Below are 57,671 nucleotides of genomic sequence, written 5' to 3'. Positions count from 1 at the left end.
GGCCCGCGACCAGCGCGCCGCTGGTGAGTTCCTCGAATCCGACGTCGCCCCACAGTGATCGGATGGGCCTCGGCGTGCCCGAGTACCGCACGGTGACCGACAGCGCGGCACCGGCGGCCAGGGGCGTGGCCAGGGTGACGTCGAGCTTGCCCCGCGAGCGCCCGAAGTTGGCGGGCCGGTGCCCGTTGACCGTCACCTTGGAGACCGAGAGCGCGTCGGAGAGGTCGAGGCTGAACGTCCGCAGCGAGGCCAGCGTCACGGCGGTGATGGTGGCGGTGCCCGCCAGCCGGTTGATGTTGACCTTGTATTCGACGTCGAGTTCGTAGCGCGACACGCGGTAGCCGAAGTTTCCGTTGCCGGGCAGGTAGGGGTCGATGACCGGCGGACTTCCCTTGGCTTTTTTCAGGTTTCGCGTCACGCCGCGCTCTTCGAGGACTTGGCCGACGAGCCGCGCTTCTTGCGCTTGGGCCCCCACGGCGCAATCGGGTTGCCTTGCCACCGCGACGACGGCGGCACTTCGTCACCGCGCATGACGAGGGACGCGGGTCCGACGGTGGCGTTGGCGCCGATCTTCGCCGCCGGCAGTGCGACGCAGTGCGGCCCGAGTGTGGCACCGGATTCGACCACGACGGTGTCCAGGCGCATGATCCGGTCGTGGAAGAGGTGGGTCTGCACGACGCAGCCGCGGCTCACCGTCGCGCCGTCGCCGATGGTGACCAGGTCGGCCTCCGGTAGCCAGTACGTCTCGCACCACACGCCGCGGCCGATCTTCGCGCCCAGGCCCCGCAGCCACAGGTTCATCACCGGCGTGCCGCTGGCGGCGCGCGCAAACCACGGTGCGGCAACGGTTTCGACGAACGTGTCCGACACCTCGTTGCGCCACACGAACGACGACCACAGCGGGTGCTCCTTGGCCTCGATCCGTCCCACCCACAGCCACTTGGCCAGCACGGCGATCGCTCCCGCCACGGCGCCGGTGACGATGAGGACGAGCCCGCAGGCCAGCGAGGCCCACGCCCAGCCGAACTCGACGGCCAGGGCTTGCAGCGCGGCCAGCATCGCGACGCCGATCGCGAACGTCACGATCATCGGCAGCAGCCGGCAGGTCTCCACCATGCCGCGCATGATCTTCAGCTTGCGCGAGGGTTCGAACGTGCGCAGGGCGTCGGCCGCCGTCGGTTGCCTGCGCAGGCGCACCGGCGGACTGCCCAGCCACGACGAGCCGGCCTTGGCCTTGTGCGGCGTAGCGCTCAACACGGCGACGAGCCCGTCGTCGGGCACGCGTCGCCCCGGTTGGGTGATGCCGGAGTTGCCGAGGAACGCGCGCTTGCCGATGGTGGCGGTCGCGACGTGGATCCAGCCGCCGCCCAGTTCGTAGGACGCCACCATGGTGTCGTCGGCCAGGAATGCGCCGTCCTCCACGACGGTGAACTTGGGCGTCATGAGCGTGGTCGAGATCTCGGTGCCCTGACCAATCTTGGCGCCCAGCAGTCGCATCCAGGCCGGGGTCAGCAGGCTCGCGTAGACGGGGAACAGGTAGTTGCGGGCGGCGTCCATGAGCCGCTCGGTGGTCCACAATTGCCAGCCGACCCGGCTCCGGACGGGGTGATAGCCCTCGCGCAGGCCCAGCGACATCAGCCGGACGCCCAGCACCGTCGCCGCTGCGTAGACGATCACCGCCACGGCGGTCGCGACGGGCGTCCACGCCAGGGCGGGGAGGACCGCGTCGCGCAGTGTGGCGGTGTCGCGGATCGCCCAGCCTATGACCGCGAGGCCGGCGCCGAGGGCGAGCAGGGGGACGGCGCCGAGCAGCACAGACGTGAGGCCGTACATCGCCACCCACAGCGGCGCGCGCGGCGGGCGCTCGTCGGGCCACGGGTGGCGCGCCTTGCCGGACTTCACGGCGGGCGAGCCCTTCCAGTACTGGCCGGCCTTGACCTTGCCGACCACACCGGATCCCGGTGCGACGTCGGCGTTCTTGCCCACCACGGCGCCGGGCAGCAGGGTGGTCCTGGCGCCGACGGTGGCGTCGTTGCCGACGACGATCTCACCGACGTGGAACAGGTCGCCGTCGATCCAGTGCCCGGTCAGATCCACCTCGGGCTCGATGGAGCAGCGGTGGCCCAGGCTGAGCATGCCGGTGACCGGCGGGGCCGAGTGCAGGTCGACGCCCTTGCCGACCCGGTTGCCCAGCGCCCGGGCGTAGTACGTCAACCACGGTGCGCCCGCGAGGTTTTCGGCACCGCTGGCCTCGCCGAGGCGTTCGGCCAGCCAGACCCGCAGGTGCACCGACCCGCCGCGGCGGTAGGTGCCGGGCTCCAGGCTGCCGACCAGGATGCGGGCGCCGACGACCGCGACGGCCATCCGGCCCAGCGGCGTGACGAAGACGAGGAAGCCGATGAGCAGCAGCCACCAGTCGACCGGTACCGCCCACGGCACCAGCTGCCACCGGGCAGCGATGTCGTCGAGCAGCGCCAGCCACACCACCCACTGCATGCCCGCCAGCGTGGACAGTGGCACGGTGGCGGCGAGCTGCGTCAGTGCGGTCGCGCGGGACACCGGTGCGACCGTTCGGCTTTCGACTGCGGCCGGGGGGTCGAGCTCGTCGAGGTATCCGGCGAGCGATCCGAGCCGGGGGTGGTCGTAGAGGTCGGCGACCGTGACCTCCGGATACCGCGTCCGCAGCGCGGCGACGAGCTGCGCCGCCGACAGCGACCCGCCGCCGAGGGCGAAGAAGTCCTCCTCTGGCCCGGCCACGGGGGCGGCGAGCACGTCACGCCACAGCCCGGCCAGCCAGCCGGTGGTGCCGGCGAGATCGGGGCCGGCGTCGTCGTCGGCGTCGCCGACCGGCCAGGGCAATGCGTTGCGGTCGACCTTGCCCGACGTACGGGTCGGAAGCTCGTCGAGCAGAACGAGTCTGGGTACCAAGGCCGCGGGCAGCGACTCGGCCAGTGCCGCGCGGGCCGCCGGCAGGTCGAAGTCGGGATCGGCACTGGCGACGTACCCGACCAACAGCGGAGTGCCGCTGGCGGTGCGCCGGACCGCGGCCGCACCCCCGCTGACACCGGGCAGGTTCACCAGGGCGGTGTCGACCTCGCCGAGTTCGATGCGCCGCCCGCCCACCTTCACCTGATCGTCGGCGCGGCCCTGGAAGTACAGCCCGTCGGACTCCAACCGCACCAGGTCGCCGCTGCGGTAGGCCCGCGACCACCCCAGCGTCGGCATCGGGGCGTACTTCTCGGCGTCCTTCTCCGGGTCGAGGTAGCGGGCCAGCCCGACACCACCGATGACGAGTTCGCCGACGGCGCCGAGGGGGACGGGCACGCCGCCCGCGTCCACCACGGCGAGGTCCCAGCCCGGCAACGGCAGGCCGATGCTCACCGGTCCCGTACCGAGCGGGGCGAGGCACGCGACCACCGTCGCCTCCGTGGGGCCATAGGTGTTCCACACCTCGCGACCGTCCACCGCGAGGCGTTCGGCCAACTCGGGCGGGCAGGCCTCGCCGCCGAAGATCAGCAGCCGCACCGCCTCCAACGCCTCGGCCGGCCACAGCGCGGCCAGCGTCGGCACCGTCGAGACCACCGTGATGTCGCGCGACACCAGCCACGGACCGAGATCCATGCCGCTGCGCACCAGGGATCGCGGGGCGGGCACCAGACACGCGCCGTACCGCCACGCGAGCCACATCTCCTCGCATGACGCGTCGAACGCGACGGACAGGCCGGCCAGCACCCGATCGCCAGGGCCGATCGGATTGTCGGCCAAGAACACCCGAGCCTCCGCGTCGACGAACGCGGCGGCGTTGCGGTGCGTCACCGCCACGCCCTTGGGGGTTCCCGTGGAACCCGAGGTGAAGATGATCCACGCGTCGTCGCGGGGCATGGGGGGTCCGGCCCGCCAGCCGCGGGACGAGCCGGGGCCGCGAACCAGGCCCAATTCGGTGATGATCGCGACGACGCCGGCCTCGCCGAACACCAGGTCGGCGCGCTCCTGCGGGTCGTCGGCGTCGACGGGGACGTACGCCGCGCCGGCGGCCAGCGCCGAGAGGATCGCCACGTAGAGGGCATAGCTGCCCGAGGGCATCCGGATGCCGATGCGGTCACCGCGGCCGATGCCCCGTTGGGCCAGCCAGGCGACGCTCTCCTCGACGTCGGCGAGCAACTCGGCGTAGGTCAGCTGCACGTCGCCGTCGTCGAGGGCGGGCGCGTCGGGATGCTGCGCGGCGGTCGCGTGCAGGATGTCGATCAGCGTCCGCGACGGGGGTGCCGAATCCGACAACAGGTATTGCGCCGGGATGTCCGGTCGAGCCTCCGTCGTCACGACTACAAACTACTAAGCCCGCCCCAGGGGTTCGCGCCACGCCGCGCCCTTCGCCGAGTCCATACCGAGGGAATCGGCGTGATTGCAACCATCGCCCGACGTCGGCGCCGCGGCTAGCCTCGCGCAGGTGCGGCTATTCGTGGTGGACGGTGCAGGCGACGACTGGAGTGAGCTGACCGACGGTGGTGAGCCCACCATCCGGCTGGCGGCGTCTGACCTGCAGCGCGCTCAGCGTGGCCGCGCCAGGATTCAGGCCGATCACGGCGACGTGGAGGTCATCCTCGACGTGACCGTCGCGGTCGCACCCGACTTCCGTTCGGTGCGGGAGTTGGCGGTCGTCGACGACGGCACCCTGCGCTACGCAGGCACGGTCGACGGGTTGGCGGGGTTGATCGCCGACATCGGCGTGGCCGGCGTCGCCGACGGCGTCACGCTCATCGCGGCCTCGCCCCGCGTGGACCTGCGCGAGCTGGGCCGCGACGTGCTGCAGCGGCTGGCGCTGCGGGAGCGCAAGTCCGCCTGACGGCTGCCCACCGCTGATGCAGGACGAGCATTAGTCGGTGCCACATCGGTCTTGGACATGAATTGATCCCGGACCTAGCGTGGGACGCGTGACACGAACGGCTGAGCCCACCCTCCCGACCGACGCACCCGCCCTGCTCGGACGGATGATCATCGCCGGCGACCTCGTCGCGGGCACCGGCACCGAGGTGCGCGGCTTCGATCCCGTCGCAGGCCATGACTTGGAACCCGGCTACCGCTACGGCGACGATCGGCACGTCGAGCAGGCGTGTGCGGCCGCCGCCGCGGCGTTCGGCGAGTACCGCGCCACCACCTCCGAGCGACGGGCGGCGTTCCTCGAGCGCATCGCCGACGATCTCGACGCGGCGAGAGACGCCCTGGTGGACCGGGCGACCGCCGAATCCGGATTGCCGCGGGCACGCATCACCGGCGAGGTCGGCCGCACCACCGGACAGCTGCGCCTGTTCGCCGCCGTCCTGCGAGAGGGCAGCTGGAACGGCGCCCGCATCGACCCCGCCCTGCCCGATCGCGAGCCGCTGCCGCGCCCGGACATCCGTCAGCGCGCGGTCCCGCTCGGTCCGGTCGCGGTATTCGGCGCCAGCAACTTCCCGCTCGCGTTCTCCGTCGCCGGTGGGGATACCGCCTCGGCCCTGGCGGCCGGGTGTCCGGTCGTCGTCAAGGCGCACGACGCGCACCCCGGCACGTCCGAGCTCGTCGGCCGTGTCATCGCCGACGCCGTCGCGAGCTCCGGCATGCCCGCGGGCACCTTCTCGATGTTGTTCGGCTCGGGACCGGGCCTTGGCACGGCTCTGGTCACCGATCCGCGTATCAAGGCCGTCGGCTTCACCGGGTCGCGGACGGCGGGAATGGCGCTCGTCGCGGCTGCGGCCGCACGCCCAGAGCCGATTCCGGTCTACGCCGAGATGAGCTCCATCAATCCGGTCTTCCTCTTGAACGGGGCATTGGCCAGTCGCGCAACCGAGCTCGGCAAGGCCTTCGTCACGTCGCTGACGATGGGGTCGGGACAGTTCTGCACCAACCCGGGTCTGGTCGTCGCGGTCGACGGACCGAACCTCGACGCGTTCGTCGCCGCCGCCAAGGACGCTCTGGGTCAGGCGCAGGCGACACCGATGTTGACGCCCACCATCGCCGCGAACTACGCCAGGGGCGTCGCGACCTTCGACGCCGACGCCGACCTGGTCGTGCGCGGGGCGCCTGGCGACGAACGCACGACCTGTCAGGCCGCCCTCTTCAGCACCGACGCCGCGACCTTCCGGGGCTCCGCGGCGCTACAAGCGGAGGTGTTCGGTGCCTCCAGCATCGTGGTGCGCTGCAAGGACGACGCCGAGATGACGTCGTTGGTGGGCGATCTGGAGGGTCAGCTCACGGCGACCCTGCACGTCGACGACACCGACCACGACCACGCTGCCGAACTGCTCGAGCTGTTGGAGCTCAAGGCCGGCCGCATCTTGTTCAACGGCTGGCCGACCGGTGTGGAGGTCTGTCACGCCATGGTCCACGGTGGACCGTCGCCCGCCACCTCCGATTCGCGCACCACCTCCGTCGGCGGCCGCGCGATCGAGCGGTTCCTCCGGCCCGTGGCCTACCAGAACGTCCCGAAGTCATTGCTGCCCAGCCCGATTGCCGATGGGAACCCCGACGGGCTGTGGCGCCGCGTCGACGGCCACCTCACCCAAGGCTGACCGGCCGAATCCCCTCTCTGCGATACCCCTCTGCGACCAAGGAGTCACGACATGCCCCATTCGCCGCTGGATGGCGTTCTGTTCTTTCCCGTCACCCCCTTCACCGAGAGCGGTGACGTCGACCTCGGCCGGCTTGCCGAGCACGTGTCCAAGGGCGTCGACGCCGGCCCCGGTGGGGTCTTCATCGCCTGCGGCACAGGAGAATTCCACGCTCTGGAAGCCGTCGAGTTCGCCGGTGTCGTGCGCACCGCGGTCGAGGCGACGGGCGGGCGGGTTCCGGTATACGCCGGAGCGGGTGGGTCGGTGGCCCAGGCCAAGATCTTCGCCCGCGCCGCCGCCGACGCGGGTGCCGACGGCTTGCTGTTGCTGCCGCCCTACCTCGTCACCATGCCCCAGCGTGGCCTCGTCGAGTACACCCGCGAGGTCGCCGGTGCCACCGACCTGCCGCTGATCGTCTACAACCGCGGCAACGCCCGCTACACCGAGGATTCCGCCGTGGAGGTCGCCCGTTTCCCCACCGTCGTCGGCTTCAAGGACGGAACGGGTGACGTCGACCTGGTGGCCCGAATCGTGCGCGCCGTGACCGACGCACTTGCTCCCTCCGGCAAGCCCTTTCAGTTCTTCAACGGCCTCCCTACCGCCGAGGTGTCCCAGCAGGCCTACCGTGCGCTCGGCGTCACCCTGTACTCGTCGGCTACCTTTGCCTTCGCCCCCGAATTGGCACTGGCGTTCTACGAGGCGCTGGAACGGGGCGACGATACCTTGGTCGCGGCCTTGCTGCGGGACTTCTTCCACCCCCTGGTCCGGCTGCGCGACACCGTCCCCGGGTACGCCGTGTCGCTGATCAAGGCCGGGGTCAGCATGGAAGGCATTGCCGCCGGACCGGTTCGGCCACCGCTGATCATGCCCTCGGCGGAGGACGTCGAGACGCTGGCCGGCATCATCGCGGCCGGTCGCGCGGTGATCGCCGACGAGCTCGCGGCCGTACGGTGAGGATTCGCATCACGGGCGCTCGGATCACGCCGGTCGCGTTCGTCGACCCACCCCTGCTGAACACCGTCGGCGTGCACCAGCCGTTCGCCCTGCGCGCGATCATCCAGCTGGACACCGAAGTCGGTCTGGTCGGGCTGGGGGAGACCTACGCCGACACCCGCCACCTGGCCCGACTGGAGGCCGCCGCTGCTGCGATCACCGGCCTGGAGGTATTCGCGCTCAACGCCATTCGCGCGGCGATCGCCGAGAAGCTGCGCGGTGACGACGCCGCCGTCGGCACGGCCGGCATGATCACCACGGCGAGTGCGGTCGACCAGGTGTTCTCGCCGTTCGAGGTGGCCTGCCTCGACGTGCAGGGGCATGCCACGGGTCGACCGGTCTCGGACCTGCTGGGCGGCCTCGTCCGCGACGCCGTGCCGTTCAGCGCCTACCTGTTCTACAAGTGGGCCGCGCATCCACATGGGCAGCCTGACGCCTGGGGCCCGGCCCTCGACCCCGCCGGTCTGGTCGCCCAGGCGACGAAGATGATCGACGAATACGGCTTCACTGCAATCAAACTCAAGGGAGGCGTGTTTCCGCCCGACGAGGAGATGAAGGCGATCGAGGCGTTGCACGACGCCTTCCCGAACCATCCGCTGCGACTGGACCCCAACGCGGCGTGGACGCCGCAAACCTCGGTCAAGGTCGCGGCCGGCCTCGCCGGCATCCTGGAGTACCTGGAGGATCCGACGCCGGGCCTGGACGGCATGGCCGAGGTGGCCGCCCAGTCGCCAATGCCGTTGGCCACCAACATGTGCGTGGTGGCATTCGACCAGCTCGCCCCCGCCGTCGCCAAGGACTCGGTCAGGGTGGTGCTCTCGGACCATCACTACTGGGGAGGGTTGCAGCGGTCGCGACTCCTTGCGGGAATTTGCGACACGTTCGGCCTTGGCCTGTCGATGCACTCGAACTCCCATCTCGGCATCAGCCTGGCGGCGATGGTGCACCTCGCCGGTGCCACGCCGAATCTGACCTATGCGTGCGACACCCACTGGCCCTGGAAGACCGAGGACGTGGTGAGGGCCGGCGTGCTCGAGATTCGCGACGGCGCGGTGAGGGTGCCGACGACGCCGGGTCTGGGCGTAGAGATCGACGACGACGCGCTCGGCGCGCTGCACGAGCAGTACGTGCGGTGTGGCATTCGCAATCGCGACGACACCGCGTACATGCAGAGCGTCGACCCGTCGTTCAAGGCCGTCAGCCCGCGCTGGTAGCTACACTCATACCTGATCGGCCCGAGATCGGCGCCGGTCATGTCGAGAGTGCATCGGAGTGGACCCTGTTTTCGTTGGCACGGCTGTCCTGTTTCATCGCGGTCGCCGAGGAACTTCACTTTGGTCGGGCGGCCGAGCGGTTGCACATGACGCAGCCGCCGCTGAGCCGCCAGATTCAGCAGCTCGAATCCGAGCTCGGCGTCCAGCTCATCGACCGCACCACCCGGTCGGTCACGCTCACCCCGGCCGGGGTGGCGTTCCTGCCCGACGCCCGCCGGATTCTGCAGTTGGCCGAGGGTGCGGCGATGACGGTTCGGCGGGTTCCGGCCGGCGACCTGGGCACCGTGGTCGTCGGCTTCACCGCCGCGTCGGCGCACGCCGTGCTGCCGCGCTTGCTCGAACGTGCGCGTGACGAGCTCCCGGACGTGAAGTTGGAACTGCGAGAGATGGTTTCGGCCGTTCAACTCGAAGGTCTCGTGACCGGTGAGATCGACCTGGGGATGGTCCGCCCGCCGGTGAAGCGGCCGGGCATCGTGTCCCGCCCGCTGTTGCACGAGCAACTCGTCGCGGCCCTGCCCGGGGACCACCCGCTGGCGAACCTGCCGCGACAGCTGACACTCAACGACCTGGACGGCCAAGACGTCATCATGTATTCGCCGGTCCAGGCGCGCTACTTCAACGATCTGCTGATCAGCGCCTTCACCATCGCCGGAGCGACGCCGCGTTACGTCCAGTACGTCACGCAGGTGCACACCATGCTGGTGTTGGTGCGCTCGGGAATCGGGATCGCGTTGGTGCCTGCGTCGGCGGCGACGCTGCACCCCGAGGGCGTCGTGTTTCGCTCGATCGGGGCGTTCCGCGAGCGGCCCGTGGAGCTCGACGCCGCCTGGCGCAGCGACAGCACCAACCCGGCGCTGCTGCGCCTGTTGCGTGACGTGCTGCCGCAACGGGAGTGGACCACCGACGATCTGGTCGACGAGTTCGCGCTCTGAGCCAACTGCCTCGATGGGTCCCAGGCCGAGCCACCATTGCGCTGCACACCGTCATCGAGTGTTGACGAACGTCATCGATTGACGACGACCCCCACGGCGACATCACCCGTCACCCGTAAGACCCGAACCGCCGCCCACCTGAGGACCGGCGAGGAGCCCGTCGACGAAGACGCCGACCATCCTCGCGTTGAACTCATCGTCCTCACCCGGTGCCGGAATGCACAGCAGGCCAATGGCATACAGGACGTCGGTCGCACTCACGTCGTCACGGACGTCGCCCCGCCCACGCGCCGCGTCGAGCAGGGCGCCGACGACCGGACCCAGGCGCTGCATGAAGTAGGCGGCCAGTGCGTCGAAGGCCGGGTCGCCCTTGTGCAGGGCCGCGGCCAGCCCGTCCTTGGTGGCCAGCAGTTGGGTGTAGCGATGCAGCCATGCGATGAGGGCACCACGCGGCGCGTGGACCTCGGTCAACCGGGGCCCCGCATCGGCGCACGCGTCGATCTCGCGCTCGAGCACCGCCTTGACCAAGTCCGAGCGCTGGGGGAAGTGACGGTAGAGCGTTCCGACGCCGACGCCCGCCAGGTCGGTGATCTCCTTCGCCGGTGCGTTCACGCCAGACGCCGCGAAGACGGCTTTGGCTGCCTCGAGCAACGATCCGAGGTTGCGTTGCGCGTCCGAACGCCGACGCCGGGGCGGCTCGCCCATGGTCGTCCTCCGTCCAGGCCTTGTCTAACCGGAAAGTATTTCCGTATAGTTCCGGAAAGCGATTCCGATTCGACTACGGTACCTCGTCGGCCCTCGGCATCGCGACGACTGGAGGTCACCCGTGCACTACCGCCCTCTCGGCAGGACCGGCATCATGGTCAGCCCGTACGCTCTCGGCACGATGCTTCTCGGCGCGTCGATCGGCAATCCCGACGTCGACGACTCGATCCGTGTGATCCATCGCGCCCTGGATGCCGGAATCAACCTCGTCGACACCGCGGACGCGTATTCGCTGCCGCCCCAGGGGTCCTCCGAGATGGTGGTCGGGCGGGCCCTCAAGGGACGCCGCGGCGAGGTGGTCCTCGCGACCAAGTTCGGCCGCCCCATGGGGGAGGATCCCAACCGGCGAGGCGCCTCACGACGTTGGATCATGACCGCGGTCGAGGAGTCGCTACGTCGTCTGGACACCGACTACATCGACCTCTACCAGATTCATCGACTGGATCCCGAGACCGACGTCGAGGAAACGCTGTCGGCGCTGTCGGACGTCGTGCGTAGTGGCAAGGTCCGCGCGATCGGCTCGTCCAACACGCCGGCCTCCGTCATGGTGGACGCCCAGTGGGTCTCGGAGCGGAGGGGGCTCGAACGGTTGCGCACCGAGCAACCGCCGTATTCGATCCTCAACCGGGCGATCGAGTCCGAGGTGCTCCCCGTCGCCCAACGCTTCGGGATGGGCGTGCTGGTCTGGGGTCCCCTCGGGCAGGGAATGCTCACCGGCCGCGTCCGGCGGGGTAAGCAGACCGATCTGGTGCGGGCCGGTCTGATGAAGGTGTTCGGCGACGAGCGCCGACTCGACGCCGTGGAGAAACTCGTCGTCCTCGCAGAAGAGGCCGGCTTGCCGTTGAGCCATCTCGCGATGGCCTTCGCGATAGCCCACCCCGGCGTCACCGGCGCACTGCTCGGGCCCCGCAACATCGAACAACTCGAGGGTCTACTGGCCGGTCTGGAGGTGACGCTGTCGAACGAGATTCTGGACCGCGTCGACGAGATCGTCCCGCCGGGAACCGACGCCGGCACGCTGGACCAGGCGTATGTGCCTGCGGCCATTCGTGATTCGACGCTACGGCGCCGACCGGTCGACGCCAGGGCCGGTGCCTAGCCCGTGACGGCGACCGCCGGCTCGACGACGGGGGTGATTAGCCGGCCCGAGGCCAGGAACTCGTCGAGATTGCGCAACGTCAAGGCCTCCATCGCGGCCCTGGTCTCGACGGTGCCGCTGCCCACGTGCGGCAGCAACACCACGTTGTCGAGGCCCATCAGTGCCTCGGGCACGTTGGGCTCGTCGGCGAAGACGTCCAGGCCGGCGCCGGCGAGCCGGCCCTCGACCAGGGCGGCGACCAGCGCGGTCTCGTCGACGACGCTGCCGCGGGCGATGTTCACCAGATACCCCGACGGCCCGAGCGCCTCGATGACCTCGGCGTCGACCAGTCGCTGGGTGCCGCTGCCACCCGCTGCGGCGATCACGAGGACGTCCACCCGACGCGCGAGTTCGACCGGTGACGAGACGTAGGCGTAGGGCACGTCGGCCTTCTCGGTGCGGTTGTGGTAGGAGATGGCACAGCCAAATGCACTGAGTCGCTTGGCGATTGCCGAACCGATCCGGCCAAGGCCGATGATGCCCACACTCCGGTTGCTCACCTGGTGGGTAAGCGGAAAATTGCCCGAGGCGGGCCACTTGCCGGCGCGCACGTAACGATCCGAGGCGGAGAAGCCGCGCATGACGTCGATCGTCAGGCCTACCGCAGTGTCGGCGACGCAGTCGGTCAGGACGTCGGGGGTGTTGCTCACGCCAACGCCGCGCGCGGCGGCCGCGTCCACGTCGGTGGTGTCGTACCCGACGCCGAAGTTGACGATCGCGCCCAGATTCGGCAGCGCGGACATCAACTCCTCGTCCACCCCGGTGCGGCCCGACGTCACCACGGCGGTGATGCGCGCACCGTGCGACGACAGGAATTCCGCTCGCTCGGACGGGTCCTCCGGAAGCAGGGAGGCCCCGTACGACTCGGACAGGGTCTGCTCCAGGGAGGTCTTCAGCGGTCCGACCTGCAGGACGGAGTGGTTCTCGGGGGTGCTCATGATGCGTTCCACGCTACGACGACCTGCGGATACCCGTCCAACGCCGAATTAGCATGGACTAATGCCCAAGCTGAATGAGCGGGCGTTTCGGTGCACGGCCACGGTATCGGCGGGTCGCGGAGACACGCGTATGCGCACGTCACGGCTCGTTTTCGATCGGCCAACGCGAGGCTGAATTCGCTTCGGCACCGCTGTTGAGGCGTGTGGAGCGGGGTTGACGGTGCTGAAACGGCGTCCATACGGTGTGTCTGCGATCACACGTCGCATCCACATACGTGGACGTCACATCGGCAGCCCCCGGAGGACACATGAGTTCGAGAGCGGCCCTCGCCGTTGGCGTGGCGGCACTCACCGTCGCCACCAGCGGTTGCACCGTCGCGAATTCCGGCCGCGGCGGGTACGACCCCGGCACGCTACGCATCGTCCTGTCACAGGAACCGCCGACGCTGGAGCCATGCGAGAGTTCGCTGACGTCGACGGGAATCGTCGTACGCTCCAACATCACCGAGCCGCTGATCGAGCGCGACCCCAACTCCGGAGACCTGCAACCGCTGCTGTCCACGGGATGGCGCCAGACCTCGCCCACCGAATGGACCTTCGACATTCGTACCGGCGTCACGTTCTCCAACGGCGCTCCCTTCACCGCCGCCGACGCCGCGTTCGCCGTCGACCGCGCCGTCAACTCCGACCTGCAGTGCAACGTCGACGGTTACGTCTTCGGCGACGAGAAGCTCGAGGTGGCCGCCCCGAACGACACCACGCTGACCATCGGTACCGAGAAGCCAGATCCGATTCTGCCGCTGCGGATTTCGTTCGTCGAGATCGTGCCCCGGTCCACCAGCATGACCGAGAAGGTCCGCGAGCCCATCGGCACCGGGCCCTATGCGATCGCCAACTGGGATTTCGGGCAGAAGTTGACGTTGGCCCGCAATCCCACCTACTGGGGCACCAAGCCGGCCTTCGCCCGCGCCGAGTATCAATGGCGCAGCGAGGGCAGTGTCCGCGCAGCGATGATCACGAACGACGAGACCGACGTCGCCACGAGCCTGGGCCCCGAGGACGGCGCCGGCGATCTCGGCGTCCCCTTCCAGAACAACGAGACCACGGCGTTGCGCATCCAAGCGACCCAACCGCCTCTCGACGACATCCGGGTGCGGCAGGCGATCAACTACGCCGTCAACCGCACCGGCATCGTCAAGGCGCTGTTCCGTGGCCTCGGTGAGCCGGCGTCACAGCTCATCCCGTCGGGCGTCGTGGGCTACAACGACCAATTGCCGCTGTGGCCGCACGACGTCGAGAAGGCGAAGGCTCTCGTCGCGGCTGCCAAGGCCGACGGGGTGCCGGTCGACGAGCAGATCCGGTTGATCGGACGCACGGCGCAGTTCCCGAAGATCGCCGAGACGATCGAGGTGATCCAGAGCGAGCTCACCGACATCGGTCTCAACGTCAAGATCGAGATGATGGACACCGCAGGCCAACTGCAGTACCAGTTGCGCCCGTTCCCGGCGAACACCGGTCCCTATCTCCTGATGATCCAGCACGGAAACCAAGCCGGTGACGCGGCCTTCACGATGGACCAATACATGCTCAGCGACGGTCCGCAAGCCGCGTACGGCACGAAGGCCTTCGACGAGAAGATCCGGGCCGCAGAGACTCTCACCGGTGAGCCACGCCAAGACGCCTTCGCGCGACTGTTCGCCGAGGAACCCGAGGAGATCATGCAGATGGCCTACCTCGCCCACATGAAGGGCATCCTGGGCAAGTCTCCTCGCGTGGACTACGTACCCAACTCCGCGACGGGTGACGAGATGCGTCTCGCCGAGATGACGCCCTCCGGTACCGACCGCACCGACGCTCAGTAGCCAGGAAGGCCTCCCATGTTCCGCTTCGTCAGGCGCCGGATGTACACCAGCGCAGTGCCGTTGATCATCGTGCTACTCGGGGTGTTCCTCCTTGCCCGGCTCACCGGTGATCCCACCAACCTCTACATGTCCGAGTCGGCGACGCCCGAGCAGCGGGCGGCCTTCGCGGCGAAGAACGGCTTCGACCAGCCGATCCTGACCCAGCTCGGCGACTACTTCTCCGGTGTGGCGCACTTGAATTTCGGGACGTCGCTGCGGACCGGAGAGTCGGCCTCGGAGATGGCCTTTCGCGCCTTCCCGGCGACCCTCCAGTTGGCGTTCGCCACGATGCTGCTCGCGGTCGTCGGCGCCGTTGTCATCGGCTGCTGGGCAGCCTATCGGCCCAACTCCCTGGCCGACCGGTTCTCCAGCCTGCTGTCGATGACGGCGGCGAGCATCCCCGACTTCTGGTTCGCCATTACCGGCGTCTGGCTGTTCGCCGTCCTGCTGGGCGTGCTGCCGACATCCGGCGTCGACGACGGCGTGCTGTCCTGGATTCTGCCGGTCGCCACCCTGATGATTCGTCCGCTTGGTGTACTCACCCAAGTGGTTCGTGGCGCAATGGTTTCCGCGTTGTCGGCGCCGTACGTCCGCCTGGCCCGCAGCAAGGGCGCGGGCGACCTTCGGGTGGTCACCCACCACGCGCTGCGCAACGCCGCCGCCCCCGCCCTGACCGTGGCGGGCGACCTCACCGTCGGCCTCGTCAACGGCGCCGTCGTGGTCGAGGCGATCTTCGGCTGGCCGGGCATCGGCAAGTTGATGATCGACGCAATCCTGCAGCGCGACTTCGCCGTCCTGCAGGCAGCGGTCCTGCTCACAGCGGTGAGCATCTTCGTCCTCAACATCGCCATCGACGCCTGTTACGCGCTGCTCGACGCACGCGTACGGGAACCGGCACGAGTCTAAGGAAGTCACGCGATGAGTACTCAACTCGACCTGGTTCCCGTCAAGCCGACGACCGCGATCGTCGGCGAGGCCGGTGAGGGTAAGGCCAAGAAGCCCGGGCGGGCGGTGTGGTTCCGGCTGCTGGCCAACGACCGCGTCGGCGCGTGCGCGGCGGTGGTACTGGCGCTGGTGTTCCTGACCGCCTTGTTCGGGCCGATGCTGCTGGGCCACGTCGCCACGACCATCGACCTGGACAACTCCAATCAGGCACCGTTCACCCTCGCGCACGGGTGGGCCAACGTGCTCGGCACCGACCCGCTGGGACGCAGCATGCTGGCTCGCCTGATCGTCGCGAGCCGGACCACCCTGTCGGTGGCCATTCCGGCAGTCGTGATCTCGGCGGTCGTTGGCTCGCTGATCGGCATGTGGGCCGGCTACTACCGGGGCTGGCGGGAGACGGTCGCCATGCGCGTGGCCGACGTCATCATGAGCTTTCCCTCGCTGTTGCTTGCCGTGGTCGTGCTCTACGTCTTCTCACCCAGTGCCGCGAACATCGTTGCGGTGCTTGCCCTCACTCGCATCCCGGTCTACCTACGCACGGCGCGCGCCGAGTCGGCCGAATTGCAGAGCCGGCTCTTCGTCGACGCGGCCCGCACCTTCGGCGCCAGCGCCTCGTCGATCATCGGCCGGCACGTACTGCCGATCGTCCTGCCGACGCTGCTGACCGTCGCGACGCTGGACTTCTGCTACGTCATGCTGGCGGAGAGCTCCCTGAGCTTCCTCGGCATCGGCATCCAGCCGCCCGACGTCAGCTGGGGCCTGATGGTCTCCCAAGGGCGCACCTACCTGAACTCGGCCTGGTGGCTGTCGTTCTTCCCGGGCCTGGCCATCGTCATCACCACCGTGTCGGCGACGATCCTGGCCGCGTGGGCCCGCATCGCGACCGACCCCGGTCAGCGGTGGCGCCTCACCGTTCCGCAGAAACGCCTGTCCCGCTTCGCCAAGACCGCAAAGGCACTCCCATGACCGCGATCGCAGAACATCCGTCCTCCGACGTCGTCGACGCCGATCCGGCCCTGCGGGTGGACGGCCTCACCGTGGACATTCGCACCATCAGCGGCACCGTGCGCGCCGTCGACGGGGTGACCTTCGAGGCGCGGCGAGGCGAGACGCTGGCGTTGCTCGGCGAGTCCGGCTGCGGGAAGTCGATGACCGCCACCGCGCTGGTCGGCCTGCTCGAACCCGTCGCCGAGGTGACGGCAGGACGGGCCGAACTCACCGGCCGCGACGGCGTCGCCGACCTGCTGGCCGTCGACCGCAAGACCCGCCGCAAGCTGGCGGGCACCGAGCTGGCGATCGTCTTCCAGGACGCGCTGACCGCGCTCAACCCGCTCTACACCGTCGGCACGCAGCTCGCCGAACCGTTCCAAATCCACCACGGCATGAAGGCCCGCGAGGCGAAGGCCAAGGCGGTTAAATTGATGGCGCGCGTCGGCATTCCGCAGCCGGAGACGCGGCTGGACTCCTACCCGCACCAATTCTCCGGCGGCATGCGGCAGCGTCTGCTGATCGCGATGGCGGTGGCGCTCAACCCACGGGTGCTAATCGCCGACGAACCGACCACGGCGCTCGACGTGACGGTGCAGGCGCAGATCATGGCGTTGCTGCGCAGCTTGCGCAGCGAGTACGACATGGCGGTCGTGCTGATCACCCACGACCTGGCGCTCGTGGCCGAGGAGGCCGACCGGGTCGCCGTCATGTACGCCGGCAACGTCGTCGAAACCGGCTTGGTGGCAGAGGTGTTCGCCAACCCACGGCACCCCTACACCCGTGGGCTGCTGGACTCGGTGCCCGTCAACGCGGTTCGCGGTGACGAGCTCAAGTCGATCGGAGGTTCCCCGCCCGATCTGCACTCCATCCCGAAGGGCTGCGCCTACCAGGACCGCTGCCCGCTGGTCGCCGACGTGTGCCGCACGTCGAAGCCCATTCTCGCCGTCGTCGGCGACGGACACCGGTCCGCGTGCCACTTCCCTCAGGAGGTCGTCAGTGTCTGATCAACTGCTCCAGGTCCGTGACCTCCGCAAGACCTTCCGGGTGCCGGGGAGCAAGTCGGGGCTCACGGCCCTGGACGGCATCACCCTGGAGGTCGGCCGGGGTGAGACCCTCGGTCTGGTCGGTGAATCCGGATGCGGCAAGTCGACGTTGGCCCGAACCCTGATGATGCTCGAACGTCCCGATTCGGGCAGCGTCTCCTTCGACGGGGTCGACCCGTTCACCCTGCGTGGCAAGGAACTGCTGACGTTTCGGCGTCGTGTGCAGATGGTGTTCCAGGACCCCTACGCGTCGCTGAATTCCAGGATGAGTGCCGCGGACCTCGTCGCCGAGCCGTGGCGCACCCACGAGGCGATGTACTCGTCCCGGGGTGAGCGCGACGCCAGGGTGCGCGAACTACTGGATCTGGTCGGGCTGGGCGCGAAGGCCGCGAACAAGTACCCGCAGGAGTTCTCCGGCGGCCAGCGCCAGCGCATCGGCATCGCTCGTGCCCTGGCATTGGACCCCGACGTCGTCATCTGCGACGAGCCGGTCTCGGCGCTGGACCTCTCGGTGCAGGCGCAGGTGCTCAACCTGCTCAACGATCTGCAGCGGGAACTGGGCATCTCGTATGTGTTCATCTCGCACGATCTTTCGGTCGTGCGCCACGTCGCCGACCGCGTGGCCGTGATGTACCTCGGCCGCATCGTCGAATCCGGACCCACCGACGCGGTGTTCGACTCGCCAAGCCACCCGTACACCGCCGCCCTGATGTCGGCGGCACCCACACTCGACGCGTCGCACCGCAAGGAGCGCATCCTCCTCAAGGGTGAGGTGCCCTCGCCGCTGAATCCGCCGTCGGGATGCCGTTTCCGGACTCGATGCTGGAAGGCGACCGACGTGTGCGCCACGGAGCGGCCCCCGCTGGCGGTCGACCCACAGTCCGTCACCCACGGCGCCGAATGCCATCACCCACTGGTCGGTGAACCCGCACTGTCGGCCAGCGCGTGAGTGGTTCGGGTTTCGCGGTGGTGTCGGTCGCCGTTCTCTTCGCCTCGTGTCTACAGGCGTCGATCGGGTTCGGCATGGGCATGCTGGCCGCACCGATCGTGGCGATCGTCGACCCGACCCTGATACCTGGCACGCTGATCATGCTCGCGGCCGCCGTGACGCTGGCCGTGGCGGTGCGGGAACGCACCGCGATCGACTTCTCCGGCACGGGTTGGGCCTTGGTGGGCCGGGTGCCGGGAACCGTACTGGGCGGGCTGCTGCTGCTCGCCATACCCGAACGCGCACTGGCCATCTTGATCGGTTGCGTCGTGCTCTTCGGCGTCGCCTTGACCAGCCTCGGCTGGGTGCCGGTGCCGCGGCCGCGCAACCTGATGCTCGCCGGCGCGACGTCGGGGGTGCTCGGGACGGCCACCGCGATCGGCGGGCCGCCCATGGCCCTGGTGTGGCAAGGCAATTCGGGCCCCGCGCTCAGGGGAACCATGAGCGGCTTCTTCCTCGTCGGGTCGATCCTGTCCATCGCGGTACTCACCGTGACGGGGGCCGTGCACGCCGACACCGTTCGCACCTTCGCGATGTTGATCCCCGCGATCGTCGGCGGATACGTCCTGTCCCGATACGTCAACGGCTGGCTCAACCCGGCCCGGCAGCGGTGGACGGCGATCGGCATGTCGCTCGCCGGTGCCGCCGCCCTCATCGTCCACGAGGTGGGAGTGTCATGACCGCCAACGATCAGTCCGACGTCGCCGTGCGCAAGGTGAAGTCCGCCGTACGCACCGTCGAACTCCTCGAATATTTGGCCGCCCGGCCTGACCGACCCGCGCGGATCAGGGAGATCAGCGACGCACTGGACATGCCCCGCAGCAGTGCCCATGCACTGTTGCGGACCTTGATGACACAGGGCTGGGTGCGATCGGATGAGACCGGCACTCTGTACGGCATCGGAGTCCGCGCGTTACTGGTCGGCACCAGCTATCTGGACGGCGATCCGTACTTGTCGACGATCGCGCCGTTTCTCGACGACCTTCGTCACGAGCTCGACGAGACCTTCCACCTGGGCCGGTTGGACGGCCTCGACGTGGTCTACCTCGCCACCAGGGAATCCCGGCAGTATCGACGGACGGCGAGCCGGGTGGGTCGCCGACTGCCCGCCCACGCCACGGCATTGGGAAAGGCGTTGCTGGCCGACCGTTTTGGCAGCGAGCGGGACCGGCACGTGCCTGACGTGCTGACGGCGATCACCCCGCACACCACGACCGACCGCGACGTGCTCTCCGAGCAACTGGAGACGGCCCGCATCCGCGGCTACGCGACCGACGACCAGGAGAACACCGACGGGGTGCGGTGCTTCGCGGTGGCGCTGGGATACCGCAGGCCCGCCCAGGACGCGATCAGCGCCTCGGTACCCGTGTCCCGGTTGACCCCTGAGCGCGAACGGCTGATCGTCGAGGCTCTGTGTGCCGTCGGTGACAAGGTGACCCGGGTGCTGCGCCCAGTCGCCAACGGCGACAAGTGGTTCGCGCAATGACATCCACGTCGAGCATCAATCCATGCGATAACAGTGTTGGACGGGTGTCGACGGCCGTTTGTAGGCTGGCCGCATGAGGCCGTCGCGCACCCCCGTCGTCACCGCCATGAGAGTGGTGCCCATCGCCGGTCACGACGGCATGCTCCTCAACCTCAGCGGAGCCCACGGCCCGTTCTTCACCCGAAACCTGCTGATCCTCAACGATTCCGACGGCAACGTCGGGGTTGGCGAGGTGCCCGGCGGCGAACCAATTCGTCGCACTCTGGAAGACGCCCGACTCATCGTCGAGGGACGCAGCATCGGTGAGCACCACGCCGTCCTGGCCGACATTCGCCGCACGTTCGCCGCGCGGGATGCGGGGGGACGCGGCCAGCAGACCTTCGACCTGCGGGTCACCGTGCACGCGGTGACCGCCGTGGAGTCGGCGTTGCTCGACCTCCTCGGCCAACACCTCGAGGTGCCCGTCGCAGCACTTCTCGGGGAGGGGCAGCAGCGTCGGCGCGTGCAGGCACTGGGCTACCTCTTCTTCGTCGGCGACCGCACCAAGACCGACCTGGCCTACCGGTCGCCGTCGGACGAATCCGCCGACGCCGACGAATGGCAGCGCCTACGTCACGACGAAGCGATGACGCCCGACGCGATCGTCCGGCTGGCCGAGGCGGCCCGCGATCGCTACGGGTTCCGCGACTTCAAGCTCAAGGGTGGCGTGCTGCCCGCCCCGGACGAGGCCAAGGCCGTGATCGCACTAGCCGACCGGTTCCCCGACGCGCGAATCACCTTGGATCCCAACGGTGGTTGGTTGCTCGACGACGCCGTGCGCACATGCCGCGAACTCGACGGCGTGCTGGCCTACGCCGAGGATCCGGTGGGCCCCGAGGGTGTCTTCTCCGGCCGCGAGGTGATGGCCGAGTTCAAGCGCGCCACCGGATTGCGCACCGCCACCAACATGATCGCCACCGACTGGCGTGAGCTCGGACATGCGATCCGGGCCGGCGCCGTCGACATCCCGCTGGCCGATCCGCACTTCTGGACCATGGCGGGTTCGGTACGCGTCGCGCAGCTCTGCGACGCGTGGGGCTTGACGTGGGGATCGCACTCCAACAACCACTTCGACGTGTCGCTGGCGATGTTCACCCACGTTGCAGCCGCCGCGCCAGGAGAGGTGACCGCCATCGACACCCACTGGATCTGGCAGGACGGGCAGCGGATCACCAAGCGGCCCTTCCAGATCGTCGACGGGTACCTCGACGTGCCGGACGCACCCGGGCTCGGAGTCGAGCTCGACGAGGACGAGGTGGCCGCCGCCCACCAGCTCTACCTGACCGAGGGGCTTGGCGCGCGGGACGACTCCGTCGCGATGCAGTACCTGAGCCCAGGGTGGGCGTTCGATCCCAAACGACCCGCTCTGCAACGGAACTGACCGATGAAGGTATTGCTGGCCGACGCCAATCTGGCCCCGCACCGGGATCGGTTCACCGCGGCCCTCCCGTCCGGCGTGGAGGTGCTGTGGCGCGCCGGGCGTGACCCGCTGACCCTCGTCGAGGACCTGCGCGACGTCGAGGTCTACGTCGGCAGCAGGTTCACCAAGGCGATGGCGGACGCGGCCGAGAAGTTGCGGCTGATCCACGTCGTCGGCGCGGGCGTCGACAAGGTCGACCTCGACGCAGTGGCGCCGGGCGTCCGGGTCGCGAACACGTTCCACCACGAGCGCTCCATCGCGGAGCACGTGCTCGCCGCGGCGGTCGTGCTGCGCCGCGACTTCCTGGCCCAGGATCGGGCGCTACGTCGCGGCGTGTGGGCGACGTCGGTGTACGACGACTCCATCGGCCAACTGCCCACCGTGGGTGACGCGCGGGTGGGCTTCGTCGGGTTCGGTCACATCGGGCAGCGCGCCTGGGAATCGTTCCGCATGCTCGGCTCCCGCGGTGCGGCCGTGACGGGATCCGGTCGGGTGGATGCCGCGGCGCACGGGCTGGCGTGGGCGGGGGACGTCTCGAGGCTCGACGAGCTGCTCGCCGAGTCCGACGTCGTCGTGCTCTCGGCGCCGCTGACGCCGGCCACCGAGGGGCTGATCGGCCGCCGGGAACTGCGGGCCATTGGCCCGGACGGGGTGCTGATCAACGTGGGCCGCGGGCCGCTGGTCGACGAACGGGCCCTCTACGAGGCGCTGCGCGACGGCGTCCTGCGGGCAGCCGCAGTCGACGTCTGGTACCGCTACCCGACGCCGGACGGTCAGTCGACCCCCAGCGAGCTGCCGTTCCACGAGCTTGCCAACGTGCTGATGACACCGCATTCCTCCGGCGTCACCTCGGACACGTTCCGAGGTCGATCCGACGACGTTGCCGCCAACATCGGGCGGCTGGCTCGCGGCGAGCCGCTGTTGAACGTCGTCCACGGGTAGCCCTGAGCAAACGCCTCCCGACGTGGCAGGGGACGGCCAGCAATCCCGCTGCCTGTCGTTATGCGAGGTGATATGCATATCGACGGCGGCCAAGCTATCCTTTTGCGGTCGACTGGCCGGAACCGCCCCCCAGGTTCCGCTCCGCCATTTTCCGACGGCTCCCACCCGGGGCGACGCCACCGCGGCGTCCGGTGGGTGGACAATGGCGGGGACCGAGCGATCAGGTTTGGAGATCCGATGTCGCAGGACGTGACCAGTGCCACGCCCACCCCAGGCACCCCTGAACCGGCGTCGACCCGGCCGCGCCGGGCGCGCATCATCGGCCTCGACGGCGTCCGCGGACTGCTGTGCCTGAGCATCGCCATCACCCACATCACGGGGCACTACTCGCCGAAGACCGCGGCCACCTGGCAGACGAACGTCTTCGGATTCTCCCTCGTCTACTTCTTCGTGCTCAGCGGTTTCCTGCTGTCACTGCCGTTCATCCGCAACCTGTTCAAGGAGCGCGCGGCGGCCACGCTGCCCAACGTCACCGATTACGCGGTGCACCGTCTGGCGCGGATCATGCCCGCCTACGTGCTGATCTTCTTGTTCGTGAACTTCGTGCTGCAGGTGTCCTACGTGCAGAACCCCGCGCTGCAGCCCCTTGGCACCGAAGACGGCACCGGAATGATCACCGATCCGGGGATGCTCATCGCGAACCTCACGCTGACGCAGTCCTACTTCCCGGCCTACATCCAGACGGGCATCAACCCGTCCTGGTCGCTGACGCTGGAGTACGCGTTCTACGCAACGCTGCCCATGCTCTTCTACGTCGTCTTCGCCCTCCGCAAGCGACTGTCTGTGAGCCCGCTGGCGATGGCCACCTGGGTGCCGTTGTTCCTGCTCGTCGTGGGGCTCGTCGGCCGGGCGCTCATCCCGGTGGTGTTCGCCCACGCCGGCACCACTGACTTCATGCTGCTGAACTGGGGACCCAACTGGGCCGCGGTCTACACCAAGAGCTTCCTGACCAACGCCGACAACTTCGCCCTCGGCATGCTGGCCGCCGTCACCTTCGTCGCGATCGAGCGGGGTGACGTGCCCGAGCGGCTGAGCCGCCGCGTCCGCATGCTGAGCACCCTGGCGATCCTGCCGGTGCTGCTGGGCTGCGGAGTCCTGCTGGTGTTCGCCAGCCAGTTCGTCACCGCTGGCGTCGCCGTCATCGCGGCCTTGATGATCCTCGTCATCGTGGCACCGCTGGCGCGCCACCAGAAGTCTCGGTTGGCGAGCGCGCTGGACTTCCGGCCGATTCGGTTCGTCGGCGAGATCTCGTTGTCGGCCTACCTGTGGCACTTTCCTGTGCTGCTGATGCTCGGCCGGATCGGTTGGATGGCCGGTGACACGCTGCCGGGGATGCTCCGGAACATCGTGCTTGCGCTGGCCGTCACCATCCTCGCCGGCGCCGTCACCTACTACCTGATCGAAAAGCCGGCCATGAACTACGCCAAGCGCATTCGCTCCAAGAAGAAGCCCGCACAGGTCTGACGGGCCGCCGAACATGACTCGGTATCGCTACTGCGTCATAGGCGCCGGCATCGTTGGGCTGTCCACCGCGCATCACCTCCTGGCCGCCGAACCCGACGCCACGGTCGTCGTCCTCGACGCCGCACCGTCGGTCGCCGCCCACCAGACCGGGCACAACAGCGGAGTCATCCACTCGGGCATCTACTACGAGCCAGGAAGCCTCAAGGCGACCTTCTGCAAGGCGGGCGAACGGGCCACCAAGGAGTTCTGTCGCCGTCACGGCATCCCGTTCGACGAATGTGGGAAGCTCATCGTCGCGACGACGCCCGACGAGGTGTCGCGGATGGCGGCGCTCGAGGAGCGGGCCGCGGTCAACGGCATCGACTGCCGCCGGATCGGCCGCGAGGAGCTCGCCGACCTCGAGCCCAACGTCACCGGGCTCAGTGCTCTGCACCTGCCGCGAACCGGCATCGTCGACTACCGGTTGGTGTCGACGACGATCGCCGATTTGATCCGTGCCGCGGGGGCGAGCGTACTGACCGACCAGCGGGTCGTCGCGATCGCCGAAACCGCTGGGGGAGTGACGGTGTCGACGCGGTCGACGACGCTGACGTGCGACCGTCTGGTGGTGTGCGGCGGGTTGCAGGCCGACCGGCTCGCCGAGATGGCGGGCCTGACGGTGGACGTGCAGATCGTGCCGTTTCGCGGCGAGTACTTCCAACTGCCGCGCTGGCGAGCGGGATTCGTGCGGCGCCTGATCTATCCGGTGCCCGACCCGGAACTCCCGTTCCTCGGGGTGCACCTCAGCCCCACCATCTCCGGTGACATCACCGTAGGGCCGAGCGCCGTGCTCGGGCTGTCCCGCGAGGGCTACCCGAAGTTCTCGGTCGACGCCCGCGACGTCGCGCGGATGGCGAGGTTCCCCGGGCTCTGGCGCGTGGCGCGAGCCAATGCGAGGCTCGGCGTCAGGGAGGTCGGCAACTCTTTGTTCATGCGGCGGTATCTGCGCGAATGTCGGAAGTACGCACCGGAATTGACCGTCTCCGACCTGCTACCCCACGAGGCGGGCATCCGCGCGCAGGCCGTTCGCCGCGACGGCACGTTGGTCCACGACTTCGTCGTCGAGCGGACCGACCGCATGATCCACGTGCTGAACTCGCCGTCGCCGGCCGCGACCGCCGCGTTACCGATCGGGCGGCACCTGGCCGGTCTCGCCTCCGCCGCAGTCGGCCATCAGCCCTGACATTCCGTCGTCGAGTCCCGCGCCGATGCTCTCGCAGATGGCGCCGAGTTGCGAAACTTGTTCCGGCGTAAGGCGATCGATGACCAGCGCGCGGGCCGATGCGACGTGCGCCGGGGCGGCGTCGGCGATCGTACGGAAGCCCTCGTCGGTCAGATGCGCCTCGGTGAGCCGGCCGTCGGTCGGGTGCGGCCTGCGCTCCACCCACCCGCGGCCCTCCAGTCGTGACACCACGTGCGAGAGGCGCGACATGGAACCGTTGGTCACGACCGACAGTGCCTTCATGCCGATCGACCTGGTGGGTTGATCGGAAAGCGCTGCCAGGACGTGATATTCGTACAGCCGCAGGTGAGAGTCGCTGCGCAGCTGGGCGTCGAGCTTGGCGGGCAGCGCCACTAGCACTTGCATCAACGCCATCCACGCGCGGAGCTCGTCGCGATCGAGCCAGCGAGGCTCGTCTCCTCCGGTGCTGATGGCGTCGCCCATGGGACGAGGTTAGGACAATTGAGTTGACGCTTCAAGTCATCGGATCTATCGTTGGTTGAAGCGTCAAGTCACACGAGATGAGGGATGGTCATGAACGTCGTGTTGTGGATACTCGCCGGGATCTTGGCTCTGGCCATGGTGGGCGCCGGGTCGCTCAAGCTGATCACGCCCAAGGACCAATTACCCGACAAGGGAATGGAACTCGGCGAGCTCCCTGCCGGGGCCATCAAGGGCATCGGTGCCCTCGAGGTGCTCGGCGGCATCGGGCTCGTCGTCCCCGCTCTCGTGAACGTCGCGCCCGTGCTCGTCCCGTGGGCCGCCACCGGAGTCGCCGTCGTGATGGCCGGCGCCGTCGTCTTCCACCTGCGCCGCAAGGAGGTCACCGGTGCGCTTCCCGCCGTAGCGCTCCTGGTGGTGGCGATCGTCGTGGCCTGGGGCCGCTTCGGCACCTGGGCCTTCTGAGGGCCGAACCTTAGGCGCTGGCCGCCCAGTCGTCGCGGATCTGCTGCAGACCGTCGTCGGTCAGAGTGCCGAACAGCCGCACCCGCGCCATGCCGCCGTCGGGGTAGACGTCGAGCCGCGCCTCGGTGACCGGCCGGTCGTCGGCGATCAGGAAGCGGTGTCGGGTGTCTGGCCGCAGCTCGGCGGCCGGCATGATCTCGAACCAGTCGCCGTCGCCGTCACGTCCGGAGAGCCTGCCCACCCCTGGCGCGTTGCCCAGGAAGTACGAGGTGTCCAGCTCGGCCACCCGCAGCGTGCCGCGGCCCGCCAGGTGCACCTGCACCCAGTCGTTTCCGGTGTCCCGCCGACGCGAGGTCTCCCATCCGTCGCCCATCGTCTTGGCGTTGCCGGGGAGTAGGAGATTGTTCGGGGAGCTGTAGAACATGTTGGAGCAGGCGGTGATTCGCCCGCCGTTCTCCAATGCCGCCAGGTCGATCGTCATGCCCTCGGCGAAGTCCGGATCCAGCAGCCCCTCGCCGTGCACGCGGAACCGGGCCACGCCGCCATCGGGGTAGATCGACAGGCGCACGTGCGACCACCGTCGTGACGAGTCGACCGCGAAGGGGTTGTGGGTGTCGCCGTTGACCCCCGAGCGGTCGACCAGCGTCGTCCAGTCGGTGCCCTCGACCAGCTCGTCGACCGAGGGGTAGCCCGCCACGAAGGCCCCCTCCACGGAGATGGTGGGCGGGTAGTTGCCGGTGAACCAGGCGGTGTCGACCACCACGCCGCGAACGATGCCGGGCACGCCCAGCCGCACGATCGCGGCGTCGTGGGCATCCGGATGCAGGTCACGCCGGCGGCGCGTCTCCCACCCGTCGTACACCTGTCCCTTGTGCCCGAAGGTGGCGGGCCGGAACTCGGCCGGCCGTGGCTTGATCAGGTTCTCCCGCTCGGCGAACAGTTCGTCGTTGGCCCACACCACGGCGCCGCCTGCCGGTCGGGCGGCCAGATCTGGCAGGGAGAGGAAGTGCGAATGCTTCCGGGTCTTCTCAGGCGGGATGCTCACGGGGTACAACCCTAGTGAGCGGCCCCGCTACCAATTCTGGTAGCCGCCCTCCGGGCCGAGCATGCGCTCCAGCCGCGACCGGTTGATCTTCGCCAGCTCGTTGCGCACGACCTTGCGCTCGGTCTCGACGTCGTTCTGCAGGCGATCGGCGATCGTGTCCAGGACGGCTTGGGCGTCCAAACCCCCCACGTACATCACGAAGCCGAAGCCCCACTTGGCGGCGTACCTTCTGGCGGTCTGCGAGAGCTCGGCCATGACGGCCTCGTCGTCGTGCCACAGCGCGCACTGTTCGGCCTGGCTCTTCTCACTGCGCGGCCGACTCCCGAGCTCGGGGCAGGCGTCGAGGATCTGGTCGATCGCCGACTCGGGCAGGGAGAACAGCAGCGCGTCAGCCCTTCGGAAGAGGCTGTCGTGGATCGGGTAGGGCCGACCGTAGCTCAGGTGCCGGGCCAACGTCATGCTGTTGCAGCACTCGTACAGCGCGTGCACGGCCTTGCTCTCGGGCAACGCGTTGAACGCGTCGAGGCCGATTCCCTGGTGTAGCAGCACACCCCCAGGATGGAAGCCCTAGGACACGAGCAGATTACCGAGTGTTACGTCGGTGCTAAATCAGGTCCTAATGACCCTCGGACGTGAACCGCTCCACCGACCGCTGCAGCTCGGCCTCGGCCTCCTCGCGGCCCGCCCAGTCGGCGGCCTTCACGAACTTGCCGGGCTCGAGATCCTTGTAGTGCACGAAGAAGTGCTTGATCGCCTCGAGCTCGAACGGCGGCACGTCGGCCAAATCCTGAACGTGGTCCCACCGCGGGTCGCCGGCGGGCACGCACAGCAGCTTGTCGTCTCCACCTGCCTCGTCGGTCATCTTGAACATCGCCACCGGCCGCGCCTCGACGATGCAGCCGGGAAAGACGGACTCGGGCAGCAGCACCAGGGCGTCCAGTGGATCGCCGTCCTCGCCGAGGGTGTTCTCGAAGAAGCCGTAGTCAGCGGGGTAACCGAACGCCGTGTAGAGGTAGCGGTCCAGCTTGACCCTGCCGGTCTCGTGGTCCACCTCGTACTTGTTGCGCGATCCCTTGGGGATCTCGATGACGACGTCGAACTGCACCGCCGGCTCCTTCTCGTCTGCAAAGCGTCATGGGGTCGTCAGGTGACGACGCGGGTCAACCATAGACGAGCGATACCCTGCACTCGTGGGGTCTGCGCGGCAGCCCCACCGAAACAGGAGAGCGATCATCGGACCCATGGCGCCCACTCGGTGGCGGCGATCCACCCACGTGTGGGTCGGCGTCGTGGTGTTGCTTCTGGTCGCCGTGGTGGTCGCCGTCGCCGCGGTGGCCACGTCCCGCGGCAGTACCGCCGCCGAGCCGACGGTCACCGTCGCGCCGCGGCCGTCGCCTGCGACCGCGGCACCGGCGGTGACCGAACTCGCCGACTCGGCGCCCGCGCCGACGGCCGCCGGGCTCGCGGCGGTCTTGGCGCCGCTGGTCGCCAACCCCGATCTGGGCGTGTTCACCGGCCGGGTCGCCGACGCTAGGACGGGCACGCAACTGTGGGCCCAGGGCGCGGGCACGCCGATGCAGCCCGCGTCGACCAACAAGGTGCTGACTGCGGCGGCCGCCCTGCTGACGCTGGACCGCGACGCCCGGCTGACGACGACGGTGGTCGCACCCGACCAGACCGCGTCGCCCGGGGTGGTGGTGCTCGTGGGGGGTGGGGACCCGACGCTCTCTGCCGCACCCAAGAACGTCGACCCCTGGTACCGCGGCGCGGCGCGCATCTCCGACCTCGCCGATCAGGTGCGCACGTCCGGCGTCGCACCCAAGGTCGTACAAGTGGACGCGACCGCCTACAGCGGCCCGACGCTGGCGCCGGGGTGGGATCCGCTCGACATCGACGGCGGCGACATCGCCCCGATGGAGGCGGTCATGCTCGACGGGGGCCGCACCCAGCCGGTGAGCGTCGACTCGGCCCGCTCCACCACCCCGGCCCTGGACGCCGGCCGTGCCCTGGCGGTCGCGCTGGGCCTGAACCCGGCGACCGTCACCCTGCGCACGTCACCGGTGCAGGGCAGGCAAGTCGCGGCCGTGCAGTCCCCGCCACTGATCGAACGGCTGCGCCAGATGATGAGTGAATCCGACAACGTGATGGCCGAGTCGACCGGGCGCGAGGTGGCCGCCGCGGTCGGCACACCGCAGAGCTTCACCGGGGGTGTGTCGGCGGTGCTCGGCCAACTCGCCAAGGCCGGCGTGGACACCGGCGGCGCGACGCTGCAAGACTCCAGCGGGCTGTCGGTCGACGACCGCCTCACGGCCGAGACGCTGGACGAGGTGGTCTCCGCGGCGGCGGCCAACACCACCCTCGACGACCACGACCTGCGCCCGCTGGTCGACCTTCTGCCCATCGCCGGCGGCAGCGGCACGCTGTCCAACCGGTTCACCGACACCGACGCCGGCCGCGACGCGCTGGGGCTGCTGCGGGCCAAGACGGGGTCGCTCACCGGCACCAACGCGCTGGCGGGTTTCGTCACCGACGACAGTGGCAGGGTGTTGACGTTCTCACTGATCTCGAACGACGCGGGGCCGACGGGGCGCACCGCGATCGACGCCGTGGCCGCGGCGCTGCGGTCCTGCGGGTGCAACCGATGAGCGCGGTCACCGTCGGCAACGCCGTCGACTGGGAATTCGCCGCCACCGTCGGGGCCAAGCTGGTCCGCCCTGCGCCACCGGTCACCGACTACACCAAGCGGCAGGCGATCGACCAGTTGGCGACCTCCGCGCGCGCCGCCGAGGGCCCGGTGCGCGACGTGACGGGTCTCAACGAGGGTGCTGCGATCACCGACGCCCGCATCGTCGACCGCGCCGAATGGGTCCGCGCGGCAACCGAATCCATGCGCGCCATGACCACGAGTGGTCAGCCCAAGGGTTCCGGTGGCTCGGGTGGCTTCCTCGCCCGACGGGTCACCGGGGCGCAGACCGGCGCCGTGCTGGCGTTCGTGTCGTCGGGGATCCTGGGGCAGTACGACCCCTTTTCGTCAGACGGCGGCGAGCTGCTGCTGGTCTATCCGAACGTGATCGCCGTGGAGCGTCAGCTGAGGGTGTCACCCGCGGACTTCCGCCTCTGGGTGTGCCTGCACGAAGTCACCCACCGCGTCCAGTTCCGGGCCAATCCCTGGCTGGCCGAGCACATGTCGTCCTCCCTGGCGGTCATCACCGACGAGAGCGGGCAGGAACTCACCCAGGTGGTCGGGCGCCTCGGTGAGTTCGTCCGCAGCCGACGCACATCTGAAGGGCAAGCCGCGCAACCGAATTCGGAGGGCATGATCGGATTCCTGCGTGCCATCCAATCCGAGCCGCAGCGCAAGGCGCTCGACCAGCTGCTGGTCCTCGGCACGTTGCTGGAAGGCCACGCCGATCACGTGATGGACGCCGTCGGCCCCAAGGTGGTGCCCTCGGTGGCGGCCATCCGCCGGCGGTTCAACGAACGTCGGCAGCGCAAACAGCCTCCGCTGCAACGCATCCTGCGTACGCTGATGGGCTTCGACGCCAAGATGAACCAGTACACCCGTGGCAAGGCCTTCGTCGACCACGTGGTCGGCGAGGTCGGGATGGCCGCGTTCAACACCGTCTGGACGAGTCCCGAGACACTGCCGCTGCCAACGGAAGTCGACGAGCCGAACCGATGGATCGCCCGGGTTCTGTAGGGACGGTCCGCGCGGCGGTCGAGGCGTTCGCCCGAACGCACTGCGCCGCCGACGAGAGCTGGTGCGTTGCCCTCTCCGGTGGCGCCGACTCCTTGGCGCTGACCGCGGCCGCAGTCCGCGTGCGGCCGACGGTCGCCCTCGTCGTCGACCACGGCCTGCAGGACGGGTCCGGCACCGTGGCCAGCGCGGCTCGAGACCACGCGAGAAGGCTTGGCTGCGTCGACGCCCGCGTCATCCGCGTCGAGGTGGGCGCCAGTGGCGGGCCGGAAGCCGCCGCCCGCGCCGCCCGGTACGCCGCGCTGCAGGACGCGCGCGGCGACGCTCCCGTCCTGATCGGACACACGCGCGACGACCAGGCCGAGACCGTGCTGCTCGGCTTGGGCCGGGGGTCGGGGGCGCGGTCGATCGCCGGCATGCGCGCATACGACCCGCCGTGGGGCCGGCCATTGCTGGGGCTCGGCCGGTCGGTCACCCGCGGGGCCTGCGAGGAGTTGGGGCTCACCCCATGGCAGGACCCCCACAACGACGACCCTCGGTTCACCCGCGTGCGGCTGCGCCACGAGGTGCTGCCGCTGCTGGAGGACGTGCTCGGCGGCGGCGTGGCCGAGGCGCTGGTCCGCACGGCCGCCAGCCTCCGCGAGGACACCGACGCGCTCGACGAGCTGGCCGCAGTCGCGTTGGCCACCGCGGCAACGGGGACGGGCGCCGGCTCCCGGCTCGACGTGACCGCCCTGACGGGGTTGCCCGCTGCGCTGCGCCGCCGCGTCATCCGGCAGTGGCTGCTCGCCGGTGGCGGCAGCGGTCTGACCGACGTCCAGATTCGGTCGGTGGACCGCCTCGCCGTGGACTGGCGCGGTCGCGGCGGCGTGGCAATCGGATCGTCGTTGCAGCGGCAGCGGCTGTTCGCCGACCGCCGCGGCGGTGAGCTCATCCTTCGAACCGAGCCGGTCTAGTTGGTCGCAGCTGCGGTGACGTGGCACGCTGTTGCCGTGCCCGAGCCAACAGCCGCGGACCCGTATCCCGGCGACATCCAATCGGTTCTGCTCGCCGAGGCCGATGTTCAGAAGAAGGTGTCCGAGCTGGGCGCGCTGCTCGGGGAGCACTACCGCGAGTCGGTCACGGAGAACGGGCAGGACCTGCTGCTGGTGACGGTGCTCAAGGGTGCAGTCATGTTCGTCACCGACCTCGCGCGCGCGATCCCGCTGCCCACGCAACTCGAGTTCATGGCGGTCAGCTCGTATGGCTCGTCGACGTCCTCCTCGGGCGTGGTGCGCATCCTCAAGGACCTCGACCGCGACATCAACGACCGTGATGTCCTCATCGTCGAGGACATCGTCGATTCCGGGCTCACCCTCAAGTGGCTGCTGCGCAATCTCGCCACCAGACATCCTCGGTCTCTGAAGGTCTGCACGCTGCTGCGCAAACCCGATGCCGTGCGGGTCGACCTCGACATCGACTGGTGCGGCTTCGACATCCCCAACGAATTCGTCGTCGGTTACGGGCTCGACTACGCGGAGCGGTACCGCGATCTGCCGTACATCGGCACCCTGGATCCGAAGGTCTACGAGACGCCCTAGGGCTCGCAGCGCACAATGCAGGAATGGTCGACACCCGCACCGCGCTGAGGATCTGCCCGTTCTGCGAAGCCACCTGTGGTCTGACCCTGGAGGTCGACGACCTCGCCGCCACGATCGTCGGCGCGCGCGGCGACCGCGAGGACGTGTTCAGTGCGGGTTACATCTGCCCCAAGGGTGCGAGCTTCGGTGAACTCGACGGCGACCCCGATCGCCTGACCACGCCGCTGGTGCGCCGCGACGGCGAACTGGTCGAGGTCGGCTGGGACGAGGCCTTCGCCGCGGCCGCAGCCGGGCTGGGCGCCGTGCTGGCCGAGCACGGCGGCTCCTCGGTCGCGGTCTACGCAGGCAACCCGAACGCCCACACCATCGCCGGCTCCCTCTACGTGCCGCTGATCATCCGTGGCCTCGGGACGCGGCAGGTGTACTCGGCCAGCACGCTGGACCAGATGCCCAAGCACGTCGCACTGGGGTTGTTGTTCGGCAACCCGATGGCGTTCACGGTGCCCGACCTCGACCGCGCCGAGCACCTCGTCGTCATCGGCGCCAACCCGCTGGTGTCCAACGGCAGCATCGCCACCGCCGCGGACTTCGGCGGCAAGCTCAGGGCACTCAAGAAGCGCGGCGGTCGCCTGACGGTGATCGACCCGGCTCGTACGCGCACCGCCGAGCTGGCCGACCGCCACGTCTCACCGCGCCCGGGCACCGACGCCGCGCTGCTGTTCGCGATGGTGCACACGCTCTTCGACGAGGATCTCGTCGACCTCGGGCAGCTGGGTGACTTGGTCGACGGCGTCGACGAAGTGCAGGCGCTGGCAAGGGAATTCGCGCCCGAGCACGTCGCCGAGCACTGCGGCGTCGCGGCCGAGGAGATTCGCGCGGTCGCCAGGGAGATCGCCGAGGCCCCGGTCGCGGCGGTCTACGGCCGGATCGGCACCTCCACGGTGGAGTTCGGCACGATCGGCAGCTGGCTGGTCGACGTGCTCAACGTGCTGACCGGCAACCTGGACCGGCCCGGCGGGGTGATGTTCCCCCAGTCGCCGGTCGGTGCCGCCCCTCGACCGCCGCGACCCGGCCGCGGCTTCCTGGTTGGCCGGTGGCACAGCCGGGTCTCCGGGTTCCCCGAGGTGCTCTCCGAGCTGCCCGTGACGGCGCTGTCGGAGGAGCTGGAGACCCCGGGCGAGGGTCAGGTCAAGGCCGTGATCACCGTCGCGGGCAACCCGGTGCTGTCGGCTCCCGACGGAGCCCGGCTGAGCCGCGCGCTCGACGGCGTGGACTTCATGCTCAGCGTCGACCCCTACCTCAACGAGACCACGCGGCACGCCGACGTGATCCTGCCGCCCCCACCGCCGTCACGCAGCGCCCACTACGACATCGCGCTGGCCAACGCCGCGGTGCGCAACAACGCCCGCTACTCGCCGCCGGTGCTGCCGCTCGACGACGGCCAACCCGACGAGCCGGAGATCCTCTCCCGGTTGGCGCTGACGATCGCCGGGCTCGGACCGGACGCCGACCCGTCGCTGGTCGACGACCAGGTGATCGCGGCGACGCTGGGCAAGGAAGTCGCCGACCCGCACTCCCCGGTCGCGGGCCGCTCGGTCGAGGAACTGACGGCGATGCTGCCTGCCGGGCCGGGTTACGAACGGCGCCTGGACATGATGTTGCGGCTCGGCCCCTTCGGCGACGGATTCGGCGCCACCCCCGACGGGCTGACGCTGCAGGCGCTGAAGGACGCCCCGCACGGCGTCGACCTGGGCCCGCTGAGCCCGCGCGTTCGGGAGGTGCTGCGCACCCCGTCGGGCAAGATCGAACTCGCCCCGGCGCTGGTGGTGGCCGACGCCGCCAGGCTGCGCGCGTCGGTGTCGGACGCAGTCGCCGCGAGCGGGTACGTGCTGATCGGTCGTCGGCACCTGCGCTCCAACAACAGCTGGATGCACAACCTGCCCGCGCTGGCCGGCGGCTCCAACCGGTGCACGCTGCACATCCATCCCGACGACGCCGACGATCTCGGGCTCGATACCGACGCCAGGATCAAGGGGCCCGGCGGTGAGCTGGTGGTCCCCGTCGAGGTGACCGACCGCATCCGGCGCGGCGTGGTGTCGCTGCCCCACGGCTGGGGTCACGACGTCGGTGGCACCGAGCTCACGGTGGCCGCGGAACGGCCGGGGGTGAACGTCAACCAGCTCAACGACGGACTGACCGTCGACCCGCTCTCGGGCACCGCGGTGCTCAGCGGCATTCCCGTGCAGATCGCCGCGGTGACCTAAGCGGCCAACGTGGTCAGCCCAGCTCCCAGACCACGGTGACGGCGAAGCCGACGGTCTGCTGCCCGGGTGACAGCGGCGCGGCGGCCGCCACGTCGTAGCGCACCGGCGACGGCGGCGGGGGAGTCACGCCGCCGGTCTCGGAGATGGACAGCACCTTGCCGAGGTCCAGACCCGAGAGCTGGGCGTACTGCTGAGCCCGGTTCTTGGCGTCGTCGAAGGCCCGGCCGCGCGCATCCTTGACCAGCTGGGAGTCGTCCTCGATCGAGTACGTCACCGAGTTGATGCGGGTGGCGTCACCGCCGGTGGTGGTGATGACGCCAAGAACCTGCGGCCCGTTCTCGATCTTGCGGACCTTGACGTCGATCGAATTGCTGGACTGGTAGCCGACGATCGTGGTGTTGTCGGCGCCGCCGTACTGGGGCTGCAGCGTCACCGTCGTGGTGCTGATGTCCTTGCGGTCGACGCCTTGAGCGGCGATGGCGTCGGTGACGGCGTTGGCCCGGCTGCTGGTCTGGTTGGAGGCGCTGATCGCATCCGGTGCCGTCGCCGCGATCGAGAGGCTGATGACCAGGGTGTCGGGCGTGCCGTCGACCTTGCCCTCGCCGATCACGGTGACCTGCCGCGGCGCCGCCGTCCCCGGCACCGCCGACGGAGCAGGGGTGGAGTCGCAGCCCACCACGGCGACCGCGGTCACCGCCGCACCGGCGAGGAGGAGCAGGCGAGTCAGCGGCTTCGGCATGGCACGCACCCTACCGCCGACTCAGACGGTTGCCAGGAACTCCAGCAGCGCGGCGTTGACCTCGTCAGGACGTTCCTGCTGCAGCCAATGACCTGCCCCGTCGACCATTACCTCGCGGTATGGTCCCGACACCACCTCGCCCACGCGATCGCGCGGTGTCATCGCGAGCGCGGGGTCCGCGGTACCGCCGACGAACAGCGTCGGCACGGCGATCGTGGGGGACGGAGTCGAGGCGGTCAGCTCCCAATTTCGATCGAAGTTGCGGTACCAGTTCAGCGCTCCGCTGAATCCCGTCCTGGTGAACTCGGCGACGTAGTGGTCGAACTCGGCGGGCGTGATCCAGTCCGGCAGGCCGTCGGGTTCGGGCAGGCGTTCGATGAAACCCGCCGGACCGGGCGTGGCCATCGTGACGAAGACGTTCTCCGTGCCGCGCGACGTCATGCCACCCATCAACCTGCGCATGGTGCGGGCCGGGTCGGCGGCGAGTTCGACGTCGGCTGGCCCCGGCTCCTGGAAGTACAGGATGTAGAAGAAGTTCTCGCCGAACGCGGCGCGCCAGGCCTGCGTCGGGGGGACCTGGGGCCGGGGGGCCGGCGGCACGCTGAGCGTCACGCACGCCGAGACCCGATCCGGGTGCAGCAGGGGAAGATTGGTCGCCACCACCGACCCCCAGTCGTGTCCGACGACGACCGCCGTCTCGGCGCCGACGTCGTCGAGCAACCCCACGACGTCGCCGGTCAGCTCGACGACGTCGTAGTCGGAGACTTCCGACGGCGCCGACGATCCGCCGTAGCCGCGTTGATCGGGGGCCAGCACGTGGTATCCCGCCGCGGCCAGCGCCGGGATTTGGTGACGCCACGAGAAGGCCAGCTCGGGGAACCCGTGCGCCAGCACGACGACGGGCGCTCCGCGGTCACCTGCCTCAGCCACCTGCAACGTCGCGCCGTTGGTCCGTACGAGGCGTCGAGTCGTGGAGAACATCGGTTGAGCCAAGCACGAGACGTCGGGAACCTTCGATCGTTGGTCAAGCGGTAGCCTGAACGAACCCAACCTGTGCTTATCGGAAGGACGCGGCCCGCGCGACTCAGCCCACGAGTCCGCTGACCTAAGACATCGAATGAACCGTAAGAACGTCATCCGCACCCTGACCGTCATAGCGGTCGTCCTGCTGCTGGGTTGGTCCTTCTACTACTTCAGTGACGACACCCGTGGTTACACGCCGGTCGACACCTCGGTGGCGGTCAGCCAAATCAACGGCGACAACGTCAATTCTGCGCAGATCGACGACCGCGAACAGCAGGTTCGCCTCGATCTGAAGAGCGGCAACGGCGACACCGAGGGCAAGGACAAGATCATCACGAAGTACCCCACGGGGTACGGGGTGGACCTGTTCAACGCGCTGACGGCCAAGAACGTCAAGACCAACACGATGGTCAACCAGGGCAGCATCCTCGGCTCACTGCTCATCTATCTGCTGCCCCTGCTGCTTCTCGTGGGCCTGTTCGTGATGTTCTCCCGCATGCAGGGTGGCGGCGGCCGGATGGGCTTCGGCTTTGGCAAGTCCAAGGCCAAGCAGCTCAGCAAGGATCTGCCCAAGACCACCTTCGCCGACGTCGCAGGCGTCGACGAGGCCGTCGAGGAGCTCTACGAGATCAAGGACTTCCTGCAGAATCCCACGCGGTATCAGGCGCTTGGCGCCAAGATCCCCAAGGGCGTACTGCTCTACGGTCCGCCGGGAACCGGCAAGACGCTGCTGGCCCGCGCGGTCGCCGGTGAGGCCGGGGTGCCGTTCTTCACGATCTCCGGTTCGGACTTCGTCGAGATGTTCGTCGGCGTCGGTGCCTCGCGCGTTCGCGACATGTTCGAGCAGGCCAAGCAGAACAGCCCGTGCATCATCTTCGTCGACGAGATCGACGCCGTCGGTCGTCAGCGTGGCGCCGGCCTCGGCGGCGGTCACGACGAACGCGAGCAGACGCTCAACCAGTTGCTGGTCGAGATGGACGGTTTCGGCGAGCGCCAGGGCGTCATCCTCATCGCCGCGACCAACCGTCCCGACATCCTGGACCCGGCCCTGCTGCGGCCCGGCCGCTTCGATCGGCAGATCCCGGTGTCCAATCCCGACATCGCGGGCCGACGCGCGGTGCTGCGGGTGCACTCGCAGGGCAAGCCGATCGCCGAGGACGCCGATCTCGACGGGCTGGCCAAGCGCACGGTCGGCATGTCCGGCGCCGACCTGGCCAACGTCATCAACGAGGCCGCCCTGCTGACCGCACGCGAGAACGGCACCGTCATCGCCGCCGCCGCGCTGGAGGAAGCGGTCGACCGCGTCGTCGGCGGTCCGCGCCGCAAGGGCCGCATCATCAGTGAGCACGAGAAGAAGATCACCGCCTATCACGAGGGTGGTCACACGCTGGCGGCCTGGGCGATGCCCGACATCGAGCCGATCTACAAGGTCACGATCCTGGCCCGCGGCCGCACCGGCGGCCACGCCGTCGCCGTGCCCGAGGACGACAAGGGTCTGATGACTCGTTCGGAGATGATCGCCCGCCTGGTGTTCGCGATGGGCGGCCGCGCCGCCGAGGAGCTGATCTTCCGCGAGCCCACCACCGGCGCCTCGTCGGACATCGAGCAGGCCACCAAGATCGCCCGCGCGATGGTCACCGAATACGGCATGAGCTCCAAGCTCGGCGCCGTGCGCTACGGCAGTGAACACGGCGACCCGTTCCTTGGTCGGTCGATGGGCACACAGGCCGACTACAGCCACGAAGTGGCCCAGATCATCGACGACGAGGTGCGCAAGCTGATCGAGGCCGCGCACACCGAGGCGTGGGAGATCCTGACCGAGTACCGCGACGTCCTCGACGTGCTGGCCGGTGAACTCCTGGAGAAGGAGACGCTGCACCGCGCCGAGCTGAGCGCCATCTTCGCCGACGTGAAGAAGCGGCCCCGCTTGACCATGTTCGACGACTTCGGTGGCCGCGTGCCGTCGGAGAAGCCTCCGATCAAGACCCCGGGCGAGCTGGCCATCGAACGCGGCGAACCGTGGCCGCCGCCGATGAAGGAGCCTGCCTTCAAGGCGGCGATTGCCGCGGCCAGCCGCGCGGCCGACGCCCAGAACGGGAACGCCCAGAACGGCAACAACGGGAACGGCAACAACGGGAACGGCAACAACGGGAACGGATCGCACGCCGGCCAAAACGGAGGCCAGAACGGTTCGTCGGGTCCCGGCCAGAACGGCGGTTCGACGCAGCCCAACTACGGTGCGCCCGCCAACTGGCATGCACCGGGATGGCCGCCGCAGGGACCTGGCCAGTACCCGCCGCCACCTCCGCCGCCTGCCTGGGGACCGCCGCCGAATCAGGGTGGCTACCAGCAGCCGTATCCGCAGCCCTATCCTCCCTACCAGCCGTATCCCCCGCCAGGGGCGCCCGCGCCACGCGGTGGCGGCCCGGCGCCGCATCAGCAGGGCGACGCCGACGACACCGACGGCGGCCCCGCGAAGCCCTCGGCGAGCTGACCCGAAACGGAGCGTCCATGACCGCTGTCACGTCCACGCCGGCTGCCTTCGTCCCGGCGACGTTCGACCAGGAACGCGCCGAGAATGCCGTCCGGGAGTTGCTCTACGCGGTCGGGGAGGATCCCACCCGGCACGGCCTGGTCGACACGCCGGCGCGCGTCGCACGTGCCTACCGGGAGATGTTCGGCGGTCTCTACTCCGACCCGGATGCCGTGCTGAACACCACGTTCGACGAGCAGCACGACGAGCTGGTGCTGGTCAAGGACATCCCGATGTACTCGACCTGCGAACACCACCTGGTGTCCTTCCACGGCGTCGCGCACGTCGGCTACATCCCAGGCGTCGACGGTCGGGTGACGGGCTTGTCCAAGCTCGCCAGGGTCGTCGACCTGTACGCCAAGCGTCCCCAGGTTCAGGAGCGACTGACCGGCCAGGTCGCCGACGCGCTGATGCGCAAGCTCGACCCCCGCGGCGTCATCGTCGTGATCGAGGCCGAGCACCTATGCATGGCGATGCGAGGCATCCGCAAGCCAGGTGCCTCGACCACCACCTCGGCGGTGCGCGGGCAGTTCAAGACGGACGGCGCGCTGCGGTCCGAGGCGCTGGATCTCATCCTTCGCAAGTGACGGCCACACGGGTAAAGGTGATGGGCGTCGTCAACGTCACCGACGACTCCTTCTCCGACGGCGGTCGCTACCTCGACCGTGACCGCGCCGTCGAGCATGGGCTGGCGCTGGCCGCCGCGGGCGCGGCCATCGTCGACGTCGGCGGAGAGTCCACCCGACCGGGAGCCACGCGGGTCGATCCCGACGTCGAGACTGCCAGGGTCGTCCCGGTCGTCGCCGCGCTCAGCGACCAGGGTGTCACCGTCAGCATCGACACCATGCACGCGGCCGTGGCCCGAGCGGCGCTGGAGAACGGCGCCTCGATCGTCAACGACGTCTCCGGCGGCCGGGCCGATCCCGACATGGCCCCGCTGGTCGCCGAGGCCGGGGTGCCCTGGATCCTGATGCATTGGCGCGCAGTGGATCCGGCCCGCCCGCACGACGTCCCGCCCTACGGCGACGTGGTCGCCGAGGTGCGCGGGGAGTTGATGGCGGCCGTCGACGCCGCGATCGCCGCCGGCGTGGAACCGGGCAAGCTGGTGATCGATCCCGGGCTGGGCTTCGCCAAGTCCGCCGAGCACAACTGGACGTTGTTGGCGGCTCTGCCGGAATTCGTCGACGTCGGCCTGCCCGTGCTCGTCGGCGCGTCCAGGAAGCGCTTCCTCGGCGCCCTGCTCGCCGACGACGACGGCGAACTGCGCCCGCCCGCCGGTAGGGAGACCGCGACCGCGGTGATCTCGGCGTTGGCGATGATGCACGGCGCGTGGGGCGTTCGCGTGCACGACGTGGGCGCGACGGTCGACGCGCTCAAGGTCGTCGAGGCCTGGGAGACGGCCCCCACCTGGGAGGGTGAATCGGGTCGTGGCTGACCGAATCGAGTTGCGCGGCTTGACCGTTCGCGGTCACCACGGTGTGTTCGACCATGAGCGTCGCGACGGGCAGGACTTCGTCGTGGACCTCACCGTGTGGGTCGACCTCGCCGCCGCCGCGGCGAGCGACGACCTTGCCGACACCCTCGACTACGGCGCGCTGGCCCAATTGGCCGCCGACGTCGTCGCCGGGCCGCCCCGCAATCTGATCGAGACGGTGGCCGCGGAGATCGCCGACGCGGTGATGGCCGACGAACGCCTACACGCCGTCGAAGTCGTGGTGCACAAACCCGACGCACCCATCCCGCTGACCTTCTCCGACGTGGCGGTCGTCGCGCGGCGGTCACGACGGGCTGGTCGGGCCGGTTCGGCGCCGTGACCCGCGTCGTCCTGTCCGTCGGCTCCAACGTCGGTGACCGGCTCGCCCGTCTGCAATCGGTGGTCGACGGTCTCGGTCCTGCCGTGCGCGCCGTGTCGCCGGTGTACGAGACCGACGCGTGGGGCGGCGTCGAGCAGGGGCCGTTCCTCAACGCCGTCCTCATCGCGTCCGATCCCGCGCTGGATTGTCGTGCGTGGCTCCACCGCGGGCAGGAGTTGGAGCGGGCCGCCGACCGCACGCGCGAGGTGCACTGGGGTCCTCGGACGCTCGACGTCGACCTGATCACCTGCCATCACGACGACGGCGGCCGCGAGGTGACCAGCGCCGACGAGGAGCTGACCCTGCCGCATCCCTACGCCCATCGCCGGGCCTTCGTCCTGACCCCGTGGCTGGCCGCCGACCCCGCGGCGACGCTGACCGTGAGCGGGACGGTGCGGCCGGTGGGCGAATGGCTCTCCGACCTGGATCCCGCCGAGCGCGACGGTGTCCGGCCGGTCGCCGACGCCCTGGTGCGCTGATGGGCCCCACCCGTAAACGGGACCTGACGATCGCGGTCGTGGTCCTGACGCTGCTCGGGTACGTGGTGACGTCGCGGACGTTCGGGTCCTTCCCGCCGATCACCGTGCTGACCGGGGTGTCGTTGCTGGTGCTGGCCGCCGCGGTCGCGGGCTGGGCGTTCTACGTCCGGGGCAAGATCGGCGACGGCAAGATCGGCGTGGGTCCGGGTCGGTTGCACCCGTTGGCCGTGGCGCGCGGGGTGATGATCGCGAAGGCCTCGGCCTGGGTGGGGGCGCTCGCCCTGGGATGGTGGTTGGGCGTCAGCGCCCTCTTCCTTCCCAAGCGCAGCGTCCTGCGAGTCGCCGCCGAAGGTTCCACGGGTGCGGTGGTGGCCGCCGTCAGTGCGCTGGCACTGGTGGTCGCGGCCCTCTGGCTGGAGCATTGCTGCAAGTCACCGGATGAGCCGTCCGAGGACGCCGACGGTGTGCCAGGTTAGCTCGCGTGAGCATCTGACCAGGAGAATCGCCGGAGCGGTCGGTACGCGATGAGGTCCGTCGCAGGTACAGTCGCCCCATGACCGAACCGACTCGTGGGGTCCGCGCGCGACGCGGAAACCGCCGGCCGGGCTCGTTGCTGCTGACGGCTTTGCTGGTGCTCGCCATCGTGTCGAGTTCGGCGCTGGTGTTCACCGACAAGGTCGCCCTGCTCAAGCTTGCCGTGATCGTCGCGCTGTGGGCCGCGGTGGTCGGCGCGTTCGTGTCGTTCATCTATCGGCGCCAGGCCGACCTCGACCAGGCCAAGTCCCGCGACCTGAAACTGGTCTACGACCTCCAACTCGACCGGGAGATCTCGGCTCGGCGCGAATACGAGCTGTCCGTCGAGGCCCAGTTGCGTCGGGAACTGGCCTCGGAGTTGCAGGCGCATACCTCCGACGAGGTGGCCAGCCTGCGCGCCGAACTCGCGGCGCTGCGCGCGAATCTCGAGATCATCTTCGACACCGACCTGCAAAGCCGGCCGGCGCTGGAGAACGAACGCACCACCGTGCACCGGTTTGGGGACTGGGACGCCGCGCCGCCGGCGACGCCGGACCGCGACGACCGTGGGTTCGGCCCCGGCCGCGTCATCAGCAGCCGCATCGACACCGAGGAGGACGACCAGCCCGCCGACGTCGGTGCGTCCTACGACAGCGACCCCAACACCGAGGAAAGCCCCATCATCGACGTGCCCGCGGAGCCGCAGCCCGACGGCGACGAGTGGGCCCCGCCCGACGCCGGCGGCGCTCACCGACGGGCCTCCGAGCAGCGCCGCGCCGACGCCGGCTGGCGCCCGCCACCGCCGGCCGACGAGCCCCAGCCCGAGACGCGATTGCCCTGGATGCCCGTCGAACCGCCACCGCCACCACCGCGCGAGCCCGCCAACGCGGGCTGGCGTCCCGCTCCCGCACAGGGGCAGTTCATCCCCGCGGGCGTGCCGGGCAGCAACTGGGCCTCACCGGTGACCGGTGACGACGTCACCGTGTCCCAGCCGCCCGAGACGGTGACACCGCCGCCGCCCGCGCAGACACCCCCGCCCCCGCAGACACCCCCGCCCGCGCAGACGCCGCCGCCCCCTCCGATGATGACGCCGCCCCCGACCGAAGCGCCCAGGCCCGGGCGGCACTACACGGTCGAGACGGCTGCGGAGTCGGCCCGCCGCGCCCGCCACGCCGCCGCGGCGGAGGATGCCGACCAGAATCGGCGCACCCCACCGACGTTGGCCCCGGCGGCCCCGCCACCGCCCGAGGCTCCGGACGCGCCGGCGCCCCGGCACCGTGGCAACGACGACGCCGAGGAACCCGTCGGTCAGCACATCGGCGGTCAGCCGGTATCGGAGTTGATGGCCCGTTTACAGGCCAACAGCACCGGAGGCGGCCGTCGCAGGCGCCGCGAGGAGTGAGTTAGTCTCGACGCTCACAACCACTAGCCTGTGAGGTCGTCTGCGATGGTGCAGCCCGACGGACTGCGTCCGGCCCGGCTCACGGTGGGCGTCATCTCCGCCGGCCGGGTGGGAACCGCCCTCGGCGTTGCCCTGGAACGGGCCGAACACGTCGTCGTCGCCTGCAGTGCCATCTCCCGCGCGTCGCGGCTGCGGGCCGAGCGTCGGCTCCCCGACACTCAGGTGCTGCCCGTCCAGGACGTCGCCGCCCAGGCCGAACTGCTGATCCTGGCCATCCCCGACGTCGAGCTGGCGGGGGTGGTCGCCGGGCTGGCGGCCACCGGATCGGTGCGACCGGGCACCATCGTCGTGCACACCTCCGGCGCCAACGGCATCGGCGTGCTGGCCCCCCTGAACGAATTCGGGTGCATCCCGCTGGCCATCCACCCGGCGATGACGTTCACCGGATCCGACGAGGACCTGGCGCGACTCTCGGGGGCGTGCTTCGGCATCACCGCAGCCGACGAGGTCGGCTACGCAGTGGCCCAGTCGCTGGTCCTGGAGATCGGCGGCGAACCCTTCGGCGTGCCCGAGGAGGCCAGGGCGCTGTATCACGCGGCGCTGGCCCACGGCGGCAATCACGTCATCACCGTGGTGCTCGACGCCGTGGAGGCGTTGCGTGCGGCACTGCGGGGCCAGGAACTGCTCGGGCAGGAAGCGGTTGGCGACGCTCCCGGTGGCATCGCCGAGCGGGTGCTGGCGCCACTGGCACGCGCGTCGCTGGAGAACGCGCTGCAGCGCGGTCAATCCGCGCTCACCGGACCGGTGGCCCGCGGTGACGCCGCCACGGTCACCGCCCACCTGCAAGCCCTGCGTGACGTGAATCCCGAACTCGCCGAGGCATATCGGTCGAACTCGCGGCGGACGGCCCAGCGCGCGCACGCCCCGGCCGACGTGTTCGCCGCCCTGGCCGGCCCGCCGAACGAAGGAGGTCGCCCGTGAGCGCCAAGAGACCGCCCAAGTTCACCGCCGGTGAGCTCAACGTCTACGCCAGGGTCGACGACGTCGCGGGGGTGACCCGCGCGCTGCGGACCACGGGCCGCCGCGTCGTGCTGGTGCCCACGATGGGGGCGCTGCACGAGGGCCATCTCGCCCTGGTGCGGACGGCCAAGCGCGTACCCGGCGCGGTCGTCGTCGTGTCGATCTTCGTCAACCCGCTGCAGTTCGCAGCGGGCGAGGATCTCGACGCGTATCCGCGCACCGTCGACGACGACGTCGCGCTGCTGCGCGCCGAGGGCGTCGAGATCGTCTTCGCGCCCGGCGTCGCCGACGTGTACCCCCATGGCCAGCGGACGACGGTCCACCCCGGGCCTCTGGGCGCCGAGCTCGAAGGTGCCTCTCGGCCAACGCACTTCGCGGGGATGCTCACCGTGGTGCTCAAGCTGCTGCAGATCGTCCGGCCGGATCGGGCGTTCTTCGGCGAGAAGGACTATCAGCAGCTGGTGCTGATCCGGCAGATGGCCGACGACTTCGACCTCGGGGTGAAGATCGTCGGAGTGCCCATCGTGCGGGAGGCCGACGGCTTGGCGATGTCCTCGCGCAACCGCTACCTCGACGACGTGGAGCGCGAGCAGGCAGGCGCGCTGTCGGCGGCGCTGCTGGCCGGGATGTACGCCGCCTCACGCGGCGCGGAGGGAGCGCTCGACGCCGCACGCGCCGTGCTCGACGAGGTGCCCGCGTTGCAGGTCGACTACCTCGAGCTCAGGGATCCGTGGCTGGGCCCGGCGCCGGCCGAGGGCGCTGCGCGCATGCTGGTCGCGGCGCGGCTCGGTCGCACGCGTCTGCTCGACAACATCGCGGTCGACGTCGGTGCGTCGGCGGGGGTCGACGGGCACCCGCGGGTCGAGTCGGGCCAGAACCGCGAACTGCCGTGGAGGAACTAGCACCGTGTTGCTCGCGATCGACGTCCGCAACACCCACACCGTCGTCGGCCTGATCTCCGGCTCGGGCGACCACGCGAAGGTCGTGCAGCACTGGCGAATTCGCACGGAGGCCGAGGTCACGGCCGACGAGTTGGCGCTGACGATCGACGGTCTGATCGGCGACGACGCCGAGCGGCTGACGGGCGCGACCGGCCTGTCGACGGTGCCGTCGGTGCTTCACGAGATCCGGGTGATGCTCGACCAGTACTGGTCGTCGGTGCCGCACGTGCTGATCGAGCCGGGCGTGCGAACGGGCGTGCCACTGTTGGTCGACAACCCCAAGGAAGTCGGTGCCGACCGCATCGTCAACTGCCTCGCCGCCTACCAGAAGTACGCGCGCGCGGCGATCGTGGTCGACTTCGGGTCGTCGATCTGCGTGGACGTGGTGTCGGCCAAGGGCGAGTTCCTCGGCGGGGCGATCGCGCCGGGCATCCAGGTGTCCTCGGATGCGGCGGCTGCCCGGTCGGCGGCGCTGCGGCGCGTCGAGCTGACCCGTCCCCGGTCGGTGATCGGCAAGAACACCGTGGAGTGCATGCAGTCCGGCGCCGTGTTCGGCTTCGCGGGCCTGGTCGACGGTCTGGTCAACCGCATCCGCCACGACGTCGACGGGTTCGCCGGTGACGACGTCGCGGTGGTGGCCACCGGGCACACCGCCCCGCTGTTGCTGCCCGATTTGCACACCGTGGCGCAGTACGACCAGCACCTCACCCTCGACGGTCTGCGCCTGGTGTTCGAGCGCAACCAGAACGACGGCCGGGGCAAGCTGCGCAACGCCCGCTAGACCCGACTCCCCGTTTCGGACTCGCCGCTCCACTCCTGTTGACGAGTGACGCCCACCGGAGAATCATGTGTTGCGCATCGCAGTTTCGTTGCGCACCGTGCAACAGTCGGAGGAAGTCTTGGCAGCCCCCAAGGTCGTCGTCATCGGTGCGGGAATCGTCGGAGGTTCACTCGCCGACGAACTCACCGCTCGCGGTTGGACCGACGTCACCGTCGTCGACCGAGGTCCCCTGTTCGCCACCGGCGGCTCGACCTCGCACGCCCCGGGCCTGGTGTTCCAGACCAACCCGTCGAAGACCATGTCGGAGTTCGCGAAGTACACCGTCGCCAAGTTCGGCGCCCTCGAACACCCGGGCGGGTGGGCCTTCAATCCGACCGGTGGCCTCGAGGTGGCCTCGACCCCGCAGCGCTGGGAAGACCTGCACCGCAAGGCCGGGTGGGCGCAGTCCTGGGGCATCCCCGGCGAGCTGCTGACCGCGGCGCAGTGCGCGCAGATGCACCCCCTGCTGGACGCCGACCGCATCCTCGGCGGGTTCCACACGCCGACCGACGGCCTGGTCAAGGCGGTCCGGGCCGTTGAAGCGCAGGCGAGCGCGGCGACCGCTCGCGGCGCGACGTTCCGGCCCAACACCGAGGTGCTCGGGATCGTCGACGACGGTCGCAAGGTGACCGGCGTGCGCACCGCCGACGGCGTCATCCCCGCCGACGTCGTGGTGTGCTGCGCCGGATTCTGGGGGGCCCAGCTGGCCAAGCAGGTCGGGCTCGTCGTGCCGTTGGTCCCCATGGCGCACCAGTACGCGATGACCGGTCGCATCGAGCCGCTCGTCGGGCGCAACACCGACGCCGCCGAGGCCGGGCTGCCCATCCTGCGGCACCAGGATCAGGACCTCTACTTCCGCGAGCACGTCGACCGGATCGGCATCGGCTACTACGGACACGACCCGATGCCCATAGACTTGTCCACGCTGGACGCCGACACCGCCGACGAGCAGATGCCGTCGATGATGCCCTTCACCGAAGAGGACTTCACCCCGGCGTGGCGGGAGTCGACCAAACTGCTTCCCGTCCTTGGTGATTCGAAGGTCGAACAGGGTTTCAACGGGATCTTCTCGTTCACCCCCGACGGCTTCTCCATCATGGGGGAGCACCGCGAGCTCAGCGGCTTCTGGGTCGCCGAGGCCGTCTGGGTGACGCATTCGGCGGGTGTCGCCAAGGCCACCGCGGAGTGGATCGTCGACGGCACGCCGTCGACCGACGTGCACGAGTGCGATCTCTACCGCTTCGAGGACGTCGCCACGACCGACGAGTTCATCATGACGACCAGCTCGCAAGCGTTCGTCGAGGTCTACGACATCATCCATCCGCACCAATTCCGCGAGGCGCTGCGCGGACTGCGGACCAGCCCGTTCTACTCGCGCCAACGCGAGCTCGGCGCGTTCTTCTTCGAGGGCGGCGGCTGGGAACGGCCCGCCTGGTACGAGGCCAACGCCAATCTGGCCCTGCGCCTTCGCGACGAGGGTGTGGCGTTCCCCGAGCGCGACGAGTGGTCGGCGCAGTTCTGGTCGCCGATCTCCATCGCCGAGGCCCACTGGACCCGCCACCACGTCGCGATGTACGACATGACGCCGCTGACCCGCTACGAGGTCGCCGGCCGCGGCGCGGTGGACCTGCTGCAGCGGCTCACCACCAACAACGTCGACAAGAGCGTCGGCTCGGTGACCTACACGCTCATGCTCGACGAGACCGGCGGCATCCGAAGCGATCTCACCGTCGCCCGGCTGGCCGCCGACCGCTTCCAGGTCGGCGCCAACGGTCCGACGGACTTCGACTGGATCACCCGCCACCTGCCCGACGACGGTTCGGTGACGGTCCGCGACATCACCGGCGGTACCTGCTGCGTCGGCCTGTGGGGTCCCGCCGCGCGCGACGTCGTGCAACCCCTCTGCGACGACGACCTGTCCCACGAGGGGTTCAAGTACTTCCGTGCGCTGACCACCCACCTCGGTGCCATCCCGGTGACCATGATGCGGGTGTCCTACGTCGGCGAATTGGGCTGGGAGATCTACGCCGACGCCGCCTACGGGGCCGCACTGTGGGCCCTACTGGAGGCTGCCGGGGCCGACCACGGCATCATCGCCGCGGGCCGGATCGCGTTCAACGGTTTGCGCATCGAGAAGGCCTATCGCTCCTGGGGCACCGACATGACGGCCGAGCACCACCCCGGTGCGGCCGGTCTGGACTTCGCGGTGCGGATGGCCAAGGACGACTTCGTCGGCAAGGCCGCGCTGGAGGCGGCGGCGCCCCCGGCGAAGGCGTTGCGCAGCATCGTCCTTCACGATCCGACGGCCATGGTGCTCGGCAAGGAGCCGGTGTTCCTGGGCGCCAGCCCGGAGTGCGCAGGTTACGTCACCAGTGCCGCTTACTCGGTGACGGTGGGTCGCTGCATCGCCTATGCGTGGCTTCCCGCGACGACCGCACCGGGTGACGTGGTGGCCGTCGACTATCGCGGCAGCAGGTATGGGGCGACGGTGCATGCCGAGCCGGTGGTGGACCCCGAGATGTCCCGGATTAGGCGCTGACGCGATGAGCAGAGGAAGACGATGACCACGACCGAAGGTTCGCCGGCACTGCTGGCCACCTTGCCCGGTGAGTTCTACACCAGCCCAACCATCTTCGCGGCCGAGCAGGACGAGATCTTCGAGAAGCTCTGGTTCTGCGCCGCCCGATCCGGTGACCTGGCCAACCCGGGCCAGTTCAAGAAGGTCCAGGTTGGCCGCGAGAGCGTGCTGGTGGTCCGCGGCAAGGACGGGGTGCTTCGCGCGTTCCTGAACGTCTGCCGTCACCGCGGTGCGGCGCTGTGCACCGAGCCCGAGGGGCAGGTCAAGCGCAGCCTGCAGTGCCCGTACCACGCCTGGACCTATGCGCTGGACGGCAAGCTGATCGCCGCGCCCAACCTGGCGTCGCTGAAGGACGCATCCGGCGAGGGCATCGACCGGTACGAGTACGGCCTGGTGGCGGTCGCGCTGCGGGAGTGGCTTGGCTACGCGTGGGTGTGCCTGGCCGACGACCCGCCGTCCTTCGACGACGACGTGATCGGCGAGGTGACCCGTCGACTCGGTGACCCGACGGCCGTCGACCACTACGACGTCGCGAGCTTGAGCGTCGGTCGCCGGGTGGTCTACGACGTGGCGGCCAACTGGAAGCTGATCGTCGAGAACTTCATGGAGTGCTACCACTGCGCGACGATCCACCCCGAGCTCACCGAGGTCCTTCCGGAGTTCGCGCAGGGCCTCGCGGCGCAGTACTACGTGGGTCACGGAGCCGAGTTCGGCTCGGGCATATCGGGTTTCACCATCGACGGCAGTGCCGGCTTCGAGACCCTGCCCGGTGTCACCGAGGATCAGGATCGGCGTTACTACGCCATCACGATCAAGCCAACGGTGTTCGTCAATCTGGTGCCCGATCACATCATCTTCCACCGGATGTATCCGCTCGCTCCCGACCGCACGATCGTCGAGTGCGACTGGCTCTACACCGCCGACGTGGTGGCCGAGGGGCGTGACGTCTCCCGCTCGGTCGAACTGTTCCACCGGGTCAACGAGCAGGACTTCGCGGCGTGCGAACGCACGCAGCCCGCGATGTCGTCGCGGGCGTACCGCAACGGTGGCGTACTCGTTCCTTCCGAACACCACATCGCGGAGTTCCACGAGTGGGTAGTGTCCCGAATCGGCGAGCACCCCCGCGCCGACGACCCGAGGTGACATGTGAACGGTGAGCCCGACCTCTACGTCGGTGGACAGTGGCGCCACGCCTCCGACGGCGGCACCCGTGAGATCGTCAACCCGGCCGACGGCAGCGTCGCCGCGGTGGTCGACGAGGCCACCGACGCCGACGCGCGAGACGCCGTCGCGGCCGCTCGGGCGGCGTTCGACGACGGCACCTGGCCGGCCACCCCCGTCGCCGAGCGGGCCGGACTCCTGACGCGGATTGCCGACCTGCTGCAGCGTGACCGGGAGGACCTGGCACTGCTGGAGACCCGGGACACCGGGAAGACGTTGGCGGAGAGCCGGATCGACATCGACGACGTGACGTCGGTATTCCGGTACTACGCCGCGCTCGTCGGCGTCGAGGCCGACCGTGTCGTCGACGTCGGCGACCCGACGGTCATCAGTCGCGTCGTCCGCGAACCCATCGGGGTGTGCGTGCTCATCGCGCCCTGGAACTACCCGCTGCTGCAGATGTCGTGGAAGATCGCCCCGGCGCTCGGTGCGGGCTGCACGATGGTGGCCAAGCCCAGCGAGGTGACACCGCTGACCACCATCGCCTTCGTGCACCTCCTGGAGGAGGCGGGCGTACCGGGCGGCGTGGTCAACCTCGTGCAGGGCAGCGGCGCGGCACTCGGGTCCGCGCTGACCGACAACGGGGACGTCGACTTCATCTCGTTCACGGGTGGACTCGCCACGGGCCGCACCATCGCCAAGGTCGCCGCCGACCACGTCACCAAGGTGGCCGTCGAACTCGGCGGCAAGAACCCACACCTGGTGTTTGCCGACATCGGCACCGGAGACGCCTGGGAGGCCGCCGTCGACCAGGTGCTGACCGGGGTCTTCCTGCACTCCGGGCAGGTCTGCTCGGCGGGCACCCGACTGATCGTCGAGGAGTCGATCGCCGACGACTTCGTGGCCGACCTGGTCACCCGGGCCGAGAAGATCCGGATGGGCGACGGCATGGACCCCGCCAGCGAGACCGGCCCGTTGGTGTCCGAACAGCACCGCGCCAAGGTCGAGGGCCACGTGGCCGCCGGGATCGCCGAGGGGGCCAAACTCGTCACCGGCGGCGCCCGGCCGACGGACCCGGCGCTGACGGCAGGCAGCTTCTACCTGCCCACGATCTTCGACCAGTGCGACCGGTCGATGGCCATCGTGCGGGAGGAGACCTTCGGACCGATCCTGACCGTGGAACGGTTCACCACCGAAGCCGAGGCGATCGCCCTCGGCAACGACACGGAATACGGTCTCGCGGCGGGCGTGCGCACGTCCGACCCGGCGCGAGGCGAACGTGTGGTGCGCGCGTTGAGGCACGGCACGGTGTGGTTGAACGACTTCGGGTACTACACCGCGGCAGCGGAGTGGGGCGGCTTCGGCAAGTCGGGCAACGGTCGAGAGCTCGGACCTACTGGGCTCGCGGAATATCAAGAGATCAAGCACATTTGGCACAACACCGCACCAAAGCCCGCAGGTTGGTTCAAGGGTGAATGACCGGGTCTAGGCGGATTGCTCGCGACGAAAGGCTCCCCAATGGCAGTTGACCCGCAGGCTCCAAGCGTCGACAGCGGCGGCTTGGACGACTTTGGCTACAAGGAATCCCTGGACCGAAGCATCGGCAAGTTCGCCAGCTTCGCCGCCGGGGTCAGCTACATCTCGATCCTCACCGGCACGTTCCAGCTCTTCTACTTCGGGTTCAGCAGCGCAGGCCCGGCCTACCTGTGGTCGTGGCCCCTCGTGTTCGTCGGCCAGATGGCCGTCGCCCTGTGCTTCATGGAGCTGGCCGCGAAGTACCCGGTGGCCGGATCGGTCTACAACTGGTCGAAGAAGTTGGGCAGCAAGATCGTCGGGTGGTCCTCGGGCTGGCTGATGTTGACCGCGTCGATCGTCACCATCTCCGCGGTGGTGCTGGCCTACCAGCTCAACCTGCCCCGCCTCTGGAGCGGATTCCAGATCATCGGCGACGGCACGGGCGAATACGACTTCGCCGCCAACGCCGTCGTCCTCGGCACCATCCTGATCGTCTTCACCACCGTCGTGAACTCCCTCGGCGTCAAGCTGATGGCGTTGATCAACAGCGCGGGCGTGTTCATCGAACTCATCGCGGCCGTCCTGATCGCCATCATCCTGGCCTGCAGCACCACCCGCGGTCCCTCGGTGTTCTTCGAGACCAACGGTTACGGCGCCGGGCTGCCAGGTGGATACCTCGGCGCGTTCCTGATCGCCTCGCTCGCATCGGGTTACGTGATGTACGGCTTCGACACCGCCAGCTCCCTTGGCGAGGAGACCGTCGAACCGCGCCGCACCGCACCCAAGGCCATCCTTCGCGCGATCCTGGCCTCGTTCGTCATCGGCGGCGCGATCCTGGTGTTCGCCGTGATGTCGGCACCGGATCTCGACGACCCGAAGATCGGCGAGAGCAGCGGTGGTCTGCAGTACATCGTCGAGCAGGTCATGTGGGGCCCGCTGGGCAAGGTCTTCCTGGTCTGCATCGTCATCGCGGTCACGGTGTGCACGCTCGCGGTCCACACCGCTGCCATCCGGCTCACCTTCGCCATGGCGCGTGACAATGCACTTCCGTTCGGCGAGAAGCTCGCTCGGGTCAACCCCAAGACTCAGACGCCGATCATCCCGGCCGTCATGATCGGCGTGATCGCCGCGATCATCCTGGTGATCAACATCGGCCAGCCGAAGATCTTCACCGTGCTGACCTCGATCGCAATCATCATGATCTACCTGGCCTATCTGATGGTCACCGGCCCGATGCTCAAGAAGCGGTTCCAAGGGCAGTGGCCGCCAGCGGATCTCAAGGCGGGTGGCTACTTCACGATGGGCAAGTGGGGCATGCCGGTCAACATCCTCGCGGTGGTGTGGGGCATCGGGATGGCGCTCAACCTCGCGTGGCCGCGCGTCGCCGTGTACGGCGACCCCTGGTACAACACCTGGGGCGCGTTCGTCTACATCGGCGTGATCCTCGGCGCTGGTCTGCTCTGGTATGCGGTCAAGGGCCGCCACCACATTGGCACGCTCGAATCGCACGCCGTCGCGGCCAAGTCGGACGCCGACCCCGACGACCTCGTCTCCGGGCAGGCCTGATGGCCGACGCGGGCACCTTCGACTACGTCATCGCCGGCGGGGGAACGGCCGGTTGCGTTCTGGCCGCCCGGCTGTCGGAGGATCCGAACGTGACGGTGTGCTTGATCGAAGCGGGGCCCACCGACGTCGGCAACGACGACATCCTGCCGCTGTCGAAGTGGATGCATCTGCTCGACTCCGGTTACGACTGGGACTACCCGGTGGAACCGCAGGCCAAGGGCAACAGCTTCATGCGGCACGCTCGGGCGAAGGTGCTCGGCGGTTGCTCGTCGCACAACTCGTGCATCGCGTTCCATCCGCCCGCGGAGTGCCTCGACGAGTGGGTCGAGATGGGTTGCACGGGTTGGGGATCGGCGGACGTCCTGCCGTTGGTCAAGCGCTTGGAGACCAACGACGCACCCGGTGACCACGGCCACGACGGACCGGTCCGGCTCGCCGACGTTCCGCCGCTCGACCCCTGCGGCACCGCCGTGCTCGAGGCGGCGGCGCTGGCCGGGCTGCCGACGGTGGCGTTCAACCGCGGCGAGACGGTCCGCAACGGAGCGGGCTGGTTTCAGATCAACGTCGGCGAAGACGGCACCCGCATGTCGACGTCGCACGCCTATCTGCACCCAATCCTGGACTCCCGGAAGAACCTCGAGGTCCGCACCGACAGCTGGGTCGCCGAGATCCTGTTCGACGACGGCAATGCGGCCGCCGGCGTGCGCTATCAGCGACCCGACCTCACCGGCTACGACACCGTGACCGCCCGCCGCGAGGTCATCGTCACCGCCGGCTCGATCGACACGCCAAAGCTGTTGATGCTCTCCGGAATCGGTCCCGCCGAGCATCTCAGGGAGATTGGCGTCCCCGTGCGCGTGGACTCCCCGGGTGTCGGGTCGAACCTCGACGACCACGTCGAGGGTCTGGTCTTCTGGGAGGCCGCCAAGCCGATGGTGACCACCTCGTCGCAGTGGTGGGAGATCGGACTGTTCGCCTCAGTCGACGAGGGGGTGACCCAGCCCGATCTGATGATGCACTACGGCAGCGTGCCCTTCGACATGAACACGCTCCGACGGGGCTACCCGACGACGGACAACGGATTCTGTCTGACTCCCAACGTGACTCAGGGGCGCTCGCGGGGCACGGTCCGGTTGCGCAGTCTGGACTACCGCGACCGGCCGCGGGTCGACCCGTGCTACTTCACCGACCCCGAGGGCTACGACGAGCGGATCATGCTGACGGGCCTGCGGCTGGCCCGCACCATCGCCGAGCAGGCGCCGCTCAAGGAGTGGATCGCCAGGGAGCTGGCCCCGGGGCCCGAGGCGACCACCGACGACGAGCTACTGGACTACGTGCACCAGACGCACAACACCGTCTACCACCCGGCGGCCACCGCCAGGATGGGCGCGGTGGACGACCCCATGGCCGTGCTCGATCCGCAACTGCGCGTCAAGGGCGTGTCCCGACTGCGCGTCGTCGACGCGTCGGCGATGCCGAAATTGCCTGCGGTGAACCCCAACATCACCGTGATGACCATGGCCGAGAAATGCGCGGACCTGATCCGGGGGACTTGACCCAGTTCCTCGGCGAGCACACGCCGTTCCAGTCGGCCAGCGCCGACGAGCTGGCCGAGCTGGCGGCGGCGTCCGCCACGGTCGACTTCGCCGCCGGCGCGGTGGTCGCCGACTACTCCGCGCGGGTGCCCGGCGACGTGTGGATGGTCCGCACGGGCCGGGTGACCCTGCAGGCCGCCGACGGCTCGGCGGTCGACGTCGTCGAACCCGGTGGCATCTTCGGGTACACACCCCTGCTCACCGGTGGCGGCATGGAGTTCGTCGCGCGGGCCTCGGAGCCCAGCACGTTGATCCGGTTGCCCGGAGAGCTGGTGCGCACCCAGTTCGCCACCCCGGCGGGGTTGGCGTTCCTGGCGTCCTCGGCGTGGAGCACCGATGCCGGGGGACGTCCCGCCCTGGTGCCCGTCGCCGACACCAGGCCGGTCGGCGAGCTGGTGCACGGCGAGGTCCTGCTCGTCCCGCCGGAGGTCTCGGTACGCGAGGCCGTGGTCCGCATGACCGAACATCACGTGTCCTATGCCCTGATCTCGTTGCCCGACGGCGAGTTCGGAATCTTCACCGACCGGGACTTACGCACCCGCGTCGTCGCCGCGGGGCTGTCGGTGGAGGTGCCCATCACCCGGGTGATGAGCGCACCCGCCCGCCGGGTCACCGCCGACCTGACTGCAGAGACCGTGCTGATGGCGATGCTGGAGAGCGGGCTTCGCCACATGCCGGTCACGTCGGCGCGCGGTGTGGTCATCGGCGTGCTCGAGGACGCCGATCTGCTGGCCGCCTCGGCCCGGCAGAGCTTCACGCTGCGCCGTTCCATCGGCTCGGCCGCGACCGCCGAGGAACTGCAGTCCGCCGCGCAACGCGTCACCCACACCGCCAGTGCGTTGTTCCGCAGTGGCACCAAGGCGGCCGCGACCAGCGGCATCCTGTCCATCGTGGTCGACAGCGTGGTGCGGCGGGCGCTGGAACTCGCACTCGCCGAGGCCGCCGTGGACGTGCCCGTCCCCACGTCGGGCTTCGCCTGGCTGACCCTCGGCAGCATCGCGCGACGCGAGGCCATGCCGTCCTCGGACGTCGACAGCGCGTTGTCGTGGCGCGAGGACCTGTCCGCCTCGGCCGACCAGCTGCGGGCCGTCGCCCGCCGCACCCATGCAATCCTCGACGGCTGCGGGTTGCCAGTCGACGGCAACGGCGCCGTCGCCTTCAGCCCCAACTTCAGTCGCTCTCAGGGTGATTGGGCACGGGCCGCCCATCGGTGGCTGGACGACCCACTGGCCGGAAAGGGCCTCATCCTGTCCTCGCTGCTGCTCGACGGTCGCGTGGTGTGGGGGCGCGACGAGCTGCACACCGTGCCGGCGGCGTACCACCAGATGCGCGCCGAGCACCCAAATGCGTTGCGGCTTCAGCTACTCGACGCGTTGTCTGGGCGAGTGCGGGCCCGGTCGCTGCGCGACGTGCTGTCCCGTCGGGGTGGCACCTTCGACCTCAAGAGCCACGCCGTGACGCCCATCGTGAACCTCGCGCGGTGGGGCGGGCTCGTCGGCGACGTCGCGTCGGCGTCGACGCCCGCGCGGCTGGAGGCGGCCGCGGCCTGCGGCGCGCTGAGCGAGAAGGACGCGTCGACCCTCGGTGAGGTCTTCGTGATGGTGCAGCGGCTGCGGATGACCCACCAGGTCGAGCAACTCTGCGCCGGGCACAGTCCCGGTGACGTCATCACGATGTCGGAGCTGTCTCCGCTGAACCGCAGCCTGCTCAACGACGGACTGCGCGAGATCGGGGCCGTGCAGAGACGTGTCGGCAACTTCGGCATCCCCGCCGTATAGGGTCGGTTTCAAATGCCGGCACCGGAGAACCGCAAGTCCCGTGACGACGGACGGTCCGCGTCCGTCCAATCCGTCGACCGTGCCCTGCTGGTCATGGAGATCCTCGCGACCCTCGGACAGGCCGGTGTCACCGAGATCGCCACCGAGCTGGGCGTGCACAAATCGACTGTCTCCCGGATCATCTCGGTGCTGGAGGCGCGCGGGTACGTCGAACAGCTCGCCGACCGCGGCAAGTACCGGCTCGGGTTCGCCATCGCCAGGCTGGCCCGGGCCACCAGCGCCCAACTCGATCTGGTGAAGCAGAGCCAGGCGGCCTGCGACGCCCTGGCGCTGGAATCCGGGGAGACCACCAACCTCGCCGTGCTCGACGGGGACCGAATCGTCAACGTGGCCGAGGCGATCGGTCCGGCCGGTATCGCGCTGCGCACCTGGGTGGGCCAAAGCTGCCCCGCGCACGCCACCTCCAGTGGCAAGGTGCTGCTGGCGGCCCTCGACGACGCCGAGTTGCGAGACGTCCTCGGTGCCCGGCTCGAGTCCTTCACCGACGGCACCGTCACCACCCGCAGTGCGCTGCTGACCGAACTGAACGTCGTCCGCGAGCGCGGCTGGGCGTGTGTCCGCGAGGAGCTCGAAGTCGGGCTCAACGCCGTCGCCGCGCCCGTCTACGACGCCGACGAACGGGTGGTCGCGGCGCTGAGCGTGTCCGGCCCGTCCTACCGGCTCTCCGAGGGCGAATTCGCCCAGACCGCCAAGCGCACCGTCGCAGCGGCCGAGACCATCAGCCGTCGCCTCGGCTGGATCGACCTCTCGACCCGGCCCTAGAAGAACGTGCGGACCAGGTCGACGACGCGTCGCCGGTCGTCGAGCACGGGGATCATCTGCCACTTGTCGAACACCGTGCAGGGGTGGGACACCCCGAACCGCAGCCAGCTGCCCACCTCCACCCGGTCGCGATCACCGTGCGCCACCTGCAGGTAGGCATGCTGGTCGTTGAGCTTGGTGACCCGTCCGGTCAACCCGTAGGGCACCGGCATGCCCTGGTCGAAGGACACGTCGCGACGGCCCATCGTCACCAGCGCCAGATCGGCGGTGGGTCGCGAGACCACCTGCGCCCACACCGTCAGTGCGGGGCGCAGCGCGGGCAGCGGCGAGGTGCGCGCATAGAGGCCGTCGTCATGGGTGAGGTAGCACCCGCTGCGCAGCACGGTCCGCACGGCGAGCGCACCCGGCCACCCGGTCAGCTCGTCGGCCACCAGGTCGAAGTAGGTGCTGCCGCCCGCGGTCACCAGTACCTCGTCGGTGTCGAACATCGACTCGAGGCGCTCAACCGCCGACCGCACCTCACCGAGGTAGTCACGCACCAGCCCGCGGGCCTCGGTGCCGACGTCGTGTCCGGTGGCGGCCTCGTATCCCGCGACCCCGATCAGTCTCAGATGACGCGACGCGGCGGCGGCCCGCGCGACGGCGTCGACCTCGGCGGCGTCCCGGCATCCCGTTCTC

General features: G+C 69.4%; 51 protein-coding genes (2 of these 51 only partly in view). 40 read left to right on the top strand and 11 right to left on the bottom strand.

Annotated features, from left to right (window positions below):
- Both H7K45_RS17460 and H7K45_RS17455 read right to left on the bottom strand, forming a co-directional pair.
- Nucleotides 1-418, bottom strand: the 5' portion of a protein-coding gene (locus H7K45_RS17460; RefSeq protein ID WP_263997155.1) for a M1 family metallopeptidase. 914 nt of this gene lie to the left of the window's left edge; the window shows 418 of its 1,332 coding nt (coding positions 1-418); the start codon lies at nucleotides 416-418; the stop codon falls past the left edge of the window.
- Nucleotides 415-4,320 carry a Pls/PosA family non-ribosomal peptide synthetase gene (locus H7K45_RS17455; RefSeq protein WP_263997154.1) on the bottom strand — a complete coding sequence of 1,302 codons (3,906 nt, stop codon included), beginning with the start codon at nucleotides 4,318-4,320 and terminating at the stop codon, nucleotides 415-417. Before H7K45_RS17455 ends, H7K45_RS17460 begins: the two co-directional genes overlap by 4 nt.
- Before the next feature lie 127 nt (nucleotides 4,321-4,447).
- On the opposite strand from H7K45_RS17455, the gene H7K45_RS17450 reads away from it, so the two are divergent.
- The 5 genes from H7K45_RS17450 to H7K45_RS17430 all read left to right on the top strand — a co-directional run bounded on the left by H7K45_RS17450 (nucleotide 4,448) and on the right by H7K45_RS17430 (nucleotide 9,783).
- On the top strand, nucleotides 4,448-4,843 hold the full coding sequence (locus H7K45_RS17450; protein WP_263997153.1) for a hypothetical protein: 396 nt from the start codon (nucleotides 4,448-4,450) through the stop codon (nucleotides 4,841-4,843).
- A 145-nt stretch (nucleotides 4,844-4,988) separates the two neighbouring features.
- Nucleotides 4,989-6,545, top strand: coding sequence for an aldehyde dehydrogenase (NADP(+)) (locus tag H7K45_RS17445; protein ID WP_263997527.1), 1,557 nt, complete (start codon nucleotides 4,989-4,991; stop codon nucleotides 6,543-6,545).
- Nucleotides 6,546-6,596: 51 nt separating this feature from the next.
- Nucleotides 6,597-7,538, top strand: coding sequence for a 5-dehydro-4-deoxyglucarate dehydratase (locus tag H7K45_RS17440; protein ID WP_263997152.1), 942 nt, complete (start codon nucleotides 6,597-6,599; stop codon nucleotides 7,536-7,538).
- Complete coding sequence (locus H7K45_RS17435; RefSeq protein WP_263997151.1) at nucleotides 7,535-8,791, top strand: glucarate dehydratase family protein; 1,257 nt, start codon at nucleotides 7,535-7,537, stop codon at nucleotides 8,789-8,791. Before H7K45_RS17440 ends, H7K45_RS17435 begins: the two co-directional genes overlap by 4 nt.
- A 65-nt stretch (nucleotides 8,792-8,856) precedes the next feature.
- A complete protein-coding gene (locus H7K45_RS17430) occupies nucleotides 8,857-9,783 on the top strand; it encodes a LysR family transcriptional regulator (RefSeq protein ID WP_263997526.1) in 927 nt (308 codons plus the stop codon).
- A gap of 102 nt (nucleotides 9,784-9,885) precedes the next feature.
- Here the strand turns inward: H7K45_RS17430 and H7K45_RS17425 are convergent, their stop codons facing one another.
- Nucleotides 9,886-10,488, bottom strand: a complete 603-nt coding sequence (locus H7K45_RS17425; protein WP_263997150.1) for a TetR/AcrR family transcriptional regulator — start codon at nucleotides 10,486-10,488, stop codon at nucleotides 9,886-9,888.
- A 121-nt stretch (nucleotides 10,489-10,609) separates the two neighbouring features.
- Between H7K45_RS17425 and H7K45_RS17420 the strand changes: the two genes are divergently transcribed.
- Nucleotides 10,610-11,647, top strand: coding sequence for an aldo/keto reductase (locus H7K45_RS17420; RefSeq protein ID WP_263997149.1), 1,038 nt, complete (start codon nucleotides 10,610-10,612; stop codon nucleotides 11,645-11,647).
- Here the strand turns inward: H7K45_RS17420 and H7K45_RS17415 are convergent.
- A complete protein-coding gene (locus H7K45_RS17415) occupies nucleotides 11,644-12,624 on the bottom strand; it encodes a 2-hydroxyacid dehydrogenase (protein WP_263997148.1) in 981 nt (326 codons plus the stop codon). The two genes, H7K45_RS17420 and H7K45_RS17415, sit on opposite strands and share 4 nt — an antisense overlap.
- Before the next feature lie 308 nt (nucleotides 12,625-12,932).
- Between H7K45_RS17415 and H7K45_RS17410 the strand changes: the two genes are divergently transcribed.
- The 11 genes from H7K45_RS17410 to lhgD all read left to right on the top strand — a co-directional run bounded on the left by H7K45_RS17410 (nucleotide 12,933) and on the right by lhgD (nucleotide 25,124).
- Nucleotides 12,933-14,486 (top strand): ABC transporter substrate-binding protein, encoded by a 1,554-nt coding sequence (locus H7K45_RS17410; RefSeq protein ID WP_263997147.1) that lies wholly within the window; start codon nucleotides 12,933-12,935, stop codon nucleotides 14,484-14,486.
- 15 nt (nucleotides 14,487-14,501) lie between these two features.
- Entirely contained in the window at nucleotides 14,502-15,431 is a 930-nt protein-coding gene (locus H7K45_RS17405; protein ID WP_263997146.1) for an ABC transporter permease, read from the top strand.
- A 12-nt stretch (nucleotides 15,432-15,443) separates the two neighbouring features.
- A complete protein-coding gene (locus H7K45_RS17400; protein WP_263997145.1) occupies nucleotides 15,444-16,436 on the top strand; it encodes an ABC transporter permease in 993 nt (330 codons plus the stop codon).
- Nucleotides 16,433-17,464, top strand: coding sequence for an ABC transporter ATP-binding protein (locus H7K45_RS17395; protein ID WP_263997144.1), 1,032 nt, complete (start codon nucleotides 16,433-16,435; stop codon nucleotides 17,462-17,464). Before H7K45_RS17400 ends, H7K45_RS17395 begins: the two co-directional genes overlap by 4 nt.
- Nucleotides 17,457-18,452, top strand: a complete 996-nt coding sequence (locus H7K45_RS17390; RefSeq protein WP_263997143.1) for an ABC transporter ATP-binding protein — start codon at nucleotides 17,457-17,459, stop codon at nucleotides 18,450-18,452. Before H7K45_RS17395 ends, H7K45_RS17390 begins: the two co-directional genes overlap by 8 nt.
- Nucleotides 18,449-19,171 carry a sulfite exporter TauE/SafE family protein gene (locus H7K45_RS17385; protein WP_263997142.1) on the top strand — a complete coding sequence of 241 codons (723 nt, stop codon included), beginning with the start codon at nucleotides 18,449-18,451 and terminating at the stop codon, nucleotides 19,169-19,171. The genes H7K45_RS17390 and H7K45_RS17385 overlap by 4 nt, the downstream gene beginning before the upstream one ends.
- A complete protein-coding gene (locus H7K45_RS17380; protein WP_263997141.1) occupies nucleotides 19,168-19,977 on the top strand; it encodes an IclR family transcriptional regulator in 810 nt (269 codons plus the stop codon). The genes H7K45_RS17385 and H7K45_RS17380 overlap by 4 nt, the downstream gene beginning before the upstream one ends.
- 73 nt (nucleotides 19,978-20,050) lie before the next feature.
- Nucleotides 20,051-21,397: an enolase C-terminal domain-like protein gene (locus H7K45_RS17375; RefSeq protein WP_263997140.1), complete on the top strand. Its 1,347-nt coding sequence runs from the start codon at nucleotides 20,051-20,053 to the stop codon at nucleotides 21,395-21,397.
- 3 nt (nucleotides 21,398-21,400) lie between these two features.
- Nucleotides 21,401-22,378: a 2-hydroxyacid dehydrogenase gene (locus H7K45_RS17370; RefSeq protein ID WP_263997139.1), complete on the top strand. Its 978-nt coding sequence runs from the start codon at nucleotides 21,401-21,403 to the stop codon at nucleotides 22,376-22,378.
- A gap of 237 nt (nucleotides 22,379-22,615) precedes the next feature.
- Nucleotides 22,616-23,902: an acyltransferase family protein gene (locus tag H7K45_RS17365; RefSeq protein WP_263997138.1), complete on the top strand. Its 1,287-nt coding sequence runs from the start codon at nucleotides 22,616-22,618 to the stop codon at nucleotides 23,900-23,902.
- 13 nt (nucleotides 23,903-23,915) lie between these two features.
- Nucleotides 23,916-25,124 (top strand): L-2-hydroxyglutarate dehydrogenase, encoded by a 1,209-nt coding sequence (lhgD, locus tag H7K45_RS17360; RefSeq protein ID WP_263997137.1) that lies wholly within the window; start codon nucleotides 23,916-23,918, stop codon nucleotides 25,122-25,124.
- On the opposite strand, the gene H7K45_RS17355 is transcribed toward lhgD, so the two are convergent.
- A complete protein-coding gene (locus H7K45_RS17355) occupies nucleotides 25,065-25,607 on the bottom strand; it encodes a MarR family winged helix-turn-helix transcriptional regulator (RefSeq protein ID WP_263997136.1) in 543 nt (180 codons plus the stop codon). The two genes, lhgD and H7K45_RS17355, sit on opposite strands and share 60 nt — an antisense overlap.
- A gap of 90 nt (nucleotides 25,608-25,697) precedes the next feature.
- On the opposite strand from H7K45_RS17355, the gene H7K45_RS17350 reads away from it, so the two are divergent.
- Nucleotides 25,698-26,069 carry a DoxX family protein gene (locus H7K45_RS17350; protein ID WP_263997135.1) on the top strand — a complete coding sequence of 124 codons (372 nt, stop codon included), beginning with the start codon at nucleotides 25,698-25,700 and terminating at the stop codon, nucleotides 26,067-26,069.
- Between the two features lie 10 nt (nucleotides 26,070-26,079).
- Here the strand turns inward: H7K45_RS17350 and alc are convergent, their stop codons facing one another.
- The 3 genes from alc to H7K45_RS17335 all read right to left on the bottom strand — a co-directional run bounded on the left by alc (nucleotide 26,080) and on the right by H7K45_RS17335 (nucleotide 28,219).
- Nucleotides 26,080-27,123, bottom strand: a complete 1,044-nt coding sequence (gene alc, locus H7K45_RS17345; RefSeq protein WP_372512570.1) for an allantoicase — start codon at nucleotides 27,121-27,123, stop codon at nucleotides 26,080-26,082.
- Between the two features lie 18 nt (nucleotides 27,124-27,141).
- Complete coding sequence (locus H7K45_RS17340; protein ID WP_263997134.1) at nucleotides 27,142-27,663, bottom strand: 2-oxo-4-hydroxy-4-carboxy-5-ureidoimidazoline decarboxylase; 522 nt, start codon at nucleotides 27,661-27,663, stop codon at nucleotides 27,142-27,144.
- Between the two features lie 67 nt (nucleotides 27,664-27,730).
- A complete protein-coding gene (locus H7K45_RS17335) occupies nucleotides 27,731-28,219 on the bottom strand; it encodes an inorganic diphosphatase (protein ID WP_263997133.1) in 489 nt (162 codons plus the stop codon).
- Between the two features lie 136 nt (nucleotides 28,220-28,355).
- On the opposite strand from H7K45_RS17335, the gene dacB reads away from it, so the two are divergent.
- From dacB to H7K45_RS17310, 5 genes are read left to right on the top strand one after another with little or no spacing between them, the layout of a single operon-like run.
- The gene (gene dacB, locus H7K45_RS17330; RefSeq protein ID WP_263997132.1) at nucleotides 28,356-29,759 is read left to right on the top strand and encodes a D-alanyl-D-alanine carboxypeptidase/D-alanyl-D-alanine endopeptidase; all 1,404 of its coding nucleotides are present in this window, start codon (nucleotides 28,356-28,358) and stop codon (nucleotides 29,757-29,759) included.
- The gene (locus tag H7K45_RS17325) at nucleotides 29,756-30,814 is read left to right on the top strand and encodes an Rv3626c family coenzyme F420 biosynthesis-associated protein (protein WP_263997131.1); all 1,059 of its coding nucleotides are present in this window, start codon (nucleotides 29,756-29,758) and stop codon (nucleotides 30,812-30,814) included. The genes dacB and H7K45_RS17325 overlap by 4 nt, the downstream gene beginning before the upstream one ends.
- Nucleotides 30,793-31,767, top strand: a complete 975-nt coding sequence (gene tilS / locus H7K45_RS17320) for a tRNA lysidine(34) synthetase TilS (RefSeq protein ID WP_263997130.1) — start codon at nucleotides 30,793-30,795, stop codon at nucleotides 31,765-31,767. Before H7K45_RS17325 ends, tilS begins: the two co-directional genes overlap by 22 nt.
- Before the next feature lie 36 nt (nucleotides 31,768-31,803).
- On the top strand, nucleotides 31,804-32,391 hold the full coding sequence (gene hpt / locus H7K45_RS17315) for a hypoxanthine phosphoribosyltransferase (RefSeq protein ID WP_263997129.1): 588 nt from the start codon (nucleotides 31,804-31,806) through the stop codon (nucleotides 32,389-32,391).
- 23 nt (nucleotides 32,392-32,414) lie between these two features.
- Entirely contained in the window at nucleotides 32,415-34,655 is a 2,241-nt protein-coding gene (locus H7K45_RS17310; protein WP_263997128.1) for a molybdopterin-dependent oxidoreductase, read from the top strand.
- Between the two features lie 13 nt (nucleotides 34,656-34,668).
- Here H7K45_RS17310 and H7K45_RS17305 read toward each other — a convergent pair whose 3' ends face one another.
- Nucleotides 34,669-35,394 carry an SIMPL domain-containing protein gene (locus tag H7K45_RS17305; protein WP_263997126.1) on the bottom strand — a complete coding sequence of 242 codons (726 nt, stop codon included), beginning with the start codon at nucleotides 35,392-35,394 and terminating at the stop codon, nucleotides 34,669-34,671.
- 21 nt (nucleotides 35,395-35,415) lie between these two features.
- Complete coding sequence (locus H7K45_RS17300) at nucleotides 35,416-36,375, bottom strand: alpha/beta fold hydrolase (protein ID WP_263997124.1); 960 nt, start codon at nucleotides 36,373-36,375, stop codon at nucleotides 35,416-35,418.
- 136 nt (nucleotides 36,376-36,511) lie between these two features.
- Here H7K45_RS17300 and ftsH point away from each other — a divergent pair, with 136 nt between their 5' ends.
- From ftsH to H7K45_RS17215, 17 genes are all read left to right on the top strand, one after another.
- Complete coding sequence (gene ftsH, locus H7K45_RS17295; protein ID WP_263997123.1) at nucleotides 36,512-38,911, top strand: ATP-dependent zinc metalloprotease FtsH; 2,400 nt, start codon at nucleotides 36,512-36,514, stop codon at nucleotides 38,909-38,911.
- 17 nt (nucleotides 38,912-38,928) lie between these two features.
- Complete coding sequence (gene folE / locus H7K45_RS17290) at nucleotides 38,929-39,537, top strand: GTP cyclohydrolase I FolE (RefSeq protein WP_263997122.1); 609 nt, start codon at nucleotides 38,929-38,931, stop codon at nucleotides 39,535-39,537.
- 20 nt (nucleotides 39,538-39,557) lie between these two features.
- Nucleotides 39,558-40,385 carry a dihydropteroate synthase gene (gene folP, locus H7K45_RS17285; RefSeq protein WP_276070230.1) on the top strand — a complete coding sequence of 276 codons (828 nt, stop codon included), beginning with the start codon at nucleotides 39,558-39,560 and terminating at the stop codon, nucleotides 40,383-40,385.
- Nucleotides 40,378-40,764 carry a dihydroneopterin aldolase gene (gene folB / locus H7K45_RS17280; RefSeq protein WP_263997120.1) on the top strand — a complete coding sequence of 129 codons (387 nt, stop codon included), beginning with the start codon at nucleotides 40,378-40,380 and terminating at the stop codon, nucleotides 40,762-40,764. The genes folP and folB overlap by 8 nt, the downstream gene beginning before the upstream one ends.
- The gene (gene folK, locus H7K45_RS17275; protein WP_263997119.1) at nucleotides 40,761-41,282 is read left to right on the top strand and encodes a 2-amino-4-hydroxy-6-hydroxymethyldihydropteridine diphosphokinase; all 522 of its coding nucleotides are present in this window, start codon (nucleotides 40,761-40,763) and stop codon (nucleotides 41,280-41,282) included. The genes folB and folK overlap by 4 nt, the downstream gene beginning before the upstream one ends.
- Nucleotides 41,282-41,758, top strand: coding sequence for a DUF3180 domain-containing protein (locus H7K45_RS17270; RefSeq protein WP_263997118.1), 477 nt, complete (start codon nucleotides 41,282-41,284; stop codon nucleotides 41,756-41,758). Before folK ends, H7K45_RS17270 begins: the two co-directional genes overlap by 1 nt.
- Nucleotides 41,759-41,835: 77 nt before the next feature.
- Complete coding sequence (locus tag H7K45_RS17265) at nucleotides 41,836-43,197, top strand: DUF6779 domain-containing protein (RefSeq protein ID WP_263997117.1); 1,362 nt, start codon at nucleotides 41,836-41,838, stop codon at nucleotides 43,195-43,197.
- A gap of 45 nt (nucleotides 43,198-43,242) precedes the next feature.
- The gene (locus H7K45_RS17260; protein ID WP_263997116.1) at nucleotides 43,243-44,178 is read left to right on the top strand and encodes a Rossmann-like and DUF2520 domain-containing protein; all 936 of its coding nucleotides are present in this window, start codon (nucleotides 43,243-43,245) and stop codon (nucleotides 44,176-44,178) included.
- Nucleotides 44,175-45,119 (top strand): pantoate--beta-alanine ligase, encoded by a 945-nt coding sequence (gene panC / locus H7K45_RS17255; RefSeq protein ID WP_263997114.1) that lies wholly within the window; start codon nucleotides 44,175-44,177, stop codon nucleotides 45,117-45,119. Before H7K45_RS17260 ends, panC begins: the two co-directional genes overlap by 4 nt.
- A 4-nt stretch (nucleotides 45,120-45,123) precedes the next feature.
- Nucleotides 45,124-45,939, top strand: a complete 816-nt coding sequence (locus tag H7K45_RS17250) for a type III pantothenate kinase (protein ID WP_263997112.1) — start codon at nucleotides 45,124-45,126, stop codon at nucleotides 45,937-45,939.
- Between the two features lie 118 nt (nucleotides 45,940-46,057).
- Nucleotides 46,058-48,517: a GcvT family protein gene (locus H7K45_RS17245; RefSeq protein WP_263997524.1), complete on the top strand. Its 2,460-nt coding sequence runs from the start codon at nucleotides 46,058-46,060 to the stop codon at nucleotides 48,515-48,517.
- Between the two features lie 21 nt (nucleotides 48,518-48,538).
- Nucleotides 48,539-49,699 carry an aromatic ring-hydroxylating oxygenase subunit alpha gene (locus H7K45_RS17240; protein WP_263997111.1) on the top strand — a complete coding sequence of 387 codons (1,161 nt, stop codon included), beginning with the start codon at nucleotides 48,539-48,541 and terminating at the stop codon, nucleotides 49,697-49,699.
- Between the two features lie 3 nt (nucleotides 49,700-49,702).
- Complete coding sequence (locus H7K45_RS17235) at nucleotides 49,703-51,196, top strand: aldehyde dehydrogenase family protein (protein WP_263997110.1); 1,494 nt, start codon at nucleotides 49,703-49,705, stop codon at nucleotides 51,194-51,196.
- A gap of 39 nt (nucleotides 51,197-51,235) precedes the next feature.
- Nucleotides 51,236-52,798 (top strand): APC family permease, encoded by a 1,563-nt coding sequence (locus H7K45_RS17230; protein ID WP_263997109.1) that lies wholly within the window; start codon nucleotides 51,236-51,238, stop codon nucleotides 52,796-52,798.
- Nucleotides 52,798-54,354, top strand: coding sequence for a GMC family oxidoreductase (locus H7K45_RS17225; RefSeq protein ID WP_263997107.1), 1,557 nt, complete (start codon nucleotides 52,798-52,800; stop codon nucleotides 54,352-54,354). The genes H7K45_RS17230 and H7K45_RS17225 overlap by 1 nt, the downstream gene beginning before the upstream one ends.
- On the top strand, nucleotides 54,327-56,171 hold the full coding sequence (locus H7K45_RS17220) for a putative nucleotidyltransferase substrate binding domain-containing protein (protein WP_263997106.1): 1,845 nt from the start codon (nucleotides 54,327-54,329) through the stop codon (nucleotides 56,169-56,171). The genes H7K45_RS17225 and H7K45_RS17220 overlap by 28 nt, the downstream gene beginning before the upstream one ends.
- A gap of 12 nt (nucleotides 56,172-56,183) precedes the next feature.
- Entirely contained in the window at nucleotides 56,184-56,993 is an 810-nt protein-coding gene (locus H7K45_RS17215) for an IclR family transcriptional regulator (protein ID WP_263997105.1), read from the top strand.
- Here the strand turns inward: H7K45_RS17215 and H7K45_RS17210 are convergent.
- Nucleotides 56,990-57,671 carry the 3' portion of an alanine racemase gene (locus tag H7K45_RS17210; protein WP_263997104.1) on the bottom strand. The gene runs 569 nt beyond the window's last position, so 682 of the gene's 1,251 nt are visible here — the last part of the coding sequence; its start codon lies beyond the right edge, outside the window; the stop codon is at nucleotides 56,990-56,992. The two genes, H7K45_RS17215 and H7K45_RS17210, sit on opposite strands and share 4 nt — an antisense overlap.

The sequence above is a fragment of the Mycobacterium yunnanensis genome (assembly GCF_025823185.1).
Taxonomy (GTDB): Bacteria; Actinomycetota; Actinomycetes; order Mycobacteriales; family Mycobacteriaceae; genus Mycobacterium; species Mycobacterium yunnanensis.
Note: the sequence above shows the minus strand (reverse complement) of the source record. Positions and strands in the feature narration are given on the sequence as shown.

Excerpts from the sequence above, each read along its gene's own strand:
- H7K45_RS17445 (WP_263997527.1), top strand. The coding sequence starts at position 4,989 with ATGATCATCGCCGGCGACCTCGTCGCGGGCACCGGCACCGAGGTGCGC.
- H7K45_RS17440 (WP_263997152.1), top strand. The coding sequence starts at position 6,597 with ATGCCCCATTCGCCGCTGGATGGCGTTCTGTTCTTTCCCGTCACCCCC.
- H7K45_RS17425 (WP_263997150.1), bottom strand. The coding sequence starts at position 10,488 with ATGGGCGAGCCGCCCCGGCGTCGGCGTTCGGACGCGCAACGCAACCTC.
- H7K45_RS17415 (WP_263997148.1), bottom strand. The coding sequence starts at position 12,624 with ATGAGCACCCCCGAGAACCACTCCGTCCTGCAGGTCGGACCGCTGAAG.
- H7K45_RS17410 (WP_263997147.1), top strand. The coding sequence starts at position 12,933 with ATGAGTTCGAGAGCGGCCCTCGCCGTTGGCGTGGCGGCACTCACCGTC.
- H7K45_RS17405 (WP_263997146.1), top strand. The coding sequence starts at position 14,502 with ATGTTCCGCTTCGTCAGGCGCCGGATGTACACCAGCGCAGTGCCGTTG.
- H7K45_RS17400 (WP_263997145.1), top strand. The coding sequence starts at position 15,444 with ATGAGTACTCAACTCGACCTGGTTCCCGTCAAGCCGACGACCGCGATC.
- H7K45_RS17395 (WP_263997144.1), top strand. The coding sequence starts at position 16,433 with ATGACCGCGATCGCAGAACATCCGTCCTCCGACGTCGTCGACGCCGAT.
- H7K45_RS17380 (WP_263997141.1), top strand. The coding sequence starts at position 19,168 with ATGACCGCCAACGATCAGTCCGACGTCGCCGTGCGCAAGGTGAAGTCC.
- H7K45_RS17375 (WP_263997140.1), top strand. The coding sequence starts at position 20,051 with ATGAGGCCGTCGCGCACCCCCGTCGTCACCGCCATGAGAGTGGTGCCC.
- H7K45_RS17370 (WP_263997139.1), top strand. The coding sequence starts at position 21,401 with ATGAAGGTATTGCTGGCCGACGCCAATCTGGCCCCGCACCGGGATCGG.
- H7K45_RS17365 (WP_263997138.1), top strand. The coding sequence starts at position 22,616 with ATGTCGCAGGACGTGACCAGTGCCACGCCCACCCCAGGCACCCCTGAA.
- lhgD (WP_263997137.1), top strand. The coding sequence starts at position 23,916 with ATGACTCGGTATCGCTACTGCGTCATAGGCGCCGGCATCGTTGGGCTG.
- H7K45_RS17355 (WP_263997136.1), bottom strand. The coding sequence starts at position 25,607 with ATGGGCGACGCCATCAGCACCGGAGGAGACGAGCCTCGCTGGCTCGAT.
- H7K45_RS17350 (WP_263997135.1), top strand. The coding sequence starts at position 25,698 with ATGAACGTCGTGTTGTGGATACTCGCCGGGATCTTGGCTCTGGCCATG.
- dacB (WP_263997132.1), top strand. The coding sequence starts at position 28,356 with ATGGCGCCCACTCGGTGGCGGCGATCCACCCACGTGTGGGTCGGCGTC.
- H7K45_RS17325 (WP_263997131.1), top strand. The coding sequence starts at position 29,756 with ATGAGCGCGGTCACCGTCGGCAACGCCGTCGACTGGGAATTCGCCGCC.
- tilS (WP_263997130.1), top strand. The coding sequence starts at position 30,793 with ATGGATCGCCCGGGTTCTGTAGGGACGGTCCGCGCGGCGGTCGAGGCG.
- H7K45_RS17310 (WP_263997128.1), top strand. The coding sequence starts at position 32,415 with ATGGTCGACACCCGCACCGCGCTGAGGATCTGCCCGTTCTGCGAAGCC.
- H7K45_RS17305 (WP_263997126.1), bottom strand. The coding sequence starts at position 35,394 with ATGCCGAAGCCGCTGACTCGCCTGCTCCTCCTCGCCGGTGCGGCGGTG.
- H7K45_RS17300 (WP_263997124.1), bottom strand. The coding sequence starts at position 36,375 with ATGTTCTCCACGACTCGACGCCTCGTACGGACCAACGGCGCGACGTTG.
- ftsH (WP_263997123.1), top strand. The coding sequence starts at position 36,512 with ATGAACCGTAAGAACGTCATCCGCACCCTGACCGTCATAGCGGTCGTC.
- folE (WP_263997122.1), top strand. The coding sequence starts at position 38,929 with ATGACCGCTGTCACGTCCACGCCGGCTGCCTTCGTCCCGGCGACGTTC.
- folP (WP_276070230.1), top strand. The coding sequence starts at position 39,558 with ATGGGCGTCGTCAACGTCACCGACGACTCCTTCTCCGACGGCGGTCGC.
- H7K45_RS17270 (WP_263997118.1), top strand. The coding sequence starts at position 41,282 with ATGGGCCCCACCCGTAAACGGGACCTGACGATCGCGGTCGTGGTCCTG.
- H7K45_RS17265 (WP_263997117.1), top strand. The coding sequence starts at position 41,836 with ATGACCGAACCGACTCGTGGGGTCCGCGCGCGACGCGGAAACCGCCGG.
- H7K45_RS17260 (WP_263997116.1), top strand. The coding sequence starts at position 43,243 with ATGGTGCAGCCCGACGGACTGCGTCCGGCCCGGCTCACGGTGGGCGTC.
- H7K45_RS17240 (WP_263997111.1), top strand. The coding sequence starts at position 48,539 with ATGACCACGACCGAAGGTTCGCCGGCACTGCTGGCCACCTTGCCCGGT.
- H7K45_RS17230 (WP_263997109.1), top strand. The coding sequence starts at position 51,236 with ATGGCAGTTGACCCGCAGGCTCCAAGCGTCGACAGCGGCGGCTTGGAC.
- H7K45_RS17225 (WP_263997107.1), top strand. The coding sequence starts at position 52,798 with ATGGCCGACGCGGGCACCTTCGACTACGTCATCGCCGGCGGGGGAACG.
- H7K45_RS17220 (WP_263997106.1), top strand. The coding sequence starts at position 54,327 with ATGCGCGGACCTGATCCGGGGGACTTGACCCAGTTCCTCGGCGAGCAC.
- H7K45_RS17215 (WP_263997105.1), top strand. The coding sequence starts at position 56,184 with ATGCCGGCACCGGAGAACCGCAAGTCCCGTGACGACGGACGGTCCGCG.